Origin of the sequence: Microbacterium sp. MMO-10, assembly GCF_037148715.1 — a bacterium.
Lineage (GTDB): Bacteria > Actinomycetota > Actinomycetes > Actinomycetales > Microbacteriaceae > Microbacterium.
On the sequence record NZ_JBBCSV010000005.1, the window covers coordinates 340,146 to 396,099 of the forward strand.

General features: G+C 67.7%; 55 protein-coding genes and 1 pseudogene (2 of these 56 only partly in view). 34 read left to right on the forward strand and 22 right to left on the reverse strand.

Features of this window, described 5'->3' with window-relative positions; genetic code table 11:
- From glpK to WFJ17_RS17615, 3 genes are all read right to left on the reverse strand, one after another.
- Positions 1–574: the beginning of a glycerol kinase GlpK gene (gene glpK / locus WFJ17_RS17605; protein ID WP_295034396.1), read on the reverse strand. Its footprint begins 941 nt before the window's first position; 574 of the gene's 1,515 nt are visible here — the first part of the coding sequence; its start codon is at positions 572–574; the stop codon falls past the left edge of the window.
- A 29-nt stretch (positions 575–603) separates the two neighbouring features.
- Complete coding sequence (locus WFJ17_RS17610; protein WP_251440775.1) at positions 604–1,359, reverse strand: MIP/aquaporin family protein; 756 nt, start codon at positions 1,357–1,359, stop codon at positions 604–606.
- A gap of 85 nt (positions 1,360–1,444) precedes the next feature.
- Positions 1,445–3,154, reverse strand: a complete 1,710-nt coding sequence (locus WFJ17_RS17615) for a glycerol-3-phosphate dehydrogenase/oxidase (RefSeq protein ID WP_251440760.1) — start codon at positions 3,152–3,154, stop codon at positions 1,445–1,447.
- 108 nt (positions 3,155–3,262) lie between these two features.
- Between WFJ17_RS17615 and WFJ17_RS17620 the strand changes: the two genes are divergently transcribed.
- Positions 3,263–4,225: a sugar-binding transcriptional regulator gene (locus tag WFJ17_RS17620; RefSeq protein WP_336649082.1), complete on the forward strand. Its 963-nt coding sequence runs from the start codon at positions 3,263–3,265 to the stop codon at positions 4,223–4,225.
- 21 nt (positions 4,226–4,246) lie between these two features.
- Here the strand turns inward: WFJ17_RS17620 and WFJ17_RS17625 are convergent, their stop codons facing one another.
- Positions 4,247–5,386 (reverse strand): glutamate--cysteine ligase, encoded by a 1,140-nt coding sequence (locus tag WFJ17_RS17625; protein WP_336649083.1) that lies wholly within the window; start codon positions 5,384–5,386, stop codon positions 4,247–4,249.
- Positions 5,387–5,478: 92 nt separating this feature from the next.
- Here WFJ17_RS17625 and WFJ17_RS17630 point away from each other — a divergent pair, with 92 nt between their 5' ends.
- From WFJ17_RS17630 to WFJ17_RS17660, 7 genes are all read left to right on the forward strand, one after another.
- Positions 5,479–6,141, forward strand: coding sequence for a GntR family transcriptional regulator (locus tag WFJ17_RS17630; protein WP_336649084.1), 663 nt, complete (start codon positions 5,479–5,481; stop codon positions 6,139–6,141).
- A 220-nt stretch (positions 6,142–6,361) separates the two neighbouring features.
- Complete coding sequence (locus WFJ17_RS17635) at positions 6,362–7,582, forward strand: NAD(P)/FAD-dependent oxidoreductase (RefSeq protein ID WP_336649085.1); 1,221 nt, start codon at positions 6,362–6,364, stop codon at positions 7,580–7,582.
- Entirely contained in the window at positions 7,579–7,824 is a 246-nt protein-coding gene (locus tag WFJ17_RS17640; RefSeq protein WP_295034400.1) for a (2Fe-2S)-binding protein, read from the forward strand. The genes WFJ17_RS17635 and WFJ17_RS17640 overlap by 4 nt, the downstream gene beginning before the upstream one ends.
- Positions 7,821–9,179 (forward strand): FAD-dependent oxidoreductase, encoded by a 1,359-nt coding sequence (locus WFJ17_RS17645; protein ID WP_336649086.1) that lies wholly within the window; start codon positions 7,821–7,823, stop codon positions 9,177–9,179. Before WFJ17_RS17640 ends, WFJ17_RS17645 begins: the two co-directional genes overlap by 4 nt.
- A gap of 176 nt (positions 9,180–9,355) precedes the next feature.
- Positions 9,356–10,288 carry a dihydrodipicolinate synthase family protein gene (locus WFJ17_RS17650; RefSeq protein ID WP_251440671.1) on the forward strand — a complete coding sequence of 311 codons (933 nt, stop codon included), beginning with the start codon at positions 9,356–9,358 and terminating at the stop codon, positions 10,286–10,288.
- On the forward strand, positions 10,288–11,289 hold the full coding sequence (locus tag WFJ17_RS17655; protein WP_251440667.1) for a proline racemase family protein: 1,002 nt from the start codon (positions 10,288–10,290) through the stop codon (positions 11,287–11,289). The genes WFJ17_RS17650 and WFJ17_RS17655 overlap by 1 nt, the downstream gene beginning before the upstream one ends.
- Before the next feature lie 8 nt (positions 11,290–11,297).
- On the forward strand, positions 11,298–12,776 hold the full coding sequence (locus WFJ17_RS17660; protein WP_336649087.1) for an aldehyde dehydrogenase (NADP(+)): 1,479 nt from the start codon (positions 11,298–11,300) through the stop codon (positions 12,774–12,776).
- Positions 12,777–12,781: 5 nt separating this feature from the next.
- Here WFJ17_RS17660 and WFJ17_RS17665 read toward each other — a convergent pair.
- Positions 12,782–12,868, reverse strand: a pseudogene (locus tag WFJ17_RS17665) (heat shock protein transcriptional repressor HspR); the annotation flags it as partial.
- Between the two features lie 246 nt (positions 12,869–13,114).
- Positions 13,115–14,299, reverse strand: coding sequence for a metal-dependent hydrolase family protein (locus WFJ17_RS17670; protein WP_336649088.1), 1,185 nt, complete (start codon positions 14,297–14,299; stop codon positions 13,115–13,117).
- 363 nt (positions 14,300–14,662) lie between these two features.
- Here WFJ17_RS17670 and rpsP point away from each other — a divergent pair, with 363 nt between their 5' ends.
- Genes rpsP through trmD form a run of 4 tightly spaced genes read left to right on the forward strand, consistent with a single transcriptional unit; the run spans position 14,663 to position 16,651 of the window.
- Complete coding sequence (rpsP, locus tag WFJ17_RS17675; RefSeq protein WP_233309342.1) at positions 14,663–15,094, forward strand: 30S ribosomal protein S16; 432 nt, start codon at positions 14,663–14,665, stop codon at positions 15,092–15,094.
- 6 nt (positions 15,095–15,100) lie between these two features.
- Complete coding sequence (locus WFJ17_RS17680) at positions 15,101–15,331, forward strand: RNA-binding protein (RefSeq protein WP_251440658.1); 231 nt, start codon at positions 15,101–15,103, stop codon at positions 15,329–15,331.
- A 2-nt stretch (positions 15,332–15,333) separates the two neighbouring features.
- Positions 15,334–15,933: a ribosome maturation factor RimM gene (rimM, locus tag WFJ17_RS17685; protein WP_336649089.1), complete on the forward strand. Its 600-nt coding sequence runs from the start codon at positions 15,334–15,336 to the stop codon at positions 15,931–15,933.
- Entirely contained in the window at positions 15,923–16,651 is a 729-nt protein-coding gene (gene trmD, locus WFJ17_RS17690; protein ID WP_251440640.1) for a tRNA (guanosine(37)-N1)-methyltransferase TrmD, read from the forward strand. The genes rimM and trmD overlap by 11 nt, the downstream gene beginning before the upstream one ends.
- A gap of 36 nt (positions 16,652–16,687) precedes the next feature.
- On the opposite strand, the gene WFJ17_RS17695 is transcribed toward trmD, so the two are convergent.
- Positions 16,688–17,212 (reverse strand): DUF4190 domain-containing protein, encoded by a 525-nt coding sequence (locus WFJ17_RS17695; protein WP_336649090.1) that lies wholly within the window; start codon positions 17,210–17,212, stop codon positions 16,688–16,690.
- A 79-nt stretch (positions 17,213–17,291) separates the two neighbouring features.
- Positions 17,292–17,885 (reverse strand): histidine phosphatase family protein, encoded by a 594-nt coding sequence (locus WFJ17_RS17700; RefSeq protein WP_251440630.1) that lies wholly within the window; start codon positions 17,883–17,885, stop codon positions 17,292–17,294.
- A gap of 129 nt (positions 17,886–18,014) precedes the next feature.
- Here WFJ17_RS17700 and WFJ17_RS17705 point away from each other — a divergent pair, with 129 nt between their 5' ends.
- Positions 18,015–18,752, forward strand: a complete 738-nt coding sequence (locus tag WFJ17_RS17705) for a class I SAM-dependent methyltransferase (protein ID WP_336649091.1) — start codon at positions 18,015–18,017, stop codon at positions 18,750–18,752.
- A 6-nt stretch (positions 18,753–18,758) separates the two neighbouring features.
- On the opposite strand, the gene map is transcribed toward WFJ17_RS17705, so the two are convergent.
- A complete protein-coding gene (map, locus tag WFJ17_RS17710) occupies positions 18,759–19,541 on the reverse strand; it encodes a type I methionyl aminopeptidase (protein ID WP_251440624.1) in 783 nt (260 codons plus the stop codon).
- Between the two features lie 103 nt (positions 19,542–19,644).
- Here map and WFJ17_RS17715 point away from each other — a divergent pair, with 103 nt between their 5' ends.
- The 9 genes from WFJ17_RS17715 to WFJ17_RS17755 all read left to right on the forward strand — a co-directional run bounded on the left by WFJ17_RS17715 (position 19,645) and on the right by WFJ17_RS17755 (position 25,561).
- A complete protein-coding gene (locus tag WFJ17_RS17715; RefSeq protein WP_251440608.1) occupies positions 19,645–20,172 on the forward strand; it encodes an MFS transporter permease in 528 nt (175 codons plus the stop codon).
- A gap of 189 nt (positions 20,173–20,361) precedes the next feature.
- Positions 20,362–20,712: a 50S ribosomal protein L19 gene (gene rplS / locus WFJ17_RS17720; protein WP_251440594.1), complete on the forward strand. Its 351-nt coding sequence runs from the start codon at positions 20,362–20,364 to the stop codon at positions 20,710–20,712.
- 119 nt (positions 20,713–20,831) lie between these two features.
- Positions 20,832–21,614: a signal peptidase I gene (lepB, locus tag WFJ17_RS17725; protein WP_292888458.1), complete on the forward strand. Its 783-nt coding sequence runs from the start codon at positions 20,832–20,834 to the stop codon at positions 21,612–21,614.
- Complete coding sequence (locus WFJ17_RS17730) at positions 21,595–22,254, forward strand: ribonuclease HII (RefSeq protein ID WP_251440579.1); 660 nt, start codon at positions 21,595–21,597, stop codon at positions 22,252–22,254. The genes lepB and WFJ17_RS17730 overlap by 20 nt, the downstream gene beginning before the upstream one ends.
- Before the next feature lie 45 nt (positions 22,255–22,299).
- Entirely contained in the window at positions 22,300–22,626 is a 327-nt protein-coding gene (locus WFJ17_RS17735; RefSeq protein WP_045252131.1) for a DUF2469 family protein, read from the forward strand.
- A 173-nt stretch (positions 22,627–22,799) separates the two neighbouring features.
- Positions 22,800–23,162 carry a YraN family protein gene (locus tag WFJ17_RS17740; protein WP_292888463.1) on the forward strand — a complete coding sequence of 121 codons (363 nt, stop codon included), beginning with the start codon at positions 22,800–22,802 and terminating at the stop codon, positions 23,160–23,162.
- Entirely contained in the window at positions 23,159–23,845 is a 687-nt protein-coding gene (locus WFJ17_RS17745; protein ID WP_336649092.1) for a magnesium chelatase domain-containing protein, read from the forward strand. The genes WFJ17_RS17740 and WFJ17_RS17745 overlap by 4 nt, the downstream gene beginning before the upstream one ends.
- A 94-nt stretch (positions 23,846–23,939) precedes the next feature.
- Positions 23,940–25,097: a hypothetical protein gene (locus WFJ17_RS17750; RefSeq protein WP_336649093.1), complete on the forward strand. Its 1,158-nt coding sequence runs from the start codon at positions 23,940–23,942 to the stop codon at positions 25,095–25,097.
- Positions 25,094–25,561 (forward strand): hypothetical protein, encoded by a 468-nt coding sequence (locus tag WFJ17_RS17755; protein WP_336649094.1) that lies wholly within the window; start codon positions 25,094–25,096, stop codon positions 25,559–25,561. Before WFJ17_RS17750 ends, WFJ17_RS17755 begins: the two co-directional genes overlap by 4 nt.
- 52 nt (positions 25,562–25,613) lie before the next feature.
- Here WFJ17_RS17755 and WFJ17_RS17760 read toward each other — a convergent pair whose 3' ends face one another.
- The 4 genes from WFJ17_RS17760 to WFJ17_RS17775 form a co-directional block, all read right to left on the reverse strand.
- A complete protein-coding gene (locus WFJ17_RS17760) occupies positions 25,614–26,822 on the reverse strand; it encodes a UvrD-helicase domain-containing protein (protein WP_336649095.1) in 1,209 nt (402 codons plus the stop codon).
- Positions 26,816–27,268: a UvrD-helicase domain-containing protein gene (locus WFJ17_RS17765; RefSeq protein ID WP_336649096.1), complete on the reverse strand. Its 453-nt coding sequence runs from the start codon at positions 27,266–27,268 to the stop codon at positions 26,816–26,818. The genes WFJ17_RS17760 and WFJ17_RS17765 overlap by 7 nt, the downstream gene beginning before the upstream one ends.
- Entirely contained in the window at positions 27,265–28,884 is a 1,620-nt protein-coding gene (locus WFJ17_RS17770; RefSeq protein ID WP_336649097.1) for an ATP-dependent nuclease, read from the reverse strand. Before WFJ17_RS17770 ends, WFJ17_RS17765 begins: the two co-directional genes overlap by 4 nt.
- 144 nt (positions 28,885–29,028) lie before the next feature.
- Positions 29,029–29,931 carry an AbiTii domain-containing protein gene (locus WFJ17_RS17775; RefSeq protein WP_336649152.1) on the reverse strand — a complete coding sequence of 301 codons (903 nt, stop codon included), beginning with the start codon at positions 29,929–29,931 and terminating at the stop codon, positions 29,029–29,031.
- A gap of 317 nt (positions 29,932–30,248) precedes the next feature.
- Here WFJ17_RS17775 and WFJ17_RS17780 point away from each other — a divergent pair, with 317 nt between their 5' ends.
- From WFJ17_RS17780 to WFJ17_RS17795, 5 genes are all read left to right on the forward strand, one after another.
- Positions 30,249–31,781, forward strand: a complete 1,533-nt coding sequence (locus tag WFJ17_RS17780; RefSeq protein ID WP_336649098.1) for a type I restriction-modification system subunit M — start codon at positions 30,249–30,251, stop codon at positions 31,779–31,781.
- Entirely contained in the window at positions 31,774–32,967 is a 1,194-nt protein-coding gene (locus tag WFJ17_RS17785; RefSeq protein WP_336649099.1) for a restriction endonuclease subunit S, read from the forward strand. Before WFJ17_RS17780 ends, WFJ17_RS17785 begins: the two co-directional genes overlap by 8 nt.
- Entirely contained in the window at positions 32,964–35,939 is a 2,976-nt protein-coding gene (locus WFJ17_RS17790; RefSeq protein ID WP_336649100.1) for a type I restriction endonuclease subunit R, read from the forward strand. Before WFJ17_RS17785 ends, WFJ17_RS17790 begins: the two co-directional genes overlap by 4 nt.
- Before the next feature lie 251 nt (positions 35,940–36,190).
- Entirely contained in the window at positions 36,191–36,496 is a 306-nt protein-coding gene (locus WFJ17_RS18730; RefSeq protein ID WP_442927999.1) for a helix-turn-helix domain-containing protein, read from the forward strand.
- A 45-nt stretch (positions 36,497–36,541) separates the two neighbouring features.
- Positions 36,542–37,075 carry a DUF1643 domain-containing protein gene (locus WFJ17_RS17795; RefSeq protein ID WP_336649101.1) on the forward strand — a complete coding sequence of 178 codons (534 nt, stop codon included), beginning with the start codon at positions 36,542–36,544 and terminating at the stop codon, positions 37,073–37,075.
- A gap of 13 nt (positions 37,076–37,088) precedes the next feature.
- Here the strand turns inward: WFJ17_RS17795 and WFJ17_RS17800 are convergent, their stop codons facing one another.
- Positions 37,089–37,292, reverse strand: coding sequence for a hypothetical protein (locus WFJ17_RS17800; protein ID WP_336649102.1), 204 nt, complete (start codon positions 37,290–37,292; stop codon positions 37,089–37,091).
- 210 nt (positions 37,293–37,502) lie between these two features.
- Here WFJ17_RS17800 and WFJ17_RS17805 point away from each other — a divergent pair, with 210 nt between their 5' ends.
- From WFJ17_RS17805 to WFJ17_RS17815, 3 genes are all read left to right on the forward strand, one after another.
- Positions 37,503–38,060, forward strand: coding sequence for a hypothetical protein (locus WFJ17_RS17805; RefSeq protein WP_336649103.1), 558 nt, complete (start codon positions 37,503–37,505; stop codon positions 38,058–38,060).
- A 421-nt stretch (positions 38,061–38,481) separates the two neighbouring features.
- Complete coding sequence (locus WFJ17_RS17810; protein ID WP_336649104.1) at positions 38,482–41,127, forward strand: hypothetical protein; 2,646 nt, start codon at positions 38,482–38,484, stop codon at positions 41,125–41,127.
- Between the two features lie 177 nt (positions 41,128–41,304).
- Positions 41,305–41,718: a hypothetical protein gene (locus WFJ17_RS17815; RefSeq protein ID WP_336649105.1), complete on the forward strand. Its 414-nt coding sequence runs from the start codon at positions 41,305–41,307 to the stop codon at positions 41,716–41,718.
- Here WFJ17_RS17815 and WFJ17_RS17820 read toward each other — a convergent pair.
- The 3 genes from WFJ17_RS17820 to WFJ17_RS17830 form a co-directional block, all read right to left on the reverse strand.
- Complete coding sequence (locus tag WFJ17_RS17820) at positions 41,702–42,271, reverse strand: hypothetical protein (RefSeq protein ID WP_336649106.1); 570 nt, start codon at positions 42,269–42,271, stop codon at positions 41,702–41,704. The genes WFJ17_RS17815 and WFJ17_RS17820 overlap by 17 nt on opposite strands.
- A 109-nt stretch (positions 42,272–42,380) precedes the next feature.
- Positions 42,381–43,802 (reverse strand): FAD-binding oxidoreductase, encoded by a 1,422-nt coding sequence (locus WFJ17_RS17825; RefSeq protein ID WP_336649107.1) that lies wholly within the window; start codon positions 43,800–43,802, stop codon positions 42,381–42,383.
- 180 nt (positions 43,803–43,982) lie between these two features.
- Complete coding sequence (locus WFJ17_RS17830) at positions 43,983–45,329, reverse strand: glycosyltransferase (protein ID WP_336649108.1); 1,347 nt, start codon at positions 45,327–45,329, stop codon at positions 43,983–43,985.
- Between the two features lie 34 nt (positions 45,330–45,363).
- Here WFJ17_RS17830 and WFJ17_RS17835 point away from each other — a divergent pair, with 34 nt between their 5' ends.
- The gene (locus tag WFJ17_RS17835; protein WP_336649109.1) at positions 45,364–45,984 is read left to right on the forward strand and encodes a TetR/AcrR family transcriptional regulator; all 621 of its coding nucleotides are present in this window, start codon (positions 45,364–45,366) and stop codon (positions 45,982–45,984) included.
- Positions 45,985–46,845: 861 nt separating this feature from the next.
- Complete coding sequence (locus WFJ17_RS17840; protein WP_336649110.1) at positions 46,846–47,418, forward strand: hypothetical protein; 573 nt, start codon at positions 46,846–46,848, stop codon at positions 47,416–47,418.
- 709 nt (positions 47,419–48,127) lie between these two features.
- On the opposite strand, the gene WFJ17_RS17845 is transcribed toward WFJ17_RS17840, so the two are convergent.
- The 5 genes from WFJ17_RS17845 to WFJ17_RS17865 all read right to left on the reverse strand — a co-directional run bounded on the left by WFJ17_RS17845 (position 48,128) and on the right by WFJ17_RS17865 (position 54,831).
- Positions 48,128–48,580: a hypothetical protein gene (locus WFJ17_RS17845; RefSeq protein ID WP_442928000.1), complete on the reverse strand. Its 453-nt coding sequence runs from the start codon at positions 48,578–48,580 to the stop codon at positions 48,128–48,130.
- A gap of 128 nt (positions 48,581–48,708) precedes the next feature.
- On the reverse strand, positions 48,709–49,980 hold the full coding sequence (gene nhaA / locus WFJ17_RS17850; RefSeq protein WP_336649111.1) for a Na+/H+ antiporter NhaA: 1,272 nt from the start codon (positions 49,978–49,980) through the stop codon (positions 48,709–48,711).
- 105 nt (positions 49,981–50,085) lie between these two features.
- A complete protein-coding gene (locus WFJ17_RS17855) occupies positions 50,086–51,966 on the reverse strand; it encodes a BCCT family transporter (RefSeq protein WP_336649112.1) in 1,881 nt (626 codons plus the stop codon).
- 237 nt (positions 51,967–52,203) lie between these two features.
- Positions 52,204–53,397, reverse strand: a complete 1,194-nt coding sequence (locus WFJ17_RS17860; protein ID WP_336649113.1) for an FAD-binding domain — start codon at positions 53,395–53,397, stop codon at positions 52,204–52,206.
- A 36-nt stretch (positions 53,398–53,433) separates the two neighbouring features.
- Positions 53,434–54,831: a chloride channel protein gene (locus WFJ17_RS17865; protein WP_336649114.1), complete on the reverse strand. Its 1,398-nt coding sequence runs from the start codon at positions 54,829–54,831 to the stop codon at positions 53,434–53,436.
- Positions 54,832–54,878: 47 nt separating this feature from the next.
- On the opposite strand from WFJ17_RS17865, the gene WFJ17_RS17870 reads away from it, so the two are divergent.
- Positions 54,879–55,364, forward strand: a complete 486-nt coding sequence (locus WFJ17_RS17870; RefSeq protein WP_336649115.1) for a MarR family transcriptional regulator — start codon at positions 54,879–54,881, stop codon at positions 55,362–55,364.
- A gap of 5 nt (positions 55,365–55,369) precedes the next feature.
- Positions 55,370–55,954 carry the 5' portion of a cytochrome c oxidase assembly protein gene (locus WFJ17_RS17875; RefSeq protein WP_336649116.1) on the forward strand. It continues 447 nt past the right edge of the window, so the window shows 585 of its 1,032 coding nt (coding positions 1–585); it begins with the start codon at positions 55,370–55,372; its stop codon lies beyond the right edge, outside the window.

The following is a 55,954-nucleotide window of genomic DNA, read 5'->3' on the forward strand; positions in this document are numbered from 1 at the left end:
TGGTCCGCGAGGCGTTGGTGACGTCGGTCGCGTGCACGCCGCCGTTCACGCCGCCGGTGAGGTTCCACAGCACCCAGCAGTCGGTCGTGCCGAAGAGCAGGTCTCCGGCCTCGGCCTTCTCGCGCGCTCCTTCGACGTTCTCCAGGATCCACGCGATCTTGGTGCCGGAGAAGTAGGTCGCCAGAGGCAGGCCGACGATCGGCTTGAACCGCTCGACGCCGCCGTCCGCCGCGAGGCGGTCGACGATCGGCTGCGTGCGGGTGTCCTGCCAGACGATGGCGTTGTACACCGGCTTGCCGGTGGTCTTGTCCCAGACCACCGCGGTCTCGCGCTGGTTGGTGATGCCGACCGCGGCGATGTCGTGGCGGGTCAGGTGCGCGCGCGTGAGGGCGAGACCGATGACCTCCTGGACGTTTGCCCAGATCTCCGAGGCGTCGTGCTCGACCCAGCCGGCCTGCGGCAGGATCTGCTCGTGCTCCTTCTGACCGGTGGCGATGATGCTGCCCTTGCGGTCGAAGATGATGGCGCGGCTCGAGGTCGTGCCCTGGTCGATGGCGATGACGTAGTCAGCCATGTGCTGTTCTCCTTTGAATCAGGGTCGGGTTACTTCACGAGGTGCAGCAGCACCGGTGCGAGGAGCGCGGCGAGGACGCCGCCGATGAGCGGGCCCACGACGGGCACCCAGGAGTAGGCCCAGTCGCTCGAGCCCTTGCCCTTGATCGGCAGGATCGCGTGCGCGATGCGCGGGCCGAGGTCACGGGCGGGGTTGATCGCGTAGCCGGTCGGACCACCGAGGGAGGCGCCGATCGCGACCACGAGGAGGGCGACCGGGAGCGCCGTGAGCGGGCCGAGGCCTCCGGGCGTGCCGACCTTGACGTCGCCGTAGTCCGCGAAGGCGAAGATCACGAAGACGAGGACGAACGTGCCGATGATCTCGGTCACGAGGTTCCAGCCGTAGGAGCGGATCGCCGGGCCGGTCGAGAAGACGCCGAGCTTGTTGGCCGGGTCGGGCTCGTCATCGAAGTGCTGCTTGTAGGCGAGCCAGCACAGGACGGCGCCGATGATGGCGCCGAGCAGCTCTGCGCCGGTGGCGACGAGGAACATCGTGAAGGTGATCTTGCCGGCGACCAGCAGGCCGATTCCGACAGCCGGGTTCAGGATGGCACCCGAGTACGCCGAGACGAGCACACCGGCGAAGACTGCCAGGCCCCATCCCCAGTTGACCATGAGGAATCCGCCGCCGTTGCCCTTGTTCTTGGCGAGGGCGACGTTCGCGACGACGCCGCAGCCGAGCAGCAGCAGCATCGCCGTTCCGACCAGTTCGGACAGGAAGTACAGTCCGAGATTCGGTTCAGTCATGTCTCCATTGACCTTTCGCAGACATCGGCCCCTCTGCCGATGCGGTGTTCGAGATGGACGCCGATGAGGGCGGCGGTGGAACCCGTTACCCGTGGGTGCGGGCGGTGAGGGAAAGTCCGTGCCGGGTGTTGAGCAGCTCCCGGGTCAGGTCGATCTCGCGCGCGGTCCTGGCGCGATCCCAGCCCTTCAGCGGAGCCAGGGCCTCGGCGACCTCCTCGAGGATCTCCTCGGTGACGTCGCCCGTGAAGGCCAGGCTGGTGCGGCGCAGGATGACGTCCTCGAGGCGCACGATCAGCTCGTTCTGCACCATCCACTCCAGCTCACGGGTGGACAGCTGCCCGGCCGCGAGGGGCGCGTCGGGACCCTGCTCGACGTACTGCCACACGTCCGCGGCTCGGGTGCCGTAGCGCTTGAGCAGCAGCTCGGCGCGCTCTCCGGCGCCCGCGAGGTGCGCCGAGATCCAGGCGGCACGAGCGGCATCGTTCTGCGGGTAGTCCTTGCCGCCGCCGATCGCCCGTCCCAGCGTCGAGACGACGCGGGTGCGGCCCAGCAGCTCGAGGATCTTGTCCGAGAGCGACTCGCCGAGGGCGCGGAACGTCGTCCACTTGCCGCCCACCAGGCTGAGGTGGGGAACGGCGTGGCTGTCGTCCACCTCGACGCGGTAGTCGCGCGAGACGAACCCCGGTGCCGTGTCCTCATGGCGGGGGAGGGGACGGATCCCGCTGAACCGGTACACGATCTGGTCCCGGTTCACGTCGATGCTCGGGAACACGTGGTGCACGAGGTCGAAGAAGTAGTCGATCTCCTCCTCGGTGCACAGCGGCACCTCGCGCGGGTCGGCGTCGATGTCCGTCGTGCCGACCATGACCTTGCCCTTGAGCGGGTAGATGAGCACGATGCGACCGTCGGAATGCTCGAAGAAGATCTCACGGCCGCGGGTGGCGGCGAGCAGTTCGGGGTTGTCCAGCACGATGTGCGAGCCCTTGGTGCCGCCCATGAAGCGGGTCAGCTCGCCCATGGCCTCGTTCGTGAGGTCCGTCCACGGGCCGGAGGTGTTGACGACGACGTCCGCGGCGATGGGGAACTCCGTGCCGCTCTCGCGATCGCGCACGAGCACGGCGTCGCCGTCGTGGCCGATCGCCTCGACGTAGTTGAGCGCGTGTGCGCCGGGGTGCGCGGCGCGGCCGTCCTGCAGCACGTCCAGAGCCAGTCGCTCGGGGTCGTGCATCGAGGCGTCGTAGTAGGTCGCCGTGTACTTGATCTTCGGATCCATCGCGGGAAGCTCGGCGAGCGACTTCTTGCGGCCGAGGAACTTGTGCCGCGGAACCATTCCGCCGTCGCGCGAGAACGTGTCGTAGATGGTCAGGCCCATCTTGATGAGGAAGGCCCCGCGCTCCTGCGGCTTGCCGGACTTGTGGGTGAGGAAGCGCAGCGGTGCGGACAGGATCCCGGAGAAGGTCGAGTAGATCGGGATCGTGGTCTCGAGCGGCTTGACGTAGTGCGGCGCGATCCTGATCAGGCCGTTGCGCTCCGTCACCGACTCCTTGACGAGGCGGAACTCGCCGTTCTCCAGGTAGCGGATGCCGCCGTGGATCATGTGGCTGGAGGCCGAGGACGCGCCGGAGGCGAAGTCGCCGCGCTCGACGAGGACGACGTCGACGCCCTGCAGGGCGAGGTCGCGGAAGGTGGAGATGCCGTTGATCCCTCCGCCGATCACCAGCACCGTGGTGCGTCCTGCCTCGCGCACCTCAGTCACCTCAGGGCGTTCCGCGGCGTTGTGGATGTGATCGGTCATCATCGTCTCCTTCCCGATTTCTCACAGCATTCCCCCAGCCGCCCTTATGGTCAAGCAAGCTGCACGAATGTGCAAGAATCGCCTGAATCGATATGTAAAGGGTCCGAAATGTCTGAACGGAAGCGCCAGTCGAAGGCCGTCGCGGCTCTCACGGCCGCCCGCCTGTACTACCTGCAGGACAAGACGATGGACGTGATCGCCGAGGAGTTCGGCACATCGCGATCCTCCGTGTCACGCCTGCTGAGCTACGCGCGCGAGGTGGGACTCGTCGACATCAGGATCAACTCGCCGCTCGAGCACGCCGGCGAGCTCGAGCAGCAGCTGCACGACCGGCTGCAGGTGACCGCGCACGTGGTGCCGATGCCCGAGAGCGTGACCGAGGTGGAGCGGTTGGAGCGCGTGGCGCTCACCGCCGGGCGGCTGCTCACCCAGGTCATCGACTCGAACATGGTCGTCGGCCTGGCGTGGGGCTCCACGATCAGCGCGGTCAGCCGCGAGCTCGGACAGAAGGAGACGCGGGGCACGACGATCGTGCAGCTCAACGGCGCGGGCAACACGCTCACCAGTGGGGTGGAGTACTCCAGTGAGATCCTGCAGCGCTTCGGCTCGGCGTTCGGGGCGCAGGTGCAGCAGTTCCCCGTGCCGGCGTTCTTCGACGACCCGCGCACGCGGGAGGCGATGTGGCGCGAGCGCAGCACGCTGCGCGTGCTCGACCTGCAGGCGAAGATGGATCTCGCGGTGTTCAGCGTGGGCTCGCCGAGTGCGGAGGTGCCGAGCCGCGTGTACGTGGGCGGCTATCTCGGCCGGGACGACTACCGGAGCCTGCGCGAGGATCGGGCGATCGGCGATGTCGCGACCGTCTTCTTCCGTGCGGACGGCACCTGGAAGGACATCGCCGTGAACGCCCGGGCGACGGGTCCGGGACTGGACCGGCTGCGCCGCGTCGCCCGGCGCTTCTGCGTCGTCGCCGGCGCCCAGAAGCTGCCGTCGCTGCGCGCGGCGATCGGGGCTCGACTGGTGACCGACGTCGTGCTGGACGAGGGGCTCGCCCGTCAGCTCGTGGAGGGGTGAGGCGGCACCGCGGGCCGGGGGTCAGAGAGTCTCGGGTCCGGAGCGGAATTCGCGGATGAGGTGATCGACCACCTCGTGCAGGTCGCCACCGGTCGCATCGGCGACCGCCACCTGTCGCTCGTAGCTCGCGCCACCCTCGAGGATGTCCGCCACACCGGCGAACTCCGCGGAGCACTGCAGATCGGCCGCGACGGGAGCGAGCCGGTCGAGTTCATCCGCGAGGTGCGCGCGCACCGAGCGCTGTGCGCCGCCGGGGGCGATGATCACCTCGGCGTCGAGACCGTAGCGCGCCGCGCGCCACTTGTTCTCGCGGTGGAACCAGGGCGCCAGCACGGGAAGGACGCGTCCTTCGTCGAGATCGCGGGAGAACGACTCCACCAGCACCTGAGTGAGCGCAGCCACGGCGGCGAGCTCGTGCAGCGTGGACATCCCGTCGCAGGCGCGCACCTCGATGGTGCCCCAGCGCGGCGCGGGGCGGATGTCCCAGCGCACCTCGGTCGCGTCGGACATCACGCCGGTGCGGGCCATGTCGTCGAGGTACGCCTCGTACGCGGCCCAGTCGGGGAGCGGCCAGGGGAGCCCCGCGGTGGGGAGCTGCTGGAACACGAGCGCGCGGTTCGAGGCGTAGCCGGTGCGCTCGCCGGCCCAGAACGGGCTGGATGCGGCGAGGGCCTGGAGGTGGGGCAGATAGGAGGTGAGCGCGCCGATGACCGGCAGCACCTTGGCGCGGTCCTCCACCCCGATGTGCACGTGGATGCCCCAGATCATCATGTTGCGACCCCACCACTGGGTCTTCTCGATGAGCGAGTGGTAGCGCGTCTTGTCCGTGACCTGCTGGTCGTACCACTGCGCGAACGGGTGGCTCCCGGCGGACAGCAGCTCGATGCCCGCCGGATCGGTCGCGGCCCGGACGGCGGCGATCGCGGCGGCGATGTCGCCGACCGCGGCGGACACGCTGGATCCGACCCCGCTCGTCACCTCGATCGTGTTCGTCAGCAGTTCCCCGGTGACGGTGTGCCGTTCGTCCGCGCTCGCCTGCTCCAGCTCCTGCAGCAGCTCGGGGGCTCGGCCCACGAGATCACCCGATGCCGGGTCGGCGAGCATGAGCTCCCACTCCAGGCCCACGGTGGAACGCCGCGAGGAGGCGAACTCGATCGGCATGGGACCTCGATTCGGGAGGGGAGATCGTCGGCCAATGATCGCACGCCCGGCGCTAGCATGTGCCGTATGACGTTTTGCGACGGGTTCAGGGCATGAGCGCCGGGTCCATTCTGGTGCCTGCCGAGAGTCTGCGCGAGCAGGTCGAGCGCATGATCGCCGCACGGATCGTGTCGGGGGAGACGCCGCCGGGGGAGGTGCTCACGGTTCCCACTCTCGCCGGTGATTTCGGGGTGAGTGCGACGCCGGTGCGCGAGGCGATGCTCAATCTCGCCCGCCGCGGCTTCCTGCGCCCGATCCGCAATCGCGGCTTCCAGGTCACGGAGGTGTCGCCGGAGGAGCTGAATCAGCTCACCGACGTGCGTCTGCTGCTGGAGGCGCCGCCCATGCGCCGGATCGCCGGCACGGTCGGTGCGCCGTTGGAGGCGGAGCTGCGCGCGCTGGCGGATCGGATCGTCACCGCGGCGAAGGACCGGCAGTTCGAGGAGTACCTGGAGGCGGACACGGCGTTCCACCTCCGGATCCTCGCCGTGACCGGCAACCAGAAGCTGGTCGAGACCGTCCGGGAGCTCCGTCAGCAGACGCGGCTGGTCGGGCTCGTCCAGCTGGCGGACTCCGACACGCTCGTGTCCACCGCGCGGGAGCACGCCGAGCTCGTCGACCTCCTGGTCGCGGGTGACGGCGAGGGCGCCGAGCAGCTGATGCGCCGGCACATCGGACATGTGGGCGGCGTCTGGAGCGGGCACGAGGAGCACTGAGAGTCCTGCAGGCAGGACCGATCCTTCCGGCTCGGACGCCGAGCAGGTAATATGTCACGTGTTATAGATCACTCGTGCGGTCACGCAGCCAGGAGATCCGCCATGCACATTCAACGCTCATCGCACCTCCGTCCTGCTCGGCGACGCGACGGATGAGGACGAAGATGTCACCCCGGACGCCGGGGTCCGTGCTCCGCTCCGCAGCGGGGAGGAAGCGCGGATGAAGGTCGTCGTGATCGGCGCCGGAGCCATCGGCGCGGCGTGCACGCTGGCCCTGGCCGAAGCGGGCGCCGAGGTGGTCGTCATCGATCGCGCAGGGGTGGCGGGGGAGACCTCGAGCCGGTGCGAGGGCAACATCCTGGTCTCGGACAAGGAGCCAGGACCCGAGGCGGAGCTGGCGATCGAGGCGAACCGAGCATGGCGGACGCTCGCGGAACGGCTCGACGCCGAGCGGGTGCCCGGCCAGCCGGCGACGGAGTTCGAGGCGAAGGGCGGCATCGTCGTCGCGTTCGGCGCCGGCGCCGAGGCGCTGGGATCCTTCGCCCTCTCGCAGCGCGCCATCGGCATCCGCTCCGACGCGCTCGATGCGCGGGCACTTTGCGAAGCGGAGCCGCACCTCAGCCCCGAGATCGCGTTCGGGATGCACTACCCGGACGACGCGCAGGTCCAGCCGAGTCTCGCGACGCAGGCCATGCTGGCGCGCGCCGTGCACCTCGGCGCCCGCCTGGTGGTCGACGAGGTCGTCGCCGGCGTCGTCGTGGCCGGCCGTGCTTCAGGGGTGCGCACCCGCGCCGGCGCGATCGAGGCAGACGCCGTCGTGAACTGCGCGGGTCCCTGGTCGGGTGAGGCGGCGGCGCTGTTCGGCAGCATCCTGGACATCCGGCCGCGCCGCGGCACCATCCTGGTCACCGCGGCGATGCCGCAGCGGGTTTTCCACAAGGTCTACGACGCGGACTACGTCGGCGCCGTCGGATCCGGGGACGCGGCGCTGCAGACGTCCACCGTCGTCGAGTCGACGCCGTCGGGCACGGTGCTCATCGGATCCAGTCGCGAGCGCGTCGGCTTCTCCGACGAGGGCCTGCTCGCCCCGTTGTCGGAGATCGCGGCGAAGGCGCAGCGCGTGTTCCCCTTCCTGCGCGACACCATGCTGCTGCGGACCTATCACGGGTTCCGGCCGTATGCGCCGGACCACCTCCCCGCGATCGGCGCGGACGCCACGGTCGCCGGGCTGTTCCATGCGGCCGGCCACGAGGGGGCGGGCATAGGCCTGGCCCCGACGACGGGCGCCCTCATCGCCCACGCCCTGCTCGGCACGACGGCGCCTCTGGACCCGACGCCCTTCCTGCCCGCGCGGGCGACGCTGCAGGGGGCGGACGGCCGGGGCGCCGACGGCCGGGGTGCGCAGCCGGGTGCGCGGCACGGGAAGGGGGTCGCGGCATGAGCGTGCGGATCACGGTCGACGGGGTCGACCTGGAGGGACGGGACGGGCAGACGATCGCGGGCGTCCTGCTCGGCGCGGGGCGACGCACCTGGCGCACCACGGCGGGTCAGGAGCGCGGCATCTTCTGCGGGATGGGCATCTGCCAGGACTGCGTGCTCACGGTCAACGGCGTCGAGGGCGTGCGCGCCTGCCAGCGCGCGGCGTGCGACGGCGACGTCGTCGAGCGGGAGGTCCGGGCATGACGTCGCGACGCGTGGTCGTGATCGGTGCGGGGCCCGCCGGTCTCTCGGCCGCCGCTGCGGCCCTCTCCGCGGGGGCGGAGGTCACCCTGCTGGACGAGGGCGAGCGCATCGGCGGGCAGTTCTGGCGCCATCATCCGGAGCTCACGGATCCGCGTCTGCAGCACCAGACCGGCCGGTTCCGTCGACTGCAGGACGAGATCGTGGCAGCCAGGGTCGTCTCCTCGGCCGTGGTGTGGCGGATCGAGCCCGGGGCACCCGTGCGCGTGCACGTCCTCGTCGGCCCCGCGGATGCCGCGCAGCGGCGGGGCGAGACGATCGAGGCCGACGCCCTCGTGATCGCCACGGGTGCCCACGACCGGGTGCTGCCGGTGCCGGGCTGGACGCTTCCCGGGGTCGCCTCGGCGGGCGCGGCGCAGGCGCTCGCCAAGCGGGACGGCGCACGGCTCGGATCCCGCACCGTCGTGGCGGGCGCCGGCCCTTTCCTGCTGCCCGTGGCGCAGAGCATCGGCCTCGTCGGCGGCGTGGTCGCCGAGATCGTGGAGGCGGCGGCACCCGGCGCCGTGCTGAGGGGCTGGGGGCGCCGTCCCTGGGAGCTCGCGGCCGCCGCGGCGAAGGCGGGGGAGCTCGCCTCCTATCTCGGATCCCTCGCGGCGCGGCGCACGCCGTACCGATTCGGCGCGGCGGTCACCCGCATCCACGGCGGCTCCGCCGTCGAGGCCGTCACGGTGCAGCGGATCGACGCCGACTGGCGCCCGGTGGAGGGCACGGCGCGCACCGTGGAGTGCGACTCGGTCGCGCTCGGTCACGGCTTCACGCCCCGGCTCGAGGCGGCGATCCAGGCGGGCTGCGAGATCGCGCCCGACCGTTTCGTGCGGGTCGGTTTGCAGCAGGAGACGAGCGCGGTCGGCGTGTACGCGGCCGGCGAGATCACCGGCATCGGCGGTGCCGATGCGGCTCTCGCCGAGGGTGCGGTCGCGGGGCTCGCGGCGGCGGGCGTCGCCCCCGCCGATCTCCGGTACCGCCGCCCGCTCGCCGAGCGTCGCCGGATGCGCGCATTCGCCGGCAGGCTGGCGACCCATCGGATCGGGGCAGGCTGGACCGGCTGGCTGGATGCGCAGACCGTCGTCTGCCGGTGCGAGTCGGTGCGCAGGAGCGCGCTCGACGGGTTCGCCGGCGCGTCGTCGCGCGCCGTGCGTCTGGCGACGCGGGTCGGGCTCGGCGCCTGCCAGGGGCGCACCTGCGGACGCAGCGTGGAGGAGATCGTCGGCGAGACGGTGGGGTTCGATCGGCGCCCCGTGCTCGGTTCGGTCCGCGTCGGCGAGCTCGCTGCGATCCGGCCCGAGAGCGGGGCCTGACGGGGCCCCGCCCCTTGATATCGGCAAGTAGTGGGTGATATGTTACGTATTACCGAGGACGAAGTCGTCCTCGGTGCGACTTCCGGTCGGACGTCACGGCGACAGCCGGAACGGTTCCCGGATCCTGGACGAGAATCGGCCCTGAGCGGCCACGAGCAGAGAGCACGGACAACGCAATGACTGAGCAGACCATGGATCTCGGGGGCGTCGTCGTCGCCACGACGCTGGCCTTCACCGAGGACGCCGCGGCCCCGGCGGGGCTCGCCGTGGACTACGACAGGTTCGGCGAGCACGTCGACTTCCTCATGTCGAACGGCTGCCGGGGCGTCGGCCCGAACGGCTCGCTCGGGGAGTACTCGTCGCTCACCGACGAGGAGCGGCGCAAGGTCATCCAGGTCGCGGTCGACGCGGTCGACGGGCGGGGCATCGTCATCGCCGGTGTGCACGGCGTGGGGAGCCACCAGGCGCGGAAGTGGGCGGAGCTCGCCCGGGAGGACGGTGCGGACGGTGTGCTGCTGCTGCCGCCGACCCTCTACCGCGCCAACGAGGGCGAGGTGGTCGCGCACTTCGCCGAGGTCGCGAAGGCGGGTCTGCCGATCATGGCGTACAACAACCCTTACGACACCAAGGTCGATCTGGTGCCGTCGCTGGTCGCCAAGCTCGCCGACATCCCCGAGGTCGTCGCGATCAAGGAGTTCTCCGGCGACGTGCGACGCGTCTACGAGATCAAGGAGCTCTGCGACATCGACATCATCGCGGGCGCCGACGACGTGCTCTTCGAACTCATGGTCAACGGAGCGGTCGGCTGGTTCGCGGGGTACCCGAACGCCTTCCCGCGCGAGGCGGTGGAGCTCTACAACCTCTGCAGGGACGGCGAATGGCACCAGGCGAGGTCGCTGTACGAGCAGCTCGTCGCGGTGTTCCGCTGGGATTCGCGTACCGAGTTCGTGCAGGCGATCAAGCTTTCCATGGACATCTGCGGCAACTCCTACGGCGGCCCCACGCGGCCGCCGCGCGGCCCGCTGAGCGCGGAGCAGCACGCGCAGGTGACCGCCGACACCGAGCGGGCTCTCGCTGCCCTCGCCGCCCGCCGCGCGGTGGTCGCCTGATGCGCACGAGCCGCATCCTGCACGCGGTGGACGCGCACACCGAGGGCATGCCGGTGCGGGTCATCACCGGAGGAGTGGGGCGCATCCCCGGCGAGACCATGGGGGAGCGGCGGATCCACGCGATCGAGCATCTCGACGGTCTCCGCCGCCTCCTCATGAACGAGCCGCGCGGGCATGCGGCGATGTCCGGTGCGCTGCTGCAGCCGCCGGCCCGCGAGGACGCCGACTGGGGTGTGGTCTTCATCGAGTCCTCGGGGTTCCTCGCGATGTGCGGGCACGGCACGATCGGGGTCGCCACCGTCCTGGTCGAGACCGGGATGGTCGAGGTCACCGAACCCGTCACGGAGATCCGGCTCGACGTGCCCGCAGGGCTGGTGATCGCACGCGTCGCGGTCGAGAACGGCCGGGCGACCGCCGTCACCATCGAGAACGTGCCCAGCTGGGTGGAACGGCTGGACGAGCGGATCGACGTGCCCGGCTACGGCGAGATCGGATACTCGGTCGCCTTCGGCGGCAACTTCTACGCGCTCGTCTCGCTCGACGACGTCGGCCTGCCGTTCGATCGCGCGCACAAGGACGAGATCCTCCGCTGCGGCCTGTCGATCATGGACGCGATCAACGCGCAGCGGCCCCCGCACCACCCGGAGATCGACGGCACGGACCACGTGCACCACGTCGAGTTCATCGCGCCGGGATCGGACGCGGTGCGGTCACGGCACGCGATGGCCATCCACCCCGGCATGTTCGATCGCTCGCCCTGCGGGACGGGTACGAGCGCGCGGATGGCCGAGCTGCACGCGCGCGGCGAGCTCGCGCTGGACGCCCCGTTCGTGAACGAGTCCTTCATCGGCACGGAGTTCACCGGACGGCTGATCGGCGAGACGACCGTCGGCGGACGCCCCGCCGTCATCCCGACGATCACCGGGCGCGCCTGGATCACCGGCACAGCCCAGTACATGCTCGACGAGAACGATCCGTTCCCCGAGGGCTTCGTCTTCTAGGAGGACAGATGACCGACAGCACGATCGCCGTGTCCGAGACCGCGGCACGCGCCGCGGGCGCCGCCGGGCCGTATGCGGCCACCTCTCCGCGCGAGCGCGCCGCAGCTCTCGTGGCCGCGGCCGACGCACTCGATGCCCACGCCGCCGAACTCGTCGCCATCGCGATGAGGGAGACCGGACTCACCGAGCCGCGCCTGACCGGCGAGGTGCGACGCACCACGGGGCAGCTGCGGCTCTTCGCCGACACCATCGTCTGTGGCGCCTACCTGGACGTGCGGATCGACGACGCGGATCCCGACTACGCGATCGGCCCGCGACCCGATGTGCGTCGCGTGCTCGAACCGGTCGGGCCCGTGCTGAACTTCGCCGCGTCGAACTTCCCGTTCGCGTTCTCGGTCGCCGGCGGGGACTCGGCGGCGGCGCTGGCCGCGGGGTGCCCGGTCATCGTGAAGGCGCACTCGGGACACCCGGAGCTGTCCCGGCGGACCGCGGCGATCGTCGCAGAGGCGCTCGAGTCCGCCGGCATGCCGCGCGGGGTCTTCCAGCTCATCGAGGGGCAGCAGAACGGCGTCGAGCTGCTGCAGGACGAGCGGATCCGCGCCGGCGCGTTCACGGGCTCCACGCACGTCGGCCGCCTGCTCGCCGACATCGCCGCCGCGCGGCCTCGTCCCATCCCGTTCTTCGGCGAGCTCGGCAGTGTGAACCCGGTGTACGCCACGTACGTCGACGAGACGCTGCTGCAGGGTTTCGTCGCCTCCGTCGCGGGTTCCGCGGGGCAGCTGTGCACCAAGCCCGGCTTCCTCTTCGTGCCCGCGGACGCCGACCTCTCCGCGGTCTCACCCGCGGCCGACCTCGTCGCCGAGCACCGGCTGCTGAACCCGGGCATCGGCCGCGCGTTCGAGGGACGCCGTGCCGCGGTGCTCGCCGCGGACGGCGCCACGGTGCTGGCGGCCGGGGGGATCCGCGAGGACGAGGACGGTCAGCGGCACGCGACGCCGACGGTCGTGGCGGTGGACCTGGACACGCTCCGCACCCACCGCGACGAACTGCTCGAGGAGTCCTTCGGGCCGTTGTCGGTGATCGTGCGCTACGAGGGCGTCGCGGATCTGCCTGCGGTGCATCGCGAGCTGTTCCCGGGCAACCTCACCTCCACCGTGCACGCGCGCCCGGGGGAGCTGACGGACGGCTCCCTGGATGCGCTCGTCGACGCCCTCGCCGAGACGAGCGGCCGGGTGCTGTTCGGCGGCTGGCCCACCGGGGTCTCCGTCACTCCGGCGATGCAGCACGGCGGGCCGTATCCGGCGACGACGACCGATGCGACCAGCGTCGGCACCGCGGGAATCACCCGGTTCCTGCGCGGCGTGGCCTATCAGAACGCGCCTCAGGAGCTGCTTCCTCCACCGCTGCGGGACGACAATCCGTGGCGCGTGCCGCAGCACCGCAGCGCTGCAGGCCGTTCCACCGAGTGGGGAGCCCTCTCGCGCTGAGCACGCCGTCCGTACTGGCGGAGGGTCTGTGGGTGCATGCCGGCCAGTTCGGCGGCGACCGCGATCGCGAAGATCGGGGTGTCGGCGCTCATGCGCTCATCGCCCATGGCGCACCGCGTTTCGGCTCTACCGGCACAAGGTCGACTGACCGAGATCAGGAGAATCCACAGGGATCCACCTGATCTCGGTCAGTTCGCCCGTTCTCGGCACGGAGCGGGCCCGAGCGGAGGCGCTCATCACGCCCGCGCCTTCGCCAGAAGCTCGGCGCGCGGGTTCTCCGCCGGTTCCTTACTGCGTGCGCCCCGTCCTCGCCGGACGGGGGCTCTCCGTGCCGGGACTCAGTCGAACACGATGCCGCCGCGCACCACGGCGACGCGGGCGTCCTGCTCCCAGAGCGCCGAGGGGTCGGAGATCGGATCGGCGGACAGCAGCACGGCGTCGCCGTGGGCGCCGACGCCGAGATGCCCGGCGCGCGGATCGCGGATGAGCGCCGCATTGACCGTGGTCATCGACCGCAGCGTCGTCGCCGCGTCGCTCGCCTCGATCTGCAGACGCACTCCGCAGAGCTGGTCGTCCTCCAGCTCGCCCATGAGGTCGGTGCCGAAGCCCACCTGCACGCCGGCGGCGAGCGCGAGAGCCACGGCCTCCTGTCCCTGCGAGAGCACCTCGGCGTTCTTGGCCAGGGAGATCGCGTTCAGGCCGATCCCCGCGCCGCGCCTGTCCATGGCGTCGTAGGCGGCGAGGGTCGGCACGAGGAACGCGCCGGCGTCCGCCATGCGACCGGCGGTCGTCGCGTCGATGAGGTTGCCGTGCTCGATCGAGCGGACCCCGTTGGTGATCGCGTGCAGCACGGCCTCGGAGGAGTACGCATGCGCCGCGACATAGGAGCCGCGGCGGGTGGCCTCCTCGACGACCGCGCGCAGTTCCTCATCCGAGTACTGCGGCACCCGGATCGGATCCGTCAGCGAGAACACGCCTCCGGACGCCATGACCTTGATCGCGTGCGCTCCCGTCCGCAGACGGTTGCGCACGGCGATCCGCAGCGGATCCACCCCGTCCACGATCTCGCTGAGGTGACCGTGCGCGAAGCAGATGTCGACGTGCGCCGAACGCGGATCGCCGTGGCCGCCGGTCTGGCTCAGCGCCGGCCCGGTGAACAGATAGCGCGGCGAGTCGAACAGGTCCCCGTCCACGGCGCGGGCGAGGCCGATGTCGCCGCCGGCGACGTCGCGCACCGTCGTGAAGCCGCGGTGCAGGGCCGCGCGGAGCCGGCGGGTGCCGTTGATGGCCGCGTAGCTGAGGGGGCCCCGTTCGTCCTCCAGCCCGTCCTGGCTGGTCGCGTAGGCGTGGAAGTGCGCGTCGATCAGGCCGGGGATGAGCGATCGGCCGCGTCCGTCGATGGAGACCGGATCGCCGAGCGGGCGATCGGCGACGACCCCGTCGACGATGTGCACGTCGCGGTCGGTGAAGCGTTCGCCGTCCCAGACGGCGGCGCCGAGGATGCTGAGGGATCCGGTGCGCATGGGGCTCCTTGTGTTCGTGGTGAGGGTGCGTGGTGCGGGTGCGCATCACGCGGCGCGGTGCCCATCCGGTCGGGCGGAGGATCGAAGCGGAGACGGCTCGTGCGGCCGACCGCCAGATCCGATCACATCGGTCATGCCCCGACCCTATCTGTAATATGTCATGCAGTACATGGAAGGGCCCTGCCCGGAGCGACACGGGCCGGGGGCGGTTTCGCGGGTTCGCCCGGGATCTGGCAGAATGGATAGCTGGATCGCCGCTCGACCCTCTATCCGGCCGTGATCCACCCTCAGAGCTTCCACCGGATGTGCACCCCACGCGGTCGGTGATCAGTTCGTCTTCCTTCCACACCATTCAGGAGAATCGTGGCTGTCAAGATCCGTCTCAAGCGCCTGGGCAAGATCCGTGCGCCCTACTACCGCATCGTCGTCGCCGACTCGCGCACCAAGCGCGACGGTCGTGTGATCGAGGAGATCGGCAAGTACCACCCCACCGAGGAGCCCTCGTTCATCGAGGTCGACTCCGAGCGGGCGCAGTACTGGCTGTCCGTCGGCGCGCAGCCGACCGAGCAGGTCGCCGCCATCCTCAAGATCACGGGCGACTGGGGCATCTTCAAGGGTGACAAGGACGCGAAGTCCACCCTCAAGGTCGCCGGCGAGAAGGTCGCCTTCGAGGCCGACTCTTCCAAGAAGTCGGTCATCAAGCCCAAGGTCGAGAAGAAGGAGACTCCCGCCGAGGAGGCTCCCGTCGAGACCCCCGCCGAGGACGCAGCCGACGCTGCGGCCGACGCGGAGTAATCCGTCGTGCTGGCTGCCGCGCTCGAGCACATCGTCTCGGGGATCGTCGATCACCCGGACGACGTGACCGTCACCGCCACCTCGTCGCCCCGCGGCGACGTCCTCGAGGTGCATGTGCACCCCGACGACAGGGGTCGCGTGATCGGGCGCGGCGGCCGCACCGCCAAGGCCCTCCGGACGCTGATCACCGCGCTCGCGGACGGACGTCGCGTTCGCGTCGACGTCGCGGACGACTGAGCGTGGCCGTCACCGATCGCCCCTCCGGACGCAACCAGCTGCGCGTGGGGCGCCTCGTCAAGGCGCACGGGCTCAAGGGCGCACTCAAGCTGGAGCTCTACACCGACGACCCCGCCGGGCGCTTCGTGCCCGGAGCCGAGTTCACGTTGCAGGTGCCCGAGGCATCTCCGTGGCACGGCAAGTCCATCACCGTCCGTGAGCACCGCATGATGAACGGCAGCTCCGTCGTGTTCTTCGAGGGCGTCGACGATCGCACCGCGGCCGAGGGCCTGGTGAAGGCGATCCTCTGGATCGACCAGGACGACGCAGAAGAGCCCGAGGACGACGCCTGGTACGACCACCAGCTCACCGGGCTGGACGTCGTCCGCGACGATGTCGTCGTCGGCCGTGTGATCCGAGTCGACCACCTCCCCGCACAGGACCTGCTCATCGTGCGGCCCGCGACGGGGACCGGATCCGAGATCATGGTGCCGTTCGTCTCGGCGATCGTGCCGACGGTGGACATCCCCGGGGGCAGGATCGTCGTGACCCCTCCGGCCGGGCTCTTCGAAGAGCTCGCCGAAGACGATGCCGCCGAGCAGGACGCTCCCGGTGCGGATTGACGTCGTCTCGATCTTCCCGTCGTACTTCGACGGGCTGACCCTCTCCCTGCTCGGCAAGGCGCAGGGCAACGGCATCCTGGACCTGAACGTCCACGATCTGCGCGACTGGACCGGCGATCGGCACCGCACGGTCGATGACACGCCCTACGGCGGCGGAGCCGGCATGGTCATGAAGCCGGAACCCTGGGGCCTCGCGCTCGACGACCTCACGGCTGCGTCCAGGGGTACGGCTTCGTCGGCCGGTTCCGCCGATGCCCGCCCCACCATCATCTTCCCGTCGCCGGCCGGCGAGGTCTTCCATCAGACGACCGCGCGCGAGCTCGCCGATCGGGAGCACCTCATCTTCGGCTGCGGCCGCTACGAGGGCATCGACGAACGGGTCTTCGAAGAAGCCGCGACCCTCGGCGAGGTGCGGCTGATCAGCCTGGGCGACTACGTGCTGAACGGGGGAGAGGTCGCCGTCATGGCGATGATCGAGGCCATCGGCCGGCTCATCCCCGGTGTGGTCGGCAACCCCGAAAGCCTGGTCGAGGAGTCGCACGAGGACGGCCTCCTCGAGTACCCCTCGTACACGAAGCCGTCGGTGTGGCGTGACCGGGAGGTGCCGCCGATCCTGCTGAGCGGCAACCACGGCGCCATCGCCGCCTGGCGACGCGAGCAGCAGTGGGAGCGGACCCGGCGTCGCCGGCCCGATCTGCTCCCGGGCGACGAGGACTGACTCCGTCCCGCCTCCGGGCGTGGTCGCCGACCGTCGTCAGCCGCAGGTGTAGGTGACCCCGCCGACCTGCCACGTTCCCGGGCCGAGCTGCGCGCACATCGACACGACGTTCGCGATCGCGATGCCGCCGATGATCATGCCGATGATCGCGAGCACCGTGAGCACCGCCCCGATGATGATGCCGGCGACGGCCAGGCCGGTCGGCGCATTCGCCTTCTTGAGCTTGGCGCGGGCGACGAGGCTGATGATGAACCCGACGAGCGGGAGCAGGAACGCGAGGATGAGTCCGGCGATCGCAAGACCCTTGCCGGGGACCGGGGCCGCGTAGGGGCCCTGGCTTGCGGGATACGCGGGGACCTGCCCGCCGTACGGATCCGGAGCGGCGTTGGGCAGCGGCGTCGGGTAGCCGTTCTGGGCCGGATAGCCGCCCTGCGCCGGAGCGGGGGCGTATCCCGGTCCGGCCGGGGGCACCGGTCCGGCCGGCGGCACCGGGGCGGCGGGGTACTGCGGAGGTTGCCCGCCCTGCGGAGAGGGCTGGCCGGGCTGCTCGGGGTACGTCATGACGCTCTCTCCTTCATCGCGATGGAACGGACAGCACAGATCCTAGAGCGCCGACGGCACGCGGGACAGGGGTCTCGGGTCACAGCACGCGCTCGGATGCCCGAGAGACCTCGAGGACGATGCCGTGCGGGTGCCGGAGCGCGAGCGTGTCCCCGTGGCCGTATCCGCGCATCGCCCCGCGCAGAAGCCGGCCGATCATCTCGTGCGTGACGAGCAGCGGGGTGCCGGTGCCGGCCCACGCGCACTCCTCGAGGGCGCGCAGAGCCCGCGGCCGGGCCGATGCATAGCTCTCGCCGCCGGGGAAGGCCCAGCCGTACCGATTCTCCGACCGCAGGGCGCGCACGCCCGGGTACGCCTCCTCGAGCTCGGCCCAGGTGCGGCCCGCGAAGGAGCCGTGATCGACCTCGGCGAGTTCGTCCACCACGACGATCTCTGCACCGAGGTGCTCCGCGACGATCTCCGCCGTCCGGCGGGCACGCCCGAGGGGACTGGTGCAGACGATGCCGACGCCGGCGCCCTCGAGCCGGTGGGCGATCTCGCGCGCATGCCCGATGCCGGCGTCGGTCAGAGGCGAGTCGAGCCGCCCCTGCAGCCGATGCTCGTGGTTCCACGCCGTCTGGCCGTGCCGTGCCAGGAACAGGCGCTCCGGCATCCGCAGGTCGTGTCGGGACATGTCCACAGAATGGCACACCTCGGCTCCGCAGGGTGGCAGCGCGTGCCACCGCCGAGCGGCATGCCCCGCGCCTTCCTTCCGGCGCCGGGCGACGGCGCTTCTCCGGCCGTACGCGGTAGCGTCGGCGGCATGGTGGATCACCGTCTGGCCGAATCGTTCCGCACCATCGGCGAGGAGTACGACCGGAGGCGGCCCGGCTTCCCCGCGGCGACCGCGGATGAGATCGTCCCCGTCCCGGTGCGGACCATCCTCGATCTCGGTGCGGGGACCGGCAAGTTCACGGCTCTGCTGACCGCACTCGCGGAACGGGTGATCGCCGTCGAGCCGTCCCGCGCCATGCTCGACGTGCTCCGGCGCCGCTTGCCGGAGGTTGAGGCCCTCGACGGATCTGCGGAACGGATCCCGGTCCCTGATGGGAGCGTCGAGGTGGTGACCGTCGCGCAGGCGTTCCACTGGTTCGACCGGGAGGCCGCCAGTGCCGAGATCCGACGGGTGCTGACCGCGGATGGCGTGCTGGGCCTGGTCTGGAACCACTCCGATCCGTCGTGCAGCTGGGATCGCGCCTGCACGCGGGTCGCGCACCCGGCGCTCAGCGGCGGGCTCTCGGGAGACGACGTCACGAAGGAGCTGCTGCCGGGCTTCGCGCCGCCGAGGTTCACGCAGGTCTCCTGGCGCGAGACGATCACCCGTGCCGACTACGTGGCCCGCTGGCTGACCGTCAGCTCTTTGCTCGCCGCCGACGACGACGTGCGCGCGGGCATGGTCGCGCGGGTCGAGCGCATCCTCGATGAGGACCCCGAGACGGCCGGGCGCGACGCCTTCGAGCTGCCGCAGGTCACGGACGTGTACGTGTACCGGGCGGTGTGAACGGCGTCAGTCGACGCCGAGGAAGGAGCGGTCGGTGAGGATGAGGGGGCCGTCCTCGGTGATCGCCACGGTGTGCTCGGAATGGGAGCCTCGCGAGCCGTCCGCGCTGCGCAGCGTCCAGCCGTCCGGATCGGTCACGAGCTCATCGGTCGTGGCGAGGAACCACGGCTCCAGGGCCATCACCAGGCCCGCGCGGAGCGGGAACCCGCGTCCGGGGCGGCCGTCGTTGGGCACGTGCGGGTCTCCGTGCATGATGCGGCCCACGCCGTGCCCGCCGAAGTCGGTGTTGATCGAGTAGCCCTCGCCGTGCGCGACGCCGGCGATCGCGGCCGAGATGTCGCCGATGCGGTTGCCGACCACGGCCGCCGCGATCGCGGCGTCCAGTGCGCGCTCGGTGGTGTCGATGAGGCGCAGGTCCTCGTCGCGCGGGGTGCCCACCACGAAGGAGACCGCGGAATCGGCGACCCAGCCGTCGACGGAGACCGCGAAGTCGAGGGAGACGAGATCGCCGTCGCGCAGCGTGTAGTCGTGCGGCAGACCGTGCAGCACCGCGTCGTTCACTGACGTGCAGATGACCTTCCCGAACGGGCTGGCGCCGAACGAGGGGTGGTAGTCGATGTAGCAGGACTCGGCACCGGCCTTGCGGATCATGTCGTGCGCGCGCCGATCGATCGAGAGCAGGTTCGTGCCCACCTTGGTCTCGGCGCGCAGCGTCGCCAGCGTCTCCGCCACGAAGCGTCCGGCCGCCCGCATCTCCTCGATCTCGGCGGGGGTGCGCAGTTCGATCATTCCCAGTCCTCTCGTCCTGTCCATTCTCTCCTACCTCTCTGCGGGCCGACGCTCACAGCGAACGCCCGGATCCGGGCCGGCGCCCCCGACGTACCATCGCGGTATGTGGATCCGGCGCGCTTTCTTCTCCTGGCTGTTCCCGGCCGCCCTCGTGCTGCCGCTGTGGCTCTTCATCGGCTGGGGCGTGTTCCACGCCGGGGGGTGGGCGTTCCTCTGGGTGCTGTTCATCGCGCTGCCGTCCGTGCTCGTCGGCGAGGTGGCGCTCGGGCTGCTCGTGCGCGCTCGCCCGACCGTGCGTGCGGAGCGCGCCGTCTCCTGGCGCGATGTCCTGGGCTTCACCGTGTGGCACGGCCTCACGATCGCGCTCGGGTTCTTCCCCGAGAGCGCCTTCGGCTGGCTCCTCACCGGCACGATCGTCGCCTTCCTCGGCCTGTTCTGGTCGACGCTCTGGCAGCTCTGGAAGGATGTGGCGGAGCGCGGAAGGGCGGGTTTCGTGATCGACGGCGACGCGATGCGTCCCCCCGTCTACGGGGATCCGAGCGGCCCCGTGCGGGAGCGGGCGAGCCGGAACGGCGACGTCATCGTCATCACCGAGACGGGGCAGTCCGACGGGGACCGTCCGGAGCGCTGACGCCGTCGGGTCCTGCGCCGCGTCCGGTTTTGGCGCGGACCCGGATCCATGGCAGAATTGTTCCTTGTGCCGTGACCCGGTTCTGCCTCAGGGGAGCCCGCGGACGCTCAGCGCTCCGTTCGGCACACACCACACCTTCATCCCTTCCTACATGCATGCGACCTGAGGCGAGTGCAGAGAGAGACGATCATGCAGATCCTCGACGTCGTCGACGCGGCTTCGCTCCGCTCCGACATCCCCGAGTTCTTCCCCGGCGACACCGTCAAGGTGCACGTCAACATCATCGAGGGCAGCCGCTCCCGTATCCAGGTCTTCCAGGGCGTCGTCATCGGCCGCTCGGGCGACAGCGTGCGCGAGACCTTCACGGTCCGCAAGATCAGCTTCCAGGTGGGCGTCGAGCGCACCTTCCCGGTGCACTCCCCGGTGATCGACCACATCGAGGTCGTCACCCGCGGTGACGTGCGCCGCGCGAAGCTCTACTACCTGCGCAGCCTGCGCGGCAAGAAGGCGAAGATCAAGGAGAAGCGCGACGCGCGCTGATCCCTCTCCGTGTGAGAAGAAGCGCCCCGGGACACGCGTCCCGGGGCGCTTCTTCGTGACCGGGCATGAGAAGCTGGAGGGCGCCGTCGTCCGACGGCCCGAGCCGTGAAGGATGACGCATGACGGAAGAGATCGCGGCCGGACCCGTCGACGCAGTGCGGGAGCCGGCGGCGCCGCGCAGACGCGGCTGGGTCGTCTTCCTCCGCGACATCGTGGTGATCCTACTCATCGCCGTGCTCGTGTCCTTCCTCGTCAAGACGTTCGTGGTCCGCAGCTTCTACATCCCCTCGGGATCGATGGAGAACACGCTCCTCGTCAAGGACCGCATCCTGGTCGACGAGATCACGCCGCATTGGAACGGCTACCACCGCGGCGACGTCGTCGTGTTCAAGGATCCGGGAGGCTGGCTTCCGCCCGCGCCGCAGGTCCCGCCCCGATCCCCCCTGCTCGAGGCGGGGGAATGGTTCCTGACGCTCATCGGCATCGCCGCACCCGATTCGGATGACCATCTCGTCAAACGCCTGATCGGACTGCCGGGAGACCACGTGGTGTGCTGCAACTCCCTGGGCCAGCTCACCGTCAACGGCGCGCCGATCGACGAGTCCTCGTATCTCAAGCAGGGGGTGGGCGACGATCGGGCGTCCAGCATCCCGTTCGACGTCACGGTTCCGAAGAACGCCATCTGGGTGCTCGGCGACAACCGCACCCGCTCCGAGGACTCCCGGTATCACCAGGATCAGCCCGGCGGCGGCTTCGTGCCGATGGACAACATCGTCGGACGGGCGTTCCTGATCACCTGGCCCTTCGACAGGTTCGGCCTGGTCGACGGGCACTACGCCGTGTTCAACGGGGTCTCGAATCCGAAACCGCAGGGGCGCCGCCGTGGCGGTCGCCGAGCCTAGCCTGGTGCTCGAGCGGCGGCTGCTGCGCGAGCACACGCACGTGATCGCCCTCGACGAGGTCGGACGCGGCGCCCTGGCCGGCCCGGTCGCCGTGGGCGCCACGGTCGTGGACGCGGCCGCAGCGCGACGGCGGGTTCCTCAGGGGCTGCGCGACTCCAAGCTCGTCCCGGAGAAGCGGCGCCCCGAGGTCGCGGCGCGGGCCGGCGCGTGGGCGCCCGCGAGCGCGGTGGGCTGGGCGTCGAACGCGGAGATCGACGATGTGGGCATCATGCGCGCCCTCGGCCTCGCCGCGTCGCGAGCGATCATCGCTGCCTGCGGAGACGTCTGGGATCCCGCGGCCGGGCTCGTGATCCTCGACGGCAACCACGACTACGTGTCGGCGGTGCACCCCGGTGCGCTGACCGTGCGTTCGATCGTCAAGGCCGACCGGGACTGCGCGTCCGTCTCGGCGGCGTCGGTGCTGGCGAAGGTCGCGCGCGACGCGCTCATGGTTCAGCTGGCGGGGGAGTTCCCCGACTACCAGTGGGAGCGCAACAAGGGGTACGCCAGCATCGAGCACCGTGACGCCATCCGGCGTGGCGGGCTCACCCGCCACCACCGCTCCTCCTGGGCCATCGCAGACGCGCCGACGCTGTTCTGAGCCGCGCGTTCGGGATGCGGCGGCCTCTCGTAGGATGGAGGGATCATGGATGACGACGCCTTCGACGATTACGACCGCGAGCTGGAGCTCGCCCTGTACCGCGAGTACCGCGATGTGGTCCTGCAGTTCCAGTACGTGGTCGAGACCGAGCGTCGCTTCTACCTCGCGAACGAGGTCAACGTGGTCCGCCGCGACACCGAGCACGACTTCTACTTCGAGGTCGCGATGAACGACGTCTGGGTGTGGGACATCTACCGGGCCGATCGCTTCGTCAAGTCGGTGCGGGTGCTGACCTTCAAGGACGTCAACGTCGAGGAGCTGTCCCGCCGCGAGTTCGAGCTCCCGCAGGAGCTGTCGCTCGACGGCGAGTGACGCAGGAGGCGCCCGCCGAGTCTTCTCGCCCGCGGTGGCGGGGCGGGACGCTCGCCGATCGGCGGTGCCGACCGAGAGGGTGATGTCCTCCACAGGTCGACCTCTTGCGGACTTTCCCACCGGTTGCGGGATCAGGGCGCCGAGGAGCTGCGCGCTCGATCAGGCTGTCCATCATGGCAGCCAAGGACGAACTCGGACGCGCGGGCGAAGACCGCGCCGTCGCGTACCTGATCGGGCGCGGATACGCGATCCTCGACCGGAACTGGCGATGCGAGCAGGGTGAGCTCGACATCGTCGCGCACCATCGGGACGCGCTCGCCTTCGTCGAGGTGAAGACACGGCGGACGCTCGATTACGGGCACCCGTTCGAGGCCATCGACCGCCCGAAGCGCCGACGCCTCTGGCGACTCGCGCAGCTCTGGGTGCGCGCGCATCCGGCGACGGCTCCCGGGGCCGTCCTGCGACTCGAGGCGATCGGCATCGTCGGCGCGGATCCGGCCCACGGGGCGCTCGAGCACCTGCAGGATCTGCGGTGACCGCGCGCACCTGGGCGGTCGCGCTGACCGGCCTGAACGGGCACATGGTCGACGTGGAGGCCGATCTGTCGCAGCAGACACCGGGGTTCGACCTGATCGGCCTGGGGGACCGTGCGCTCGGAGAGGCGGCGCGGCGCGTGCACAACGCCTGCAGGAACAGCGGACTCGACCTGCCGCGCCGCAAGCTCACGGTGAACCTGTCACCGGCCAGTCTGCCCAAGCACGGCTCGGCGTTCGACGTGGCGATCGCCATCGCCGCTCTCGGCACCGGGGGCGTCCTCGATCCGGTGTCCCTCGCGCGCACCGTGCATCTGGGCGAGCTGGGGCTCGACGGCAGGCTGCGGCCGGTCCCGGGTGTGCTCCCCGCATTGCACGCCGCGCGCGAGGCCGGGTTCGAGCGGACCGTGGTCCCGTTCGCGAACGAGGCGGAGGCGCGTCTCGTGCCCGGGATGGAGGTGCACGCGGCGGTCAGCCTCGCGCAGGTGGCCCTCCTGCACGGAGCGGATGTCCCGGAGCTGGGGGAGCCGGAGCCGGTGCTGTCCGCCGCCACTCCCCAGACGAGTGCGCCCGCTCTCGAGCTCGCCGACGTGATCGGGCAGGACGATGCCGTGGCCGCGCTGGTCGTGGCGGCGGCCGGGGGGCACCACCTTCTGCTCTCCGGCCCACCGGGTATGAACTCTTAAGCGAGCATGTGGTGGATTGAGCCGGTATTACGGGCGTTGGCGGGCATTCGATGTCGTGTTTCATGGCGTCCGGGCCTCCCGATAGCATGGCCGGATGGAGGAGCGGGAGCCTGGGCTGAAGCGTGTGCGCCTCACCGGTGCCCGTTTCGAGGCCGGTCGTCTACCTGTGGACTCGCTCGCGGAACTGCAGAAGTATCAGCAGGTTGTCCGGATCGCTGCTGAGGCGGAGTGGTTGCAGGCGCATCCCGGCGAGCAGCTCCCGGATGACTTCAGCGAATCAGTGAGCTTGACGATCGAGCGCATCGACAAGGGCAGTGCAGACGTCTTCCTCGCGTTCGAACAGCACCAGGTGTACGTCGAGTATCAGGTCGAGGCGCAGGACGCCGCTGACGCGATTATCGTCGCCGCCTACTCTGATGCACCGATTCCGGACCTGCCGTCGTTGACGACGAAGCAGGACGTGGAGTTCCGGGAGGTGGTCGCAAGCATCGGGTCGACGCTTGTCGAGGGGCAGAGCATCGAGTTCTATCCCGACGGCACGGACTCGTCACCAGTGTCGATCACCATCGAGACGCACAAGGACGCGGTCGTACGGCTGTCCGGCATCGAGGACTTCCTCGTTGAGCCCGCGCCGAGCGAGCAGAAGCCCGGCCTCGAAGTGGCAGAGGAGAGTCTGGTCGGACGGGTGACTGCGCTCGACGCGGACCGGATGAGGTTCACCCTCACGCTCGCTGATGGAGAGGAAGTGCATGGCTTCTACAAGAACCTGCCCGGTCTTCTCGAGGACTTCCGCAAGCTCGTCAACTCGACTGCCGAAGGCCCGTTGACTCGCATCACCGGTGACCTCCAGACCCGCGGCACCAAGCTCTTCCGGTTCTGGGAGACGTCGTCCGTCGAGCAGGTCGAGTTCGATGACACCGCGTGGGGCGCACGCCTGCGCGAGTTCACCGCGTTACGCGCGGGTTGGGACGGTGGCAGCGCGCTGCAGATCTCCGCAACCGCGCTCGACGCTGCACAGAAGCTTCTTCAGGGCGTTGATCGTGCGCAGCTCCAGGCCCCTGGGGTGTTCCCGACCGATGAGGGCGGGGTGCTGATCGAATGGTCGAGTCCTGCCGGGATCCGCAGCATCGAGATCCTCGCCGATGGCGGCTTCGAGCTGTTCGTACTCCTGCAAGGGCAGCAGTCCGGCGAACACTCCGAAACGAACGACGTCGCGAAGGCGATCGCGTTCGCGGAGGCGATCCGCGCATGATCGCCGACGTCACGCTGCGTGAGGGGGAGCAACTCGTCAGCACCGCCGAGGAACTGATCTACCGCCAGATCGCCCCCCACATGCTCGTCGACGACGGCAAGATTGCATCCACGGCGTTCGGCCCGAACTCGTCCGACAACGACATGCCCTCCTATGCCCGGTCGAGTGTCGTGTCGCCGCAGGAGGCACGCGACTGGCACACCCGGAACGCGTCGAGTCCATCGCAGGGCGTCTGGGGTGTCACCGTCGGCGAGGTGATCGTGGCCGGCCGTTACGTCGTGGACGACTCGGCATGCCCACCGCCGCACAGCGGCAAGCGGGCGCCCGGGCACTGCTTCGTCGACTTCCGCGGGCTCAGCCGGCCGGACCGAAAAGAGCTGCGGGCGCGCCTCCACATGTGCGCGATGGGTCGGGGCGAGATACCGACGGAAGCAACCACCCAGGACGGCGAGCTGTTCGCGTAGATCCTCGAAACGCGTATTGCTTCCCGCTCCCCGTCGCGCGCGCCCGAGGCGCTCAGCTGCTCGGGTGCGCGCTGATTTGTCCCTCGAGTTCGTCCAGCGACGAGAGCTCCGTCTGGATTTCGGGCCACCACCGGCTCTCGGTGATCGGACGAGGCCCGTACCATCCGTCTGACTGGCGTGCTCGGGTGACGATCAGCCCGTGGCGCGCGCGGGAGAGCATCACGAGCAGGATGCGCTGCTCCTCGACGAGCGCGTCGCCCTGGGTGTTTCGCTTTCCTGGGAGGTGACCTTCCTCTACGCCGATCACGATCACCCAGTCGAATTGCTGCCCTTTGCCGGTGTGGGCGTTGAGGAGATGGACACCAGGGCCGACGTGCTGTTTCGGATCCGAGACTCGGATCGACCGGACGGCTTCTCGCGCGGTGCTCGCATCGCTGTGCGACAAGGTGTCGAACGCGTCGTCGATCAGTTCGCGCGTGTCGATGTCGGCGGGATCGACCGCCGCGAGCACGGCGCGTTGGGCGTCCTCGATGCTGGTTGCCGGCGGAAGGGCTGCGACAGTCGACTGGATGAGCGTGACGATAGTCGGGTCATCGATCGCGAGATCCCATCGACGGACGCTGAAATCTTGCTCGCCTCCGAAGGCTTTGTCGATCTCTGTGCGGCGCCACGCGGCTCGGCTGATGATTCCGATCGACACACTCGGGTTCTGTCGCATGATGAGCCCTGCCAGTGTCGCCAAGGCCTCAGCCTCACTGGCGAAGTCGCGGAATGCAAGCGAGGCCGAGCATCCGCCGCCGGCCCACCGGTCAGGGTCGGCGGCGACCAGGCTCGACTCGGGGTCCATACGCTCGCTGATCGAGTTGACGGTTTCGAGGACCTTGGGGGAAGACCGGTATGACTCGTGCAATCGGATCGGTTCCCCACAGCTCAGTCGCACCGATGACTCCACCTCGGCGGGCGCTGCTCCTGCCCAGGAGTAGATGCCCTGGAGAGGATCACCCGCGAAGGTCCGTCGGGCCGTGCAGCTGAGCAGCGCGAGGTCGAGCTGCTGCATTGAAAGATCTTGGAACTCGTCCACCAGCACGGCGCCAAAGTGAGCTTGGTAAAGGCGTGCGACCGCGGGTATGAGGAGCAGACGCTGCGCATGGCGCAGGACGTCGTCGTAGTGGAGCTGATTCGCATCCTGGCGGGCGCGTTCGACGTTCTCGGCCAAGTTGCGCGCCGGTCCGGTCAGCTGAGCGAGAATCGCCGTCAGCACGTCGCTGTCGGTGCGGGGCTGCGTTTGATCTCGCTGAGCATGCGCTCCGCGTCGTAGATCGCGTTACCTCCTCCGGCAGCCTCCATCGCTTTCCGCACGGTGCTGGTCTTCGGCAGTGCCAGGCTGTCCATGTCGAGGCCGATAGTGCGACCGTGGGCGAGCACAACCTCAGTGGCGAATCCATGAAGGTTGCGAGCGAGGACGTGTCGGCGGGCTTGCGCATGCCCGACGACGGACCGCAGCCGCTCCTCGAGGTTCGATCGCGCCCGCTTGGTGAAGGTGAGTGCGAGTACTCGTTGGTTCTTCTCGAGCAGATCGATCTGATGCGCAGCCCGGTGCGCGAGGACCTCGGTCTTGCCGCAGCCGGGCGGCGCGATGATCAGTACGTGCGCCCGCTCGGACAGAGCGGCGGTGCGCTGCTCGTCGCTCAGCAGGAGCCCTGTCACGATCTGCTCAGCTCGTCAAGCACGTACAGCAGCCGTGACACGCTGCCGATCTTCTCCGCGCTTTCCGGGGTGAGGACTTCGGCGATGCAGGTGGCGGCCTCCACCTTTCCGCGGTCCCGGCAGAACTTCGCGACGGTTCCGGGATCGAGCTCATCGAGGGAAGCGGCCTTCGCAGCGTTCATGATGCCGTCTTGTTGACAGAAGTCGCCGTCGATAAGGGCCCTCGCCGCTGACGGGCCGCCGAGCGCACGGGTGTACTCGTCTTCGAGGTCGGTCTCTGAGATGAAGACCTTCTGGTCGACCACCGTGTCGCGTTTCCCGCCGAACGCATTCACCCATGCTCCGCTCTCGGCTTGGTCGACCAAACCGAGCATCGTCGGCCCGAAGCCGTCTGGCCCGAGGAGCGGGAAGATGTTCTTGAACTTGTAGGCGCCGTCGAGCTCGAGCACGACAGCGCCGAGGCGGTCGAGGTCGATGCCGAGAACTCCGGCGACGGCCTCGACGACAATTCGGTCTGCGGCTCCCTCAACTACGATCACGAAACGCGCAGTGAGCGCTTCCAATAGTCGCGGAGACCACCAGTGCGCGCGCACCTTCTCAATCTTGGACAGCTGGGTGTCCTTGATCTGGTGGCACACCCCGTGCCGATCGACCGCGATGACTTCGGAGGGCTCGAAGCGGTGCAGGATGTACGGGGAATGGGTGACGATGATCTTCTGATTGCCTTCGCCGCTGAGGAGATCTGCGGCCGTCCGCTGGCTGGTTGGGTGCAGATGCAACTCCGGCTCATCGATCGCTAGGACGTTGGCAGAGCCCTCGGCCAAATCGAAGAGCGTCATCGACATCAACTGACGGGCGCCGTCGGACTGCTCCATGAGTGGTACCTGGGCATCTCCGCGATTGAGGAAGATCGACACGTCCTGGAGTACGTCGCTCTTCGGATCCGTCGTGCTCCGTACCGCGAAGTCCTCTCGGGTCACCGCGCGCGGCATCGCGCGGCTGAGGTGCTTCGCGACGCGATCCAGGAGATCAGCGACGGACTCGTTTCCGGACAGCTGTTCGTTGAACTGGGTCAGCAGCGTCTTCAGGGCTTCTTCGTTCGACCCGAGGTCCGCGGCGGCGAGCAGCGTTCGCACCGGGCTGTGCGCCCCCTCCATCATCGACGAGCCCCGATTTGCTCGGAGGTAACGCCAGCCGAACTCGTCCAGTTGGTTGCGATTGGGTGCGCGTTCATGACCGCTTTCCGGGAACCAGCGACGAACGGTGATCGCCTCATCATCATCAGGATCGGTCTCGACGATCATCTGCATCCAGAGGTGTTCGCTCACAAGATCCGGTTCAATAGTGATCTCCGACGGGAAGGGGCGTCGATTCTCCTGAGTGAAGCCGGACCACCAGACGTTGACGACGAGGGGATTCTCGACGTCTCGGAGGTCCTCTCGGCCGAGCGTCTGATAGAGGGCGCTGGTAGTGGAGCTGACAGCCAGATTCAGCATGCGCAGGAGCGACGACTTCCCCACGTCGTTCGCCCCGACGATGACGGCATGCCGACGGACCTCGACATCAAGATCGTCGATCCGACTGTGATTACGGATCTCAACTCTGGATAGCCGCATCAGCGCCTCGTCCCCCTGTTGTACGGCCGACCGAAGTCGCGCCCCGCTTGTGATGTACTCAGACCCGACTCGAATCCGTGGGTTGAGCGCACGAATCACCAATTCAATCGGCGTCGAGAAAGTGCGATCGGGCCGCGAATGGCTTCACCATCCGAAGAACTGACGTACCAAGTCGATCACGCCCTCCGCGGCGAGATCGGTAGCGACGCCACCCGCGATCGCGATCGCACCGGACTTGATTCCCGCGATCAGCTGATCGAGCTTCCCTCGCTTCTCATCGTCGCTACCGTCCGTGGCGAGAACTTGGGACAAGGTGACGATGCTGCTGTCGGTCAGGAACGCCCGCGCCGCCGTCAGCGCCCCGACCAGGTCACCTTGTCTGATGACGACCTTCGGGCGCACTACGTGCCCTTGGGCGAGCCCGTTCACGGGCCCGTAGATGTTGTTGGTGATGTGCATGACCGTCGACCGCACAGCGGGATCTTGCATCGTGGGGCCGCCAACCTCACCCGCATCGGGGAACGCCGACTGGAGATCCAGCGCCAGTTCCAGCGCCTTCGTGCGCACGACGTCAACGATGCTCTGCAGAACGGAGGAGGACACGGTCTTCGAAGCGCTGTACACACCCCACAGCGGGATGAACGGCACCCGTCGCTCATCGATCCACTTGTTGTAGAATCCGACCGCCACTGGATCCCAAGGGATGTGGATGCCCTCGTCAGAGCGGCTCAAGCTCTCAATGCCCGCAAGCGGCTCGGAGAAGGCCGCCTTGAATAAACCATCGAAGCCATCCGGAATCCCGTGCGACGTGAGATAGTTCGTACCCTGAGCGCCGCCGGGACCGACGATCTGCGCGCGAACTTGCACCGCCATCGGACCCCGGTATGAAGGAAGACTGTCGTCGTCCTCGTAGCCGTTCAGTTCCTGCTTGGCCCACATCAGTAGCGGTGCGGCCTCGAGGCGGTGCGCGACGATCATCAGTTTCCGGAGCATCGCCGATGCTTCTCCATCCGAGGCCTGAGCGATCAGATCATCCAGCAGCGACATCACGCCCCCGACTTGATGACGCCCGACACGGCGTGCGTCAACGCAATCATGCGGAGACGCTCAGCTCGATCGATTCGCATTGGGCGCATCCTTTCGTTTGCATCGAACGATACGAGTGCGCACCGACATTCGCGTTGACTTATGCCGCTGCGGGGTCAACGAGTCGGGGCGGCGTGAGTGTCGGAAAGATCCCTCCGGTGCCCAATAGGTCGAGCGTACGGCGGGACCGCGTCACCTGGGATGCCCTCACCTGGCGATACGGTAGAGATGGTGGGCAAGGGCACTCTGCGCTTTTCCGTGCCCGAGAAGGAGACCCGATGACGCTCGCGCCAGCTAACCCTGACCATCTCACACAGCGGGAGCTGGAGCAGGCGCTGTGGTCGGCCGCGAACGCACTGCGCGGGCCGGTGGACCCGGGCGATTTCAAGGCGTACGTGTTCCCGGTGCTGTTCTACAAGTGGATCTGCGACGTCTACGACTACAACCATGTCCAGGCACTCGATGACCTCGGCGACGAGTGGTCACAGGCCCAGGAAGACGAGGACTATCAGACCTTCCTGATCCCCGACGGCGCGCATTGGGACGACACGTACGAGACAACCAAGAACACCGGCAAGGCCCTGAACAAGGCGCTCGTCGCGATCCAGGAGGCGAACCCCGGCAAGCTCGCCGGCGTCTTCGGCGACGTGAACTGGTCGAACACCGAGCGAATCCCGCTGAGCGCACTTCGGGCCCTGTTGACCGTGTTCAACGACCCCGAGCTGACACTGGATCCGGACCATGTCTCCGGCGACATGCTCGGATCGGCGTACGAGTACCTGCTCCGGGAGTTCGCTGAAGCGTCCGGGAAGAAAGCCGGCGAGTTCTTCACACCGCGGCATGTGGTACACCTTCTGGTGAAGATTCTCGACCCGCAAGCCGGCGAGAGCGTGTGCGACCCCGCCTGTGGCTCTGCTGGCATGCTCGTGGAGACCGTCGAGGCCGTCAAGCACTCCGGCGGGAACCCGCGCTCGCTGTTCCTTTACGGGCAGGAGTATAACCTCACCACCGCAGGCATGGCCCGGATGAACCTCCACTTGCACGGCGTGGACGACTTCGAGATCAAGCGCGGCGACACGTTCCGCGAGCCGAAGCTTCTCGACGAGGTCGGGCGTCTCCGGAAGTTCGATGTAGTCATCGCGAACCCTCCGTTCAGCCTGCAGAACTGGGGCGCGGACGGTTGGGCGAAGGATCCGCACAAGCGCGCTCTCGGCGGCGTTGTGCCGCCCACGAAGAACGGCGACTGGGCGTGGATCCAGCACATGGTCTCGGTCATGCAGCTGGGGACGGGACGTGTAGGCGTCGTCATGCCTCATGGTGTCCTGTTCCGTGGCGGCCGCGAGGCCGAGATGCGGCAGTGGGTGATCGAGCAGGACAAGCTCGAGGCGGTCATCGGCCTGCCGAACAACCTCTTCTATTCGACCACGATCCCCGTCTGCCTGCTGATTTTCCGCGACGAGAAGCCCGTCGGGCGTCGGCACCAGGTGTTGTTCATCGATGCTCGCGCGCGGTTCAAAGTGGGCAAGAGCCAGAACACGCTCGGCGAGGACGACGTCGAAGCGATCGACGCGGCCTACAAGCGCGGCGAGGAAATGGACGGTGAGGGCGGGCTCTCGCTCCAGCTCGTGCACCGCGACAAGATCCGCGAGTTCGACTACGACCTGAACATCGGGCGCTACATCCAGACCGAAACGAAGGCGGAGGCTGACGTCGACGCGGCGCTGGTGGCGCTGCGGGAGGCACAGGAGGCTATGGATCTCGCGAGGGCAGCGCTTGACGTTCGGTTAAAGGTGGCAGGTTTCGATGCGTGAGGGGTGGCGTGAGGTCACGCTGGGCGAAGTTTGCAAGATCACGAAGGGATCCTCCCCGACGCTGAAGACCCCTCCCGGTCAGTATCCGCTGATCGTCACCGGTCCGACCCCGAGCTCATCTGACGAGTTTCAGTTCGATGGCGAGGCAGTGTGTGTCCCTCTCGTGTCCTCGACGGGGCACGGGCATGCATCGCTTAAGCGTGTGCACTACGCCTCGGGGCAGTTCGCTGTTGCGAACATCATCGCCGCATGTCTGCCTCACCCCTCGAGCGGCGTGAATACCCCGTACCTGTTCCACTACCTGCAGCATCTCAAGGACGACCTCATCGTCACGCGGATGAAAGGAACCGCGAACGTCTCGCTGTCGATCTCGAACCTTTCGCACGTGCCGGTTGCTCTTCCGCCAGTCAACGAGCAGCGGCGGATCGTGGATCTGATAGCGGCCGTCGATGACGCGATCCGGACCGCGGAAAGCGAGGCGATGATCTCCACAACCTTGCTGAACTCTGTCCTGGATCAATTTGAGACGGCCGCTTTTGCACGGGTTGGTACCATCGCGTCGATCAGCTCAGGTGCTTCGTGGGCGAAAGCAGACGTGCGATCTTCCATGGATGGCGACGTGTCCACCGTGCTGACCATCGCGAACACCAAGCCCGACGGCTCTGTAGCGGGTGAGCCGACCTATGTTGCGGGCCTGACCGAGAAGACGGGGAGGCTTACGCCTACTTCCATCGTTGCGATCCGAACGAACGGAAACCACGAGCGGATCGGGAACGTCTACAGGGTCCCGGAAGAGTACGCCGGTGCCGCAGTCTCTGCGTTCCAACTAATCATCGAACCGGTGGAGCAGGCGGACTCGGCATTCCTGTTTTGGATGCTGAGTCGACCGTCGATGCAGTCGAGGATCACAGCTGCATCATCGGGCTCAACGGGGCTGGGGAACATCGCGGCCAGTAAGTTGCGCGAGATGAGTGTGCCGTGGCCCGAGAAGCCGGAAGCTCGTGTCGAACGTGCTGAGGTGTTCCAGGCGCATTGGGCCGCGGCAGAGGCGGCCCGAGCCACCGCCGACTCCCTCAAGATCCTTCGTTCGAACCTGCTCACGGTTCTGCTCTCCGGTGAGCACGAGATCCCCGCGAGCTACGACGAGCTCCTGAACCTCGATACCGAACGGGGCACCGCAGCATGACCGGCTACAACGAGAAGAACACCGTGCAGGCGGCGCTCATCGAGATGCTCGTCGATGCCGGCTGGACCCACGTCGAGGGCAAAGACCTACCCCGAACCACGCAGCAGGTCTTCATCGAGTCGGATTTGCGCGACGCCGTCGAGCGGCTGAACCCGACCCTCGTCGGCCGCTCGGATGCAGTGCTCGCTCAGGTCCGGTCGGTCGGGCTGTCTGCGGCGTCCGAGGGGCTCATGGTCGCCAACGAGCAGTTCACTCAGTTGCTGCGCGGCGGCGGCACCGTGCTCATGCCGGACACGAACCACGACGAGCCGTACAGCCCGATCGACTTCGAGCGCCCCGAGCGGAACATGCTGTTGGTGTCGGACGAGGTGTCTTACCAAGGGGCCCGGTTCGACGTGGTGTTGTGGGTCAACGGCATCCCTGTGGTGGTCGGCGAGACGAAGACGCCGGTGTCGTTGTCGATCTCGTGGAAGAACGGCGCCAAGGACATCTACTCGAGCTACGAGGAGCATCAGCCGGCGTTCTTCGCGAGCAACCTGATGTCGTTCGCGACCGAGGGCAAAGACTTCCGCTACGCCGGCGTCTGTACTCCGCTGGATCACTGGCGGCGTTGGGGCTCCAGCTCGGCGCCGGCGACCATCGAGGGCTGGGACCGGGTCATCATGAGCGTCGATGGGTTGCTCACCCCGCGGGTGGTGCTGAACCTCATCGAGCACTATGCGATGTACGACCGGCAAGTCGGCGACGGTGCGGCTCGGACGATCAAGTTGCTGCCGCGCTACTTCCAGTACGAGTCGGTGGAGAAGATCGTCGAGCGTGCGACGGGCGAGGCAGGATCGCGGGGCTTGATCTATCACACGCAGGGTTCTGGGAAGACGCTCACGATGTCGTGGGTGGCGACGAGGCTCTACTTCGACCCGCGGATGCACAACCCGACCGTCGTCGCGGTCGCCGACCGCACGCAGCTGGTCGGGCAGACCTTCGCCCAGTTCGCTTCCGCTGGCGTCCCCGCCCCGGTGAAGGCCGGGAGCACGGCGGCACTGCAGCAAGCACTGAAGCGCGAAGAGCGGGGCATCATCGCCACCACGGTGCACAAGTTCGCCGGCGCCGGGGTCCTCTCCGAGCGGGAGAACATCGTGCTGCTGGTGGATGAAGCGCACCGCACCCAGGAAGGCGCTCTCGGGACCGAGATGCGTAAGGCGCTGCCGAACGCGCACCTTTTCGGGTTCACCGGCACCCCGATCGCAGACCTGGACCGCAACACCTACCAGCTGTTCGGTGACGAACGCGATCCCGGCTGGACACTGGACACATACGACTCGGACCGTTCGATCGCCGACGGCACAACCGTACCGATGCGGGTTGTCCCGCGGCCGGTGAAGTTCGACGTCGCAAAGGATGAGCTCGACGCGGCCTTCGATGCGCTTGCCGACGAGGAAGAGCTCAGCGAGACCCAGAAGGAAACATTCGCGCGCCGGGTCGCCAACGCCCGTGCGGTCTTCCACAACCCCGAGCGGATCCGAAAGGTCGCCGCGGACATCGTCGACCACTTCTACAAGGCGATCGACCCGCACGGGATGAAGGCACAGGTGGTCGTCGCCGACCAGGAGCTCTGCGTTCTCTACGACCAGGCGCTGCGCGAAGCGCTCATCGCGACCGGCCGCGACGACCAGGTAGCAGTGGTGATCTCCGCTACCGGCAAGACCGAGTTCGACGCGTTCAAGCTCAGCGAAGCCGAAGAGGAAGCCGTGCTGGACCGCTTCCGCGATGTCAATGACGAACTCAAGTTTCTCGTCGTCACCGCGAAGCTTGGCACCGGATTCAACGCCCCTATCGAGGGGGTCCTCTACCTCGACAAGCCGCTGAAGCTGCACACCCTGTTCCAGACGATCACCCGGACGAACAGGCCGTGGCGGAATCCTGAGACCGGGTTCACCAAGCAGTTCGGCACGATTGTCGACTATGTGGGGCTCGGCGGCGCCTTCGCCCGAGCCATCGCGCCCAGCGACCCGGATCATGTGCAGCGGGAACTGGAGACGGCAACCCTGTTAGAGAGCCTCGAAGCCGCGCTGAAAGAGATGCGCCGCCGTTTCGTCGGCATCAACCGGGACGGCTCGATGGACTCGCTGCAACAAGCACTGGAGCGGCTTCCGCAAGACAGTGAAGATCGCGCCGAGTACCGTGCCGAGTTTCTGTACGCCCAGGGACTGTGGGAGACCATCGCACCGGACGCGCAGCTCTCGGACTGGGAGAGTGACTACCGCTGGTACGCACAGGTGTACGCCGCGATCCCCAACGACGGCGACGATGACGACATCCTTTGGGAGCGAATCGGGCCCAAGACCCGCGAACTCGTGCACGCGCACATGCGCAACGTCCGGGTGGATGACCGCAACATTGCCGTGGTGATCGCCGACGCCGAAACCATCCAGAAGATGACCGCGGCCGGTCAGCTACCGCCTGTGCCGAAGGAATACGAGGGCAAATCTGCTCAGGAGATCGTCGACGGCCTCACCGCGCGGATCCGCAAGAAGCTCGAAGGCGGCGGAACGAATGCCGCCGTCTACAAGTCGATCGCTGATCGGCTGGACCAGTTGCGCGAACAGATGATCGCAAGCGCGGATGACTCGATCGCGTGGCTGACGAAGCTGTTTGAGGTGGGCACGGACCTCAAGACTCTTGAGGAGGCCGAAGAGTCCGGCGTCCTCGCGGACCTACCCGACCCCAACGTGGGCATGCTTACCCGCATCTTCGAGGAGCACAAGCCGACGGGCATGACCGTGATGGTGAGCCAGATCGCCGCAGAGGTCGACAAGCTGGTCAGCCAAGCAGTGCACCCTCAATGGACGACCAAGGACTCGTCGATGAAAGCAGTCAAGCGTGAGCTGAACGCACTGTTCAAGAAATACTCGCTGCCTCGCACGGGGGAGCCGATGGAGTCTGCCTGGACGTACATCCTCAAGCACTACTGAACCCCGCGGGATCGCCAATCCGCAGGGTGCTTGATCGGCCCGCGCGACTGAGGGCTGAGGCACACATCGATGTCGATCCCCAGCGCCCGTGGCACTGACCGCGTTGATGTTTTCGAAGTCGTGGTCAGGACGCCAGAGCCCAAGTCGGAATGCACCTGGTGTGTGAAGACCTTCGCCGATCGGGTTCCGACCTGATTCGTCCGTGTCGATCTTGGACGCCGGTCGACGCTTGCACCAGCGATATTGGTGAGATGCCTCGCAACGCTTCGCCCGCCGCCGCGCAGATTGGGAGCCGGATTGCGATGCTCCGCAAGACGGCGTCGATGACTGTGGACCAGCTCGCGGTGGCCACGAAGATCGATTCGTCGAATATTCGCTCCTACGAGAGCGGCCGCGCAATGATGAACGTGCGATCGCTGGTCCGGATCGCGTGCGCGCTCGACGTCGACCCCGGCACGCTGCTGAAGAGATTACCCCGGAGATGTTCAACGGGTAATCCCGCTGGACTTCTCGTGCAGATGAGGTCACCAAGTCGACGCCGAGGGCCTTTCGCATGACGGCAAACTGATCCGCGGACGGGCCACGACAGGGCAAGGAGCAGTATGGAGTATCTCGCCGGACACGAGCCGACGTTCTGGACGCCCGATCCGAGCGAGCGCACTCACCGGTTCGCGCTCGGGCGCGCTGCAAGTCTGCCGGCTGGTGCGGCTCCGCTCGTCACCATCGGCATGAATCCGTCGTATGCCGATGATCTAGTCGCCGACAAGACCGTGAATCGTGTCATCCGCGCGAGCCTCGAGCTCGGCTATTCGGGCTGGATCATGCTGAATCTCTACCCCGAGCGGGCGACCAAGCCGAAGGATCTGCGGCCGTACGACGTTGGCCTGTCGGCGGCGAACTGCACGGCGATCGCCGAGGTCCTCGCGGCCCACGGCGTGACGGAGGTGCTGGGCGCCTGGGGCGGCCTCGCCCACGCGACCATCCGCCGCGCCAAGCGTGGCGTGCTCGGACAGCTCTCGTCGCTCGGCGTGAAGCTGTTCAGCTTCGACCCGCCGACCGCCGGGGGAGAGCCGCGGCATCCGACGCCGCGCACCGGGCCGCTCCCGATGATCGGTCCCAAGCGTTACCTGGCCTGACGGGCTTTGGACGTCACCGCAGGGCGGCGAACGGGTCGAGGATGCTCTGCACACCGTGCTTGGGGCAGACGAACGCGATCCGAACCCCAGTCCCGTCGGCACTGAGCGCCGTGTCGGGTTCACAGTCCCCGCCGCAGACCGAGCAGACGCGGTAGTCATCGTCGGTCGACCCGCAGACGGGGACGCCGTCGACATCGCCGATCTCCTCGAGATCCATCTGCTGAGCCTATGCCTGGTGAGGGGCACTCGAGGTGGGCCTCAACGGCGTGCCCAGGAAGCCTGGACCTCGAGATCGATTCGAGCTATGGTCGGACCAGGTCGACCCGCCCACGAGACGCGATACCCGCTGGCAATGCGGTCATGCGCCGCGCACGGGACGTCAGCGCGACGTCCCGGTGTGATTCGACGTCGCCGATACGGTGGATCCATGAAGCCCGTCGTGATCTTCGATGCCAACCCGCTGCATGGCCTGAAGACCCTGTCCGGCGCCGATTTCGGCAGCCTCCTCGCCCTCTCGAGGCTCGGCATCATCCGGATCATCGTCCCGGACGTCGTCGTGCACGAGCTCGCGCGTCAGGGTGCGAAGGAGTTCAACGACAAACACTCGAAGCTCCGCAACGCCGTGAAGGAGCTCAACGACGTGATTGGGGCTGCCCGTTCCGTGGACGTCATCGCCCACCCGTCGGCGACCTCGGAGGGGCCGAAGCCGCTCACCCGCTCCGCCGTGTACGACGCCATGGAGACCTTTCTCCGAGGGAAGCGAGTCCGGGTCTCAAGGTACGCGAGCTTGCGCACGCCCGTCGACGCGACGACATCGCCTCACCGCACAGGTGCTGCCACGGACCGTCCGCGCGTGCGGATTCGCCGTCACATGCGCATGGTGTGTTGTGTGGAGCAGGATTACATCGCCCCGGGCCGGCAAGGCTCCGGAGGGCACGGCAACGCGACTGCGGTGTCTGTCCATGCCGTGGAAGGGACCGCTTGAGGCTCGCGGTGGTACTGCCCAAATACCAAACATGGCAGACCCTCCTGGACTGCCTTTATGCTCGAGGTAATCGTTGTCGCTGGCGGCGCTCGGCTGACGGATCTATGCGCGGGCGTCGATTCCCTGAAATACTGCGCTGGCTAGCAGGAGCGGGACGTCTTCTTGGGGGGTAGATCGCATGAACAGATCTTGGGGAGTCGCTCTAGGCAAACTCGTAGTTGACCTAGTGACTCTAAATTGGACCGCGGCGACGAAGAGTGGGTTGGACGTTGTCGGTCAGATGCGGCGACGCAAGGATGCGGCTGTTCGTCGGGCGATTCGACGGGCTTCGGGTCAGCTAAGAGCTTGGCAACAGTCTGAGCATGTTACCGCCGATGAATTCCTCGAGGGCATCGGGGTCGCAGAGCGTGCGGTAGGCGCAATGTCGCCGGAGAAGTACGCTGACATAGCTCGGAAATACAGGGGCAAACCAGAGTTGGTTGCGCAGGCGATGGTTGAGGCACTGGGGCTCAGCGGAGACGCCGAAGCAATGGTTGCGACACATGTGCTCCAGGTCGCGCTCATCACCCTAGCGGCTGTCCCCAGTTTCGAGGAGCAAGTTGATCGCGCGGTCATGTGGGCTACCGCTGAATCGGTAATGCTCGAGGAGCAGCTTAGGCGTGACGTCGCTCACAATGCCGAGACTGCCGCACGTGTTCGTTCCCAGCAACTCGAGCGGGATCTTGGCCAGCACACGATTGCGCGTCTCGTTTCCCTCGCCAGCATGCACGAGTCGCGCAAGCTCTACAGCACCAGCGGAACCCGGTTAGGTGCCGAAGTGACGCCCTCGGAAGCCTGGCGCACCTACCTAAGTCGGGAACGCGTCGAGCTTGCTGGTGCAATTGCCAAGGCCGACCGTCGGTCACGGCTTGCCAGCCAGATCAATGGAATCAACTTGCGCGGCAGATATGATGCTGTCCACAGCGAACTACGTCAGGCTGCCTTCCTCTTTCACCAGTCGCCTGAATTTGACGACCTTCCACGCCCTGCGAGGGAAGCGCTAGGTCGCCTTCGGTGGGAGGCAAACGAGCCTCAATATAGAACTGCCGTAATGCTTACTGGTCGGTGGGGAGTTGGAAAGAGCCGTGCGCTGGCCGAGATCGCGGCAGAAGTCGCCTCTCAACCCGGTCGACAGGTGTTGCTGCGCCCCTTGCCCGGCAACGGACAGACTCTCGACACAGCGGTTCTCAATGAGGCACAAATAGCGACAGGTCGTTCATACGTATCCTTGCTAGAATTTCGAAATGACCTAAAGAGCGTAAACGCGCGCGCTGTGATTCTTGTCGACGACATCGCAGAATTCCTTCCAACGCGTTTTGAATTGGATCGCTTCACGCAGTTAATGCTCGATCTGACCGAAGATGATCGGCTTCGCTGGGTATTGACTGTCGACAGTTGGCATCTCGACCGCGTTCTATCGCCGGAAAGCACGCCACGGTGGAGTCGGATCGCTGCGTTCCCACGCCACGCAGCAACAGTTTCGGCGTGGATCGACCTCGATGCCTCGGCGTCCGTCGGGGCGGAGCTCATCCAGCGGGAGCTGCGGGCGCATCCAGACACCACTGAATCCATGATGTCGTTGCTTCGCGTGCCTCTCAACGCCTGGCTCTATATCGACGTGGCTCGCGCGGACACCACGCCTCCTCGGGCGCTAGCGGGCTTTGATCAGGCGTACTGGAACGAGGTTGTCAACTCACTCACCTCAACCAGAGAGGAGCGCCGCGCATGTCGGGCAGTTCAGTTGGTGTTGGAGCAACTGTTCTTCGGCTCGCTCGGGGGTCCAGTAGACGTTCGCGACGTCCACGAGTGCATCACAGGTGTGTCTGAGGACGCAGTCGATGAAGCACTTGAGGTGCTTGCTGAATCTCGGCTCATCGACTTTGCGTCCGACGAAAGCGTTTCGATCGCGAGTGCCCCGCTTTGGGCTCGAGGTCTCGCGCGGCACCTTCTCCCCTCGGAAGCAGGTCTGCTGACTAATCGCGAGCTAGCGGAACTCATTTCGTCAATCTCAAAATTCGATCCAGATACTATCGAGTCACTAGTTGCGGTTCTGCTGCTCCGTGAGGCAAGCGTACCGATGCAACTTGCGCGCCTCGTTCGTAAGTTTCTATCGGCAACTCCGGCGCAGGAAACGGGAGTTTGGGTCGCTGCCCTAACTGATTTCAACGTGAGGGCGGCTGCTTTTGTAACGCTGAGTAGCGCGCCTGGCCGGGTTCGATCTTCTTCTCCGCACGGAGCCTATCTTCTGTTGCGCCTCATCGAGACTGGAAAGGAAGAACTGTCGTTCACTGATGGTCTCAAGGCAGTCCGACCTGACTACAGCACGATCGGGGAGAACGGGCTTCAAGTCGTGCTTCATCGCTTCATCCGACATCTTTCGGGTCCAGACGTCGCAACCGCGCCGATGCGACGGGAGCTCTTGATGACGGCGGACGGAATACAAGAAGCTCGCGCCGGGGCCGAGTTCGCGACGCGATGGGTCTCTGCCTCCGCGGCAGCGACTTCTCCCGAAAGTCTGCTGGCAGAAGTTGAGAACTTTATGCGGGAGGGTGCCAACTACACGCAACAAGAGATAGAGGCATCCGGTGCGGGAGATGCAGGTCGACCAGATGCCGCACCGCTCGTTCTCCACCTCGTGGACGCCCTCGTGCCCGATCTGATTCATCAACTCGGTGCAGAGCACGCGTTTGACCTCTTGGCGGCGCGCGGGTGGTTCAACGAAGATGAGTGGCGGGCAGGTCTTGGCGGTGAACTTCGTCGCGCAGGTCACATCGCGTTGGGTAAGTCGTATGCTCTCAACGCTCCGGCGGTGATCGATCTCCTCGAGAACTTGTGTCGCGGCGATCGCTGGGACCAAGAGAGCGCAGTCTTCGTCCTGAGACACACGGCGCCAACCTTCGGTCGACGGGGCGTCCACATCCGCAAAGAACTTATGCCCTTCGCTCTCCGACTCAACGAATCACGCAGATTGGACCGTGCCTTCAAGACAAGGTGGGTCAAGCCGATGCTAAACCCCTCCCAGAGCTAGAGAGCCTGCGTGGCTCAGGTCCAGACCCAAGCGCCAACCGAGGGACACGAGCTTTGAGGCACCAGTGCACAGCCGAGCTCTAGCAACGCGGCCTCGCGGTTGAGTCCAGCAGGGAGGGCCAGACCTCACTTTCGGGCACGCCGACACGATGTCGCATGCTTCTGGAAGGATCGGGGCATGGAGGTCGAAGAACTGGCCGTGGCCAAGGTTCAGAGCATGATCGCGCGTTGCCCGCACCTTAAGCCGTTCATCACGACGAACGACAAGACGCCATTGACAGACGGCCATGTCGACGTCTATCGCGGACTCGGTCGGAAGAACAGCGACTGGCATGGACGGGTGTCCGTGCAGGTGAAAGGTCGAACTAGATCGACGAAACGCAAAGCGGAGCTTGCCTTCGGAATCTCACGGACGGATCTTCAGGCCTTCCAGGCTGATGGTGGTGTGCTCTACTTCTATGTCGCGGTGAACGCGAAGGGGAAGTGTGTGCCGTACTACGCCTTGCTGTCCCCGTTCACCATCGAGTACTACCTTCGGCAGGTGCCCGAGGAACAGGAATCGATTTCGGTGTCGTTCAAGAGTTGTCGTTGATGTCGTCCGCGGCGGACTCCTCGGCGCCGTCGTCGGGCAGCAGGATTTGCACGCCGTCCCTCCAGACGGCGGCGTGCGCCGGCGCATCGCCGTCCGCGACAGTGCCGACCATCGTGCCGGCCTCGTTGAGGTCTTTCGCGGTCGAGCCGATGCCCCAGACCTCGGCGATCGTGCCGTCCGCGTTCCATCGCGTTGCCCGCATCGGCGTGCGGTTCTCGTCGCGCCCGGACTGGCCGTACATCTCGCCGCGATCGTTGATGCCGTCGACCCAGGCGGTGGAGTGCCCGGTCGCGGGGTCGAGCTGGGTGCCCTCGGGCGCGACCACGATCCATTTGTCGAGGTACGGCAGCCCGCCGTTCGGCGCGAAGTCGACGGAGGCGACGCCGGGGTCCGCCGGATGCGCGACCTCGGCGGATTCCTCGGCGGCCGCGGCCGGCAGGACCACGGCGATCGCCGCGGATCCGGCCACGAGGGCGGCGACGAGGACCGCGGCGACGCGGCGGCGGACGCCCCGGCGGGGCGTCGAGGGCGATGGACGGAGGCGGATGGTCATGGTCACTCCCGTGGTGTCAGGGCATGGCGAGGACCGGCGCGCCCCGATCGGGCGGCCGGCGTGCGCCCGTCCTCGGACGGACGGGCGCAGCGGAGGGGATCCGGGCGGGTCAGCCCAGGGGATGACCCGTGAGGATCAGCCGTTCCGGATCCCACGCCTCGGCGAGGGATCGGATCCGACCGACCCGGTCCCCGTACAGCGCGGCGGGATCCGCCGGCCGCTCGGCGAAGGTCTTCACCGAGCGATCCGATGCGTACGGCGCCAGCGCGCCGCGCAGCGCCTCGGCCGCGGCGCGCACGGCCTCGCGCGCCTCCGGCGCCGGCGTGATGCCGACCGCGTGCACCAGCGCGGCGCCGTCGAGTCCGTCCACCGCCGCGCCGACCCCGTCGACCGACGCGTCACGGCCGGGCGTCACCGCCCCGCCGAGCAGGCGGATCTCGATCGACAGCAGCGGCCCGCTCTCCGGCGCGAGCGCCGCCCGCACGAAGGCCTCCACGGCCTCGGCGGAGAGCTCGGCGAGCAGCAGCCCGTCGCCGTAGGCGGGCACCGGGTCGACGGGGTCGCCGTGCACGGATCCGAGCTCGGCCGGCGCCATCGGCCGCACCGAGTCGAGCTCGGGCTCGAGCGCCCTGAGCGGCGCGAGCAGCGCGGCGACGCTCTCCGCGTCCGCTGCCACGGCCGCCTCGACGCCGACGAACGCCCGGCCTCGCACGGCTTCGGGGATCTCGGGGATCGGCGGGTAGCGCAGCACGCGCACCAGGGTGGTGACCGTGTCGGGCAGTCCGTCGCTCCACGCCCGCCAGGCGTGCACGACCTCGGCGGTGCGCTCGATCGGCCACAGCAGGCCCCCGGCCCAGAGCTCGGCGATCGAGTGCAGCTGCAGCTCGAGCGCCGTCACGACCAGCGGCAGGCTGCCGCCCCGCGCCGCCCAGAGCAGGTCGGGATTCCGGGTGGCGTCGGCGCGCACCCGTTCGCCGCGGGCGTCGACGCCCTCGACCGCCCGCAGGCTCTGCGAGCCCAGGCCGTGCGAGCGTGCGAGCCAGCCGAGGCCGCCGCCCAGGGTGAACCCCGCCACCCCGACCGTCGGGGACATCCCGCAGACCGCGGCGAGCCCGTGCCCGCCCGCCGCGGCGACGACATCGCCCCACACCGCGCCGGCACCGACCCGGACCGTCCGCGCGTGCGGATCCACCGTCACATCGGCCAGCCGCGTGGTGCGCAGCAGGATCGCATCGCCCAGGGGCGGCAGCGCCCCCGCCGCATGCCCCGTGCCCTGCGGGGCGACGCGCAGCCCCAGCTTGCGCGCCGAGCGCACGGTCTCGGCGACGTCGTGCTCGTCGGCGGCCACGACGATCGCGGCAGGGCGCTGGTCGGCGGACAGGATCCAGGCCCGCCGCGCCGCGTCCCATTCCGCGTCGTCGGGCAGGATCAGGTCGCCGTGCAGACGGGCGCCCAGGGCGTGCAGGTGCTCGCCGGGCAGCACCCCGGGGTGCGCGGTCGTGGCGTCGGTGAGGTCGCTGTCGGTTTTCATGTCGTCCTTCGGTGATCGGTGCTGCGCGGAATCGTGATCAGGATCGGTCCGGGCCGGATCCGTCCGGCTCGGCCGGCTCGGCTCGCGCCGACGGTCGAGCTGATCGTCGCCCCCGCGATCTCGATCCGGCCCGGCTCCTGCGGGGGCGGAGGTCGGGTCCGTGTGGCGTCGGCGGCGGGCTCAGGGCGTCGCGGACCCGCTGCGCGCGGGCGGCGCCGTGCGGATCACCCCGCGCAGCACCGTCTCGACGCCCGCCGACCCCGGCGCGGAGGCGATCGCGTCGCCGATCCGCCGGGCGTTCCCCCGGAAGGAGCTCTCGCTCAGCAGCCGGTCCACGGCCGCGCCGACGCTGCGCTCGTCCACGCGGCCGGAACGCGGCTTCAGCCGCAGGCCGGCACCGCTCCAGGCGACGCGGGCGGCGACCTCGGCCTTGTCCTCGGTGTTCCCGGTCGCGAGGATCGGCACGCCGTGGGCGAGCGCGTAGTGCGCTCCGCCGTAGCCGCCGTTGGTGACCAGCGCCGACAGCCGCGGGAACAGCCGGTCGTAGGGCAGGTAGGGCGCGACGCGGGCGTTGGCGGGCAGCGATCCGGCCTGCAGCCGGTGCGCGCCGACCGAGGCGACCACCAGCACGTCACGATCCGCGAGCGCGCGCAGCGTCGGCAGCACGAGGTCCTCGAGGTCGGCGTCCGCGACCGTGCCCTGCGTGACGTGCACCACGGGGCGCCTGTCGTCCAGGTCGTCCCACCATTCCGGCAGCGGCGTCGTGGACGCGCTCGCGAGCGACACGGGCCCGACGAAGTGGACGGGCACGGCGAGGTCGCTGCGCGGATACTCGAACTCCGGCACGCTGAACTGCACGATCGCGTCGGCGAGGGCCGGGTAGTTCATGGCATGCGTCGTCAGGGCGCGGTCCCCGACCTCGGCGGCCAGCAGCTGCGCCTGCCGCTGGAGGTCGCCGAAGACGAGCCGCTCGGTGCTCCAGTTCAGCAGTGCGTTTCGGATCCGTCCGACGACCCCCGGGAGCGGGGGGATCCCCAGCGCGAACGGCGCGGTGTCGCGGCTGCGCAGGGCCAGCGGGACGATGCCGAGGTTCACGACCGGCGGACGCTGCCCGGCCGGGCGGCACAGCAGCAGGAGCGCTCCGAAGAACATGCTCTCGGTGAGCACGGCGTCGACCGGCGCTTCGGCGAGTAGGGAGTCGACGGCCCGGAGCTGGCTCGGCGCGGGATCGAGGAAGATGTGGCGCAGATCCCATTTGGCGCTGTCGACCCCGCGCAGGCCGGCACGGCCTGGGAAGGCCGCGTCGATGTCGCGGTCGTCGAAGTCGGCGTCGGCGGGGAGCGGCTTCCAGATCGCGCCCGTGGCCTCGACGGCCTCGCGGTAGCGGGCGCCCGTGAGGAAGCGCACCTCGTGCCCTGAGGCGACGAGCGTGCGCACGACGGCCAGCAGCGGGGTCACATGACCGTGCACCGGCGTGGAGCAGACCAGCAGGCTCAAAGGAGCGGCCGGGTAGGATGTTGATAGCACTCCTGAAGTATTAACTACCCTCAAAGGAAAGTCAATGTCTCCTTACGTGTCCCCGCTGCGCGAGGCGCAGGCCGCCGAGACCCGACGACGTATCCTGGACGCCGCCGTGACGGTCTTCAGCGCGTCCGGCTACACCGGCGCGTCGCTGGCGCAGATCGCCCGTACGGCCGGGGTCTCCCTCGAGACGGTCAAGCAGAACGGCCCGAAGGCCGCCCTGCTCCTCGCGGCCTTCGGGCACGCCTTCACCGGCACCGAGGACGACACCCCGCTGCACCAGCGCCCGTCACTGGACGGGATCCGCGCGCTGCCCGACGACGAGTTCCTCTCCGGCTGGCTCGCGTTCTTCGCCGATGCGAACAGCCGCATCTCCCGGCTCTGGCCTCGCGTGCTGGAGGCCGCGCTGGTCGACGCGGAGGTTGGCAAGCGCGTCGCGGCGCTGCAGCACAACCGCCGCCGCGACCTGGAGGCGGCCGTCGCGCTGCTCCGCGACCGCGGGATGTGCCGGAGCGCGCGCCCCGACGACGAGCTCGCCGGAGCGCTTTCGTTCCTCATCTCGCCGGAGAGTCACGAGCAGCTCGTGCGGGAGGCGGGATGGTCCCCCGAGGCCTACCTCGCCTGGCTCATCGACGCGGTCGAACGGATGATTCTCACCTGAAGGCCAAAGCTCAACGATGTCCGAACGTGTGTTGGTGTACAACCGTTCACTCTTCTGACGCCGGGCGAGGGTTGGGATTGGCTGTGCACCCACTTGACGGAAGGTGCGCGGGCTTTGCCCGAAGGCCGGAGCGTTGTCGATTTATTGGCAGAGTTTCTTCGATCAGAAATTCTGGCCAGGGAGCCCAGCGCGGCCAGCACCGAGACGCGGGCCTCTAACGCGTGGCGTCGTCTTGGGATCGAGGTCACGCTATGCCGGACTGACAGCGTGGTTTCTACCCGTCTCGCCCTTCGGCGAGAATACGACACATCGATGTGTAGGGCGTGACCGTGGGGTTTCCTGTCAGCAACCTTGCCCGTGCGGTGGCGTGGTATCGGCGTGTCTGCGCACTGTCAGCGCCGAATGTTGCGCCCTCGAACGGTGTCGTCGAGTTACAACTAGGCACGCGGCTGACGAGGCGAGCGTCGGATTCCTGTCCGGACCCGGCGGGTGGAACGCGGCACAGGCGGGGCAGGTCGACGACGCACGCCGGGATGCTCTCGAAACTCATCGATACTCGCTGTCAAGACTCACCGAGGTCTAGTGAGTGCCGTCCGTCGGCGTGGATTCGTGTACTCGCACATTGAGGGCCAGGGCGCAGAGTGCGTCCATCCAGCGCGAGCAGGGAGCACAGGTTGTCGAGCATCGTCCGTGAACCGGCGTCCAGTGAGCGCACATCCTCCATACACGGTGCGTCGGCAAATCAACCTGTCGTTCTCGCTATGGATGCTCTACGAGGAGCGAGCGGAACCTTGACATGAGTACGCGCGAAGCGTATAGCTTGCCTTGGTTGCGCGCCGCGCAATTTCTCACGGGGGTACTATGCGAGTTCAGAAGTTCTTCGCGACCATCGCGATTTCAGCGCTAGCAATCTTGTTCAGCTTGGGCGCATCCCCAGCGAATGCAAGCGAGAAGATAATTCACCAGTCGGGTACCGTGCCAACGTCCGCGCAATCAGTTCCGCTGGAGATCGACTGTTCAACCGTGACCCAAGCCGGGCGAAAGTACGCAGTTGACCATAACGTCAATATCTGCGGGATCCTATCGAAGAAGAGCGGCTCCACGATCACCCCTCTGGACTCGATTGACAACAGCTGCGGCGAGGCACATATCTACATGTATGACAGTTCCTATTACGCTGACGCTGACATCGAGTGGGGCGTAACCTCGTCTGTCGGCGAGATCATCAGCTACGACCTGTATGCCCATTACGATGGACAAGCCGATAGCGGCGTTGTTCCAGATGACGGGTGGTGGCCCGGTTTCGAACATGAGAACTCTGCAACCGTGTACACGGGGACAGGGTCCGCAAGCGCCGATCTCACCGGAACAGTCGAGACCCTTCTCTATACATGCACGGTGCTTGATCCCGCTTCGGGCGCGTACATCTCTTAAGGTCGGAACTTTCCGAAGAAAATTGGTGGCACTATGGATCAGGGTTCAATGCCCATGCGCGCAACGAGTGTTCCTCCCGAGGAGACCCTGTCTCGCGCCGAACAGGTCCGGGTGTTCTACGAAAGCGGCCAACTTCCGCCTTTGTACCGGACTGCTGAGATGGATGCCTCACATATCCGTCGAGGGACCATGCGAGCCCCAGGGATGACAAGTCATTACATCACCATGACTTCTTCGACTACAAATACACCCAGAGAAGAGGTGCATACGCTGAGCGAGGGCTCCCCGGAGCGCCTAATACGGGCGTACCTACATCGACGACGAGTCGACGAGTCTCTCGCCAACAAAAGCAGCCGGAAAGTCGAAGTGATCGTCGATGGTGAGCTCTTACCGAGTGATCTTTTCGGTGAGATTTCGGAAGTTTGGGCAATCGTGACGGTGACACCCCAGCGTCAGATCGTGACGTTTGGGATCGGCCCAATACCCTCTGTCATTTGTCTTGAACGAGTGCCACCCACCTCTCTTCGGAGATGATCCTCGCAGTCGCGAGGCAGCTTCTGCGGCGGAGAATCGTCTGCGCGTGGCGCGACCGGCGGTGTCGACAATTGCGTAGGAGGCAAGGGCGTTGTTGACGCGTGATGGAGTTGCGGAAGCTGGCTGTCGGGCGTCGCGCGTTCCATGGGGTCGGTGGCAATTTGTAGTGCCGGTTCTAGACTTCGAGCACGGTGGCGCGTTCGGCTTCTGAATGCCAGGTGGTCGCGTAGAGGAACTCATTGGCGAGGATGCGGTTGTAGCGCTCGACTTTCCCGCTGTTCCTGGGCGTGTGGGGCGTGATTCGCTGATGCCTGCATCCGGCCATCGCGTCGGCGATTGCCTGCGCACGATAGCAGGCGCCGTTCTCGGTGACGATTCGTTCAATCGAGGCGATGTCGTGAGCGGCCAACCATGCGCGTGCACGGCCGAGGACGGCGATGGCCGTGGTCGCCTTCTCGTCGGGTAGTGCCTCGGTGTTCGCCAGTCTCGAGTACCTATCGATCGCGGAGTGGAGGAGGTTGTAGCGGGTCTTCGCTCCACGGGTCTTGGTCCGGCCTACTGCTTCGGTCCAGGTACAGCAGCGCATTCGCTGGCGCAGCCGTGATACCGAGCGGCCGAACCGCTTCATCGAGCAATGTCCAGCACACGGTCCGCCCGATGCAACGGATAAGCGATTCGGAAGCGTTCGTCCGTCATGCCCATCACACTTTCAGCCTGCTGATAAGAACACCGTCAGCAACCTCCTGGCGCGCAAAGTTAGCTGTCTGCCTGGATCGAGCCGATCGTTCCGGTGTCTTGGTCCGGAAGTCCGTCGTCGTTCATGTCGGCCTTGCGTGTTTTGCGTGCATCCCAGCGGAGCAGGACGGCGGCCGCGCTGGCGGCGATGATCGTGCCCGCGAGGACCGCGATCTTGGCGCCCGCGGTGTGGGCGCCGTCCGGGAAGGAGAGTTCCGCGATGAGCAGTGAGACGGTGAACCCCATGCCGGTGAGCAGCCCGACCGGGAGAAGGTCGCGGATGCCGATCGAGTCGGGCAAGCGCAACGGGGTGAGTCGTGTGACGATCGCGGTCATGCTGAGCACCCCGACGAGTTTCCCGATCACGAGTCCTATGACGATCGCGAGGACGACGGGCTGCGCGAGCACGGCGAGGGGGCCTTCGCCGTCGATCAGTGAGACACCGGCGGAGAAGAACGCGAAGACGGGCAGCGCGACAGCAGAGGAGAAGGGGCGCAGGGCTTCGTCGTAGTGGTGCGTGCGCGGTTCGGTCTCGCCGTGCAGGACGCGCGCGGGCACGGTGGATCCGAGAAGGACGCCGGCGATGGTCGCGTGGACTCCGGAGGCGTGCATGAAGCCCCATGCGACGAGGGCGAGGGGCAGCAGCAGCCACCATCGCGGACGGCGGGAGCGGACCACGATTCCGAAGAGGAACACGGCGCAGGCCGAGGCCGCTAGCGTGAGAAGGTTGATCCCCGACGTGTAGAAGATCGCGATGATGACGATGGCGAGGAGGTCGTCGACCACGGCCAGTGTCAGGAGGAACGTGCGAAGCGCCTTGGGCAGTCCTCGCCCGAAGATGGCCAGCACGGCGAGGGCGAACGCGATGTCCGTGGCGGTCGGAACGGCCCATCCGTGCAGTGCCTCACGGTCTCCGCTGAGCAGGATCACGCTGGTGAACAGCACGGCCGGTAGCGCCATGCCTCCGACAGCGGCGAGGACCGGCACGGCGGCTTCCCGCGGACGGCGCAGGCTTCCTGCGACGAGTTCGTGCTTGAGCTCGACGCCGACCACGAAGAAGAAGACGGCCAGCAGTCCGTCGGCGGCCCACGCGGAAAGCGGCAGCTGCAGGTGCAGTGCGGCGGGCCCGAGAGTGAGGTCGGAGAGTGCTGCGTAGCTCTCGCGCCAGGGGGAGTTCGCCCAGAGCAGTGCGAGCGCCGCGGCGCCGAGCAGCAGGATCCCGCCGGTGGTCTCTTTCGTCGCCCAGCCGCGGAGTCGGCGGCGGGCGTTGCGGGCGCGGGCGAGGCGGGTCATGGGTCTCCTCTGGTCGGAGACGCCGACGGGTACGCCGACGTCGGTGTCGACCAGACTTCCCGACGCGCCTCTTTCAGCCTAGGCGATCCCCTCTGTCGTCGTGACTTATGCGTCGGGGGCGGGTGATCTGTCGCGGCGGTGCTCGCCGGCGGTGAGCGAAAGGTCCCCGGAGGCGGTGTGCGACGGGTCGGTGGGCCCCTTGCGCTGGATGTGCCCGGGCTCGAGAGTCCGGGTGACATCCTCTGCGGTGACGATGGGGATCTGTCCCGTGGCGGTCTCGTACCATTCGGTGAGTGCGGGGTCGTCGGTGTCGATGCCCGCTCCAGCGCCCTCCGAGGCGGCGACTTCTGCTGCTTCGAAGACGAAGTCGTCGCCGTGCGCAGCGATGCCTCGACGCACGCCCTGTGCGATCGCGGCCCGCGCATACCGGTAGCGGAGCATGTAGGGGTCGGTGCGCAGTTCTTTCGCCCAGGAGAACATGATGCCGATCACGATGACGGCGAACGGCAGTGCGGACACCACCATGATCGATTGCAGCCCGGACAAGGCGGTCTGCCCGCCCGCGAGCAGCAGGGCGAGCGCGGCGGCGCCGAGCAGCAACCCCCAGGTGATGGTGACCCAGGTCGATGGTTCGGGCTTTCCCCGCTGGCTCATCGAGCCCATCACGATCGCCGCCGAGTCCGCGGAGGTGACGAAGAACAGCACGATCGAGATCATCGCGAGCACGGACAGGACCACCCCGAAGGGGAGTTCCTGAAAGACCGCGAAGAGGATGGCCTCGGGCGAGCCGGCGTCGCTGATCGGGCGCCCCTGGGATTCGAGGAACATGGTGGTCCCGCCCATGATGGCGAACCACACGACGCACACGACCGAGGGGACGACGATCACGACGGTGACGAACTCGCGCAGGGTGCGGCCACGGGAGATCTTCGCGATGAACATTCCGACGAAGGGGGTCCAGGAGATCCACCAGGCCCAGTAGTAGTTCGTCCAGCTGGCCATGAACGCGGACGCGTCGCCGCCCTGGGCCGGATTGCGCATCAGCATCGTCCACAGATCCGCGAAGAAGGCCGCGACGCTGGCCGGCAGCATGTTCAGCAGGAACAGGGTGGGTCCGGCGATGAAGACGAAGACGCCGATCACTCCGGCGAGGACCATGTTGATGTTGGACAGCGCCCGGATGCCGCGCTTGATGCCGGAGACGGCGGATGCGACGAATGCCGCGGTGAGGATGGTGATGATCACGATGAGCCCGGTGTTGCCGAGCGGGCCGATGCCGGTGACGACTTCGACGCCGCTGGCGATCTGGAGCGCGCCCATCCCGAGCGTTACGCCGGTGCCGAACAGCGTCACGATGATCGCGAAGACGTCGATCACAGCGCCGATCCAGCCCTCGGTGCGCTCCCCGAAGATGGGGCGGAAGATCGCGGAGATGAGCGGCGCGCGGCCGCGCCGGTAGGCGGCGTACGCGATGGCGCCTCCGACCAGGGCGTAGAAGGCCCAGGCCATCGGCCCCCAGTGCAGGATGGACTGCGCCAGCGCGTCCAGCATCGCGTTGCGACTGCCCGGTTCCGAGGAGAACCCGGGTGGGACGTCGTTGAAGTAGTTGAGCGGTTCGGCCGGCCCCCAGAACAGCAGCCCGATGCCCATCCCGGCGGAGAACAGCATCGCGATCCAGGAAACCGTGGAGAACTCTGGGGACTCGTCGTCGGCGCCGAGCCGGATCCCGCCGGTGCGGCCATAGCCGAGGACGAACATGAAGACGATGGTGGCGGCGGCCAGAAGGGAGAACAGCCAGCCGAAGTTCGTCGTCACCCAGTCGAGCGACGCGGCGCCGGCGGCGCTGATGCTGTCGGGGGAGAGGAAGCCCCAGACGACGACGGCCAGCACCGAGGCGCCCGCGACGCCGAACACGGTCCAGTTCGTTCGGAACACCCGAGGCGTGTCCTCCACGCCGATGCCCGGGATCAGCGCAGGGTGAGTCACTTCCTTGAGCAAGGCTTTCGTGGCGGTGCGGCCCCGCGTGGGCTGCGTACCGCTGGATCGGTCATCGTTGATCGTCATCGTCGGTCCTTCCGTTGCCTGCGCGAACCTTGTCAGGTGCCGGCGCTTCGTTCGCGGAGTGAGTCCTCCACGCTACCCGCGCGATCCGCCGTGGCAAGGGTCGCGCGGGCGGTTCGGCGTATCGAGATCCGGCTGCCGTGCGGTCACCGGCGGCGTTCATCACACCGCGGCTTCCGTCGGAGGGGCGGGCAGTTCGATCGGATCCCGCAGGCTCTGTCCGACCGCGAGGCGGGTGACCAAGGGGATTCCCATGAGCCCGAACACGGCATCACGGAACAGCAGTCCGACGCGAGTGCGCGGGGCGAAAGCGGAGCCGAGCCCGATCGCCGCGTCCTGCTTGGCTCGGACGATCGTCGAAAGGGAATGCTCGTACTGGTCGAATGCGACGCGATGGTCACCGCCCGATGCGTGCAGCGCCATCGCGAGGACGTATGCCTCGACCATGGCGAGTGCCGATCCCTGCCCGGCGAGCAGCGACGGGCACGCGGCTGCGTCTCCGACGAGGGCGACGCGCCCTCGGGACCAGGAAGGCATCAGGATCTGACTCGCCTGATCCATGTAGAACGGCCGCGCTTCGGGAAGCCGTTCGAGGATCGCGGGCACTTCCCATCCCATGTCACGGACGGCGGCCCGGAGAAGGTCCTGCTGTGCCGTGATGTCGTGGAGGACGACGGGTCCTTCATTGCGGAAGGTGAAGCAGAACATCGTGGCATCGTCGCGCAGGCTCAGCCGCAGGGCCTGCGCACCGACCGTGGTGTGCATGATCGCCATGTCCTCGTCACGAGGTCGGTAGCCGTCCAGTTGGAAGGCCGCGACCGTGATGCCCAAAGACCGTTCGAACTGTGAACTCGGCCCGAAGATGAGCTCGCGGACTCGGGAGTGGAGACCGTCGGCGCCGATGACCAGATCGAAGTCACGGACGAGGCCGCTGCGGAAGCCGACATGGACCTGTTCGCCGTCGTCGTCCAACGAGTCGACGGTGTCTGCGAAGATCGTCTCGACGTCGCCGCCGAGCGAATCGTAGATGATGCGCGAAAGGTCGGATCGGGCAATGCTGACGTATCGGCCGGCTGTTGCCCCGTCGATGACCTTGAGCGGGTTCAGACGCGAGATCCGGCGTCCGTTTCGCGTCACTTCTCGCGCCTCTTTGACGCGGTATCCCTGGCCCAGGAGCCAGGGGGAGATGCCCATGTGCTCGGCCACGTCGAAGCCCGTGCCCCAGAAGTCCACCACGTAGCCGCCGCGGCGTAGTTCGGGGGCCTGTTCGACGAGGGTCGGGACGTGCCCTGTCTTCTTCAACCAGTACGCGAGGGTGGGGCCGGCGATGCCGGCGCCCACGATGAGGACCTTCATGACGATTCTCCGTTCTTTCGCGTGACGGCCGTCGTGTCAGGCCGCCGAGGGGTCGTTTCCGCCGCCGAGCATGCGCCGGTATTCGCGGTCCTGCTGCTTTTCGATGTCCTGCCCGCGGCGGAGCAGCTTGGTGGTGTAGATGGTGCCGTAGGACACCGAACGGGACACGACGGTGGCGATGGCGCTCGTGAGCATCACGGGAAGTACGAGCGAGACGTCGCCGGTCATCTCCACGACGGAGGCGAACGAGGTCAGCGGCGCCCGCGTTCCGGACGCGAACACGCCGCCCATGCCGATCGCGGCGTATACGGCCGGGTCGCCGGCCGCGTCGCCGAACAGCTGGTGGGCGAGGAGTCCGTAGGCGGTGCCCAGCATGAGCCCGATGAACAGGGAGGGGGCGAACACGCCTCCGGATCCGCCGATGCCGAGGCTCAGCGAGGTGGCGAGGATCTTGGCGAAGCAGAAGAACAACAGCATCCAGAACCCGTAGTCGCCGTGCAGGGCTTGGAACATCACCGGGTACCCGACGCCGAACATCTGGGGTACGGCGAGCAGGAGGAGGCCGAGCAGCAGCCCACCCACGGCCGGGCGCGCCCATTCGGGACGTGATCCCCAGAGCTTGTCGCAGAGGTCTTCGACGGCGTACAGCACGTATCGGAACAGCTGGCCGACCAGCGCCGCGAGCACCGCGAGCACGGCCACGAGCAGATAGTCGACGGAATGCCCGAGCGCCGCGTCGTGCGGAAAGCCGCTCAGGAAGGCATCTGCGCCGAGGATCGGCCGCACGATGGCGTCGGCGACCATGGCGGACAGCATGATGGCGAACAGGGATCCTGCGGAGATCTCGCGGAGGATGATCTCCGCGCCGAAGAACACGCCGGTGATGGGCGCGTTGAACGTCGCCGAGATCCCGCCGGCTGCACCGCAGGCGACGAGGATGCGCAGTCGTCCGACGGGCTGACGGGTGCCCTGCCCGAGGGCTGAAGCCAGTGCGGCGCCGATCTGCACGATCGGACCTTCGCGCCCCACGGACCCGCCGGTGCCGATCGTCAGCGCGGATGCCAGGGCTTTCACGACGGCGACGCGCGGGCGGATGCGGCCGCCGCCTTCTGCGACGGCGATCATCACCTCGGGAACGCCGTGACCGCGGGCCTCCCGCGCCCACCGATACACGAGCGGCCCGTAGACGAGCCCGCCGATCACCGGGATGAGCACGTAGAAGCCGAGGCCCAGCCACGGCAGATGGGCGCTCGGTACGCGGCCGTCCTGCCCGAACTCCGTGCTTCCGGTCGTCGCCCAGGTGATGCCGAGCACGAGCGCGCGGAATGCCAGGGCTCCGAGCCCGGCGCCGACTCCAACGATGAGGGCCAGAGTGAGCAGGCCGTACCTGTTCTTCCGCAGCCAGGTCGCCACACGCGCTACACTTGCTATCACACAAGCATTGTATGCATGCAAGCATCTTGACCGGGGAGTATGACGACATGCAGAGCAGACCAGCGGATGCGGCGGGCGGGGATCTTCCCGAGACCGATGCGACGGTGACGGCATCGCGAGCGCTCCTAGGGATCATCGCCCGATCGATGGTCCCGGCGCTGGAGAGCGTGTCGCTTCCGCAGTTCCGTGTGCTGGTCGTGTTGTCGTCCTCCGGGCCGCTGCGGATGGGTGTTCTCGCGGAGAAGCTCGGCGTGACGATCTCCACGTTCACGCGCACCGCTGATCGCCTCGTCACGGGCGGGTGGGCACGCCGTGAGTCCAACCCGGACAATCGGCGCGAGGTGCTGCTCGCCCTCACGGACGCTGGTCGGGGACTGGTGAACACCGTCACCGAGCACCGCCGTCTGCTCATCGAGGATGTGCTGCTGCGCATGGCTCCTGCGGATCGGCAGCAGCTCGGCGACGCACTGACCGCGTTCGCGGCCGCCGCCGGCGAACCCGCGGCAGCCGATCTGCTCGTGCTCGGACTCTGATCGCCGTGCACGCCCTCCTGGGGCTCGTCCCGCCGCCCGGTGGACCGGGTGGCATGACGGGCGTGATGTGGATGCCGACTCTGCCGGTGACGGTCTCACGGCTGTTCGCGGTGCATCCCCAGCCGATCCCCGTCCTGCCTCTGCTGGGGCTCGGGTTGCTGCTCGGCTACGGGGTCGGCGTCGTGGTGCTCCGTCGCCGCGGCGACGCATGGCCGCTGACGCGCACCGCCTGCTGGATCATCGGGGTGCTCACCCTCGAGCTGATGACCGCGACGGGGTTCGACGGTTACGGCATGGAGCTTTTCAGCGTGCACATGGTGCAGCACATGACGCTCAGCATGGTCACGCCCATCTTCCTCGCCCTCGGTGCGCCCGTGACCCTGCTGCTGCGTGGACTCAGCGGTGGCGGACGGCGGCGTCGCAGGATCCGGTCGGGCGTACTGCGGGTCCTGCACTCCCGACCGGCGGCCTTTCTCGCGAACCCGATCGTGACGGGGCTGCTGTTCCTGTTCAGCCTGTACGGGCTCTACTTCACCCCCGCCTTCACCGCACTGATGAGCACCATGTGGGGCCACAACCTGATGCTCATC

Coding starts and splice junctions, on each gene's coding strand:
- WFJ17_RS17670 (WP_336649088.1), bottom strand. CDS start 14,299: ATGCGCACCGGATCCCTCAGCATCCTCGGCGCCGCCGTCTGGGACGGC.
- nhaA (WP_336649111.1), bottom strand. CDS start 49,980: ATGACCCGCCTCGCCCGCGCCCGCAACGCCCGCCGCCGACTCCGCGGC.
- WFJ17_RS17655 (WP_251440667.1), top strand. CDS start 10,288: ATGCGCACGAGCCGCATCCTGCACGCGGTGGACGCGCACACCGAGGGC.
- WFJ17_RS17845 (WP_442928000.1), bottom strand. CDS start 48,580: ATGAAGCGGTTCGGCCGCTCGGTATCACGGCTGCGCCAGCGAATGCGC.
- WFJ17_RS17820 (WP_336649106.1), bottom strand. CDS start 42,271: ATGACCATCCGCCTCCGTCCATCGCCCTCGACGCCCCGCCGGGGCGTC.
- lepB (WP_292888458.1), top strand. CDS start 20,832: ATGACGGAAGAGATCGCGGCCGGACCCGTCGACGCAGTGCGGGAGCCG.
- WFJ17_RS17750 (WP_336649093.1), top strand. CDS start 23,940: ATGGAGGAGCGGGAGCCTGGGCTGAAGCGTGTGCGCCTCACCGGTGCC.
- WFJ17_RS17835 (WP_336649109.1), top strand. CDS start 45,364: ATGTCTCCTTACGTGTCCCCGCTGCGCGAGGCGCAGGCCGCCGAGACC.
- WFJ17_RS17755 (WP_336649094.1), top strand. CDS start 25,094: ATGATCGCCGACGTCACGCTGCGTGAGGGGGAGCAACTCGTCAGCACC.
- WFJ17_RS17625 (WP_336649083.1), bottom strand. CDS start 5,386: ATGCCGATCGAGTTCGCCTCCTCGCGGCGTTCCACCGTGGGCCTGGAG.
- WFJ17_RS17705 (WP_336649091.1), top strand. CDS start 18,015: ATGGTGGATCACCGTCTGGCCGAATCGTTCCGCACCATCGGCGAGGAG.
- WFJ17_RS17860 (WP_336649113.1), bottom strand. CDS start 53,397: ATGAAGGTCCTCATCGTGGGCGCCGGCATCGCCGGCCCCACCCTCGCG.
- WFJ17_RS17700 (WP_251440630.1), bottom strand. CDS start 17,885: ATGTCCCGACACGACCTGCGGATGCCGGAGCGCCTGTTCCTGGCACGG.
- WFJ17_RS17630 (WP_336649084.1), top strand. CDS start 5,479: ATGAGCGCCGGGTCCATTCTGGTGCCTGCCGAGAGTCTGCGCGAGCAG.
- WFJ17_RS17610 (WP_251440775.1), bottom strand. CDS start 1,359: ATGACTGAACCGAATCTCGGACTGTACTTCCTGTCCGAACTGGTCGGA.
- WFJ17_RS17825 (WP_336649107.1), bottom strand. CDS start 43,802: ATGAAAACCGACAGCGACCTCACCGACGCCACGACCGCGCACCCCGGG.
- WFJ17_RS17785 (WP_336649099.1), top strand. CDS start 31,774: ATGCGTGAGGGGTGGCGTGAGGTCACGCTGGGCGAAGTTTGCAAGATC.
- WFJ17_RS17635 (WP_336649085.1), top strand. CDS start 6,362: ATGAAGGTCGTCGTGATCGGCGCCGGAGCCATCGGCGCGGCGTGCACG.
- WFJ17_RS17615 (WP_251440760.1), bottom strand. CDS start 3,154: ATGACCGATCACATCCACAACGCCGCGGAACGCCCTGAGGTGACTGAG.
- WFJ17_RS17790 (WP_336649100.1), top strand. CDS start 32,964: ATGACCGGCTACAACGAGAAGAACACCGTGCAGGCGGCGCTCATCGAG.
- WFJ17_RS17645 (WP_336649086.1), top strand. CDS start 7,821: ATGACGTCGCGACGCGTGGTCGTGATCGGTGCGGGGCCCGCCGGTCTC.
- WFJ17_RS17840 (WP_336649110.1), top strand. CDS start 46,846: ATGCGAGTTCAGAAGTTCTTCGCGACCATCGCGATTTCAGCGCTAGCA.
- WFJ17_RS17740 (WP_292888463.1), top strand. CDS start 22,800: ATGGCAGCCAAGGACGAACTCGGACGCGCGGGCGAAGACCGCGCCGTC.
- WFJ17_RS17780 (WP_336649098.1), top strand. CDS start 30,249: ATGACGCTCGCGCCAGCTAACCCTGACCATCTCACACAGCGGGAGCTG.
- WFJ17_RS17805 (WP_336649103.1), top strand. CDS start 37,503: ATGAAGCCCGTCGTGATCTTCGATGCCAACCCGCTGCATGGCCTGAAG.
- WFJ17_RS17735 (WP_045252131.1), top strand. CDS start 22,300: ATGGATGACGACGCCTTCGACGATTACGACCGCGAGCTGGAGCTCGCC.
- WFJ17_RS17815 (WP_336649105.1), top strand. CDS start 41,305: ATGGAGGTCGAAGAACTGGCCGTGGCCAAGGTTCAGAGCATGATCGCG.
- WFJ17_RS17800 (WP_336649102.1), bottom strand. CDS start 37,292: ATGGATCTCGAGGAGATCGGCGATGTCGACGGCGTCCCCGTCTGCGGG.
- WFJ17_RS17810 (WP_336649104.1), top strand. CDS start 38,482: ATGTCGCCGGAGAAGTACGCTGACATAGCTCGGAAATACAGGGGCAAA.
- WFJ17_RS17870 (WP_336649115.1), top strand. CDS start 54,879: ATGCAGAGCAGACCAGCGGATGCGGCGGGCGGGGATCTTCCCGAGACC.
- rplS (WP_251440594.1), top strand. CDS start 20,362: ATGCAGATCCTCGACGTCGTCGACGCGGCTTCGCTCCGCTCCGACATC.
- WFJ17_RS18730 (WP_442927999.1), top strand. CDS start 36,191: ATGCCTCGCAACGCTTCGCCCGCCGCCGCGCAGATTGGGAGCCGGATT.
- WFJ17_RS17715 (WP_251440608.1), top strand. CDS start 19,645: ATGTGGATCCGGCGCGCTTTCTTCTCCTGGCTGTTCCCGGCCGCCCTC.
- map (WP_251440624.1), bottom strand. CDS start 19,541: ATGATCGAACTGCGCACCCCCGCCGAGATCGAGGAGATGCGGGCGGCC.
- WFJ17_RS17695 (WP_336649090.1), bottom strand. CDS start 17,212: ATGACGTACCCCGAGCAGCCCGGCCAGCCCTCTCCGCAGGGCGGGCAA.
- WFJ17_RS17660 (WP_336649087.1), top strand. CDS start 11,298: ATGACCGACAGCACGATCGCCGTGTCCGAGACCGCGGCACGCGCCGCG.
- WFJ17_RS17795 (WP_336649101.1), top strand. CDS start 36,542: ATGGAGTATCTCGCCGGACACGAGCCGACGTTCTGGACGCCCGATCCG.
- WFJ17_RS17650 (WP_251440671.1), top strand. CDS start 9,356: ATGACTGAGCAGACCATGGATCTCGGGGGCGTCGTCGTCGCCACGACG.
- WFJ17_RS17620 (WP_336649082.1), top strand. CDS start 3,263: ATGTCTGAACGGAAGCGCCAGTCGAAGGCCGTCGCGGCTCTCACGGCC.
- WFJ17_RS17640 (WP_295034400.1), top strand. CDS start 7,579: ATGAGCGTGCGGATCACGGTCGACGGGGTCGACCTGGAGGGACGGGAC.
- WFJ17_RS17775 (WP_336649152.1), bottom strand. CDS start 29,931: ATGTCGCTGCTGGATGATCTGATCGCTCAGGCCTCGGATGGAGAAGCA.
- WFJ17_RS17770 (WP_336649097.1), bottom strand. CDS start 28,884: ATGCGGCTATCCAGAGTTGAGATCCGTAATCACAGTCGGATCGACGAT.